This is a genomic window from Shewanella sp. FeAMO, assembly GCF_053653955.1.
In genome coordinates this window covers 4,371,633-4,429,303 of sequence record NZ_CM132201.1, presented here as the reverse complement: position 1 = coordinate 4,429,303, position 57,671 = coordinate 4,371,633, and the positions used below count along the sequence as shown (strand labels likewise).

At 53.2% G+C, this 57,671-nt stretch carries 49 protein-coding genes and 2 CRISPR repeat arrays (2 of these 51 cut by a window edge); of the genes, 27 read left to right on the top strand and 22 right to left on the bottom strand.

The features are described from left to right. The 7 genes from ACWAU4_RS19860 to cas6f all read left to right on the top strand — a co-directional run. Positions 1 to 169, top strand: the final stretch of a protein-coding gene (locus ACWAU4_RS19860; protein ID WP_208125181.1) for a WYL domain-containing protein. The gene continues 668 nt to the left of window position 1, outside the view; the window shows 169 of its 837 coding nt (coding positions 669-837); its start codon lies beyond the left edge, outside the window; it ends in the stop codon at positions 167 to 169. Between the two features lie 113 nt (positions 170 to 282). Then, complete coding sequence (gene cas1f, locus ACWAU4_RS19855) at positions 283 to 1,272, top strand: type I-F CRISPR-associated endonuclease Cas1f (protein ID WP_028781394.1); 990 nt, start codon at positions 283 to 285, stop codon at positions 1,270 to 1,272. After that, the gene (cas3f, locus tag ACWAU4_RS19850) at positions 1,269 to 4,643 is read left to right on the top strand and encodes a type I-F CRISPR-associated helicase Cas3f (RefSeq protein ID WP_208125180.1); all 3,375 of its coding nucleotides are present in this window, start codon (positions 1,269 to 1,271) and stop codon (positions 4,641 to 4,643) included. The genes cas1f and cas3f overlap by 4 nt, the downstream gene beginning before the upstream one ends. Before the next feature lie 14 nt (positions 4,644 to 4,657). Then, on the top strand, positions 4,658 to 5,920 hold the full coding sequence (gene csy1, locus ACWAU4_RS19845) for a type I-F CRISPR-associated protein Csy1 (protein WP_198556922.1): 1,263 nt from the start codon (positions 4,658 to 4,660) through the stop codon (positions 5,918 to 5,920). After that, positions 5,917 to 6,804, top strand: coding sequence for a type I-F CRISPR-associated protein Csy2 (csy2, locus tag ACWAU4_RS19840; RefSeq protein ID WP_123117057.1), 888 nt, complete (start codon positions 5,917 to 5,919; stop codon positions 6,802 to 6,804). Before csy1 ends, csy2 begins: the two co-directional genes overlap by 4 nt. Before the next feature lie 11 nt (positions 6,805 to 6,815). Further along, positions 6,816 to 7,847, top strand: a complete 1,032-nt coding sequence (gene csy3 / locus ACWAU4_RS19835; protein WP_107110713.1) for a type I-F CRISPR-associated protein Csy3 — start codon at positions 6,816 to 6,818, stop codon at positions 7,845 to 7,847. 9 nt (positions 7,848 to 7,856) lie between these two features. Then, complete coding sequence (gene cas6f / locus ACWAU4_RS19830) at positions 7,857 to 8,495, top strand: type I-F CRISPR-associated endoribonuclease Cas6/Csy4 (RefSeq protein ID WP_107005248.1); 639 nt, start codon at positions 7,857 to 7,859, stop codon at positions 8,493 to 8,495. 150 nt (positions 8,496 to 8,645) lie between these two features. After that, a CRISPR array of direct repeats spans positions 8,646 to 9,513; the repeat unit is 28 nt; unit sequence GTTCACTGCCGCCCAGGCAGCTTAGAAA. 91 nt (positions 9,514 to 9,604) lie between these two features. Continuing rightward, positions 9,605 to 10,233: a CRISPR direct-repeat array (repeat unit 28 nt; unit sequence GTTCACTGCCGCCCAGGCAGCTTAGAAA). A gap of 118 nt (positions 10,234 to 10,351) precedes the next feature. Here the strand turns inward: cas6f and pbpC are convergent. The 5 genes from pbpC to prmA form a co-directional block, all read right to left on the bottom strand. After that, on the bottom strand, positions 10,352 to 12,637 hold the full coding sequence (gene pbpC, locus ACWAU4_RS19825; protein ID WP_454290360.1) for a penicillin-binding protein 1C: 2,286 nt from the start codon (positions 12,635 to 12,637) through the stop codon (positions 10,352 to 10,354). After that, complete coding sequence (locus tag ACWAU4_RS19820) at positions 12,634 to 18,276, bottom strand: MG2 domain-containing protein (protein ID WP_454290359.1); 5,643 nt, start codon at positions 18,274 to 18,276, stop codon at positions 12,634 to 12,636. Before ACWAU4_RS19820 ends, pbpC begins: the two co-directional genes overlap by 4 nt. 287 nt (positions 18,277 to 18,563) lie before the next feature. Beyond that, positions 18,564 to 18,869: a DNA-binding transcriptional regulator Fis gene (fis, locus tag ACWAU4_RS19815; protein ID WP_025011339.1), complete on the bottom strand. Its 306-nt coding sequence runs from the start codon at positions 18,867 to 18,869 to the stop codon at positions 18,564 to 18,566. 14 nt (positions 18,870 to 18,883) lie between these two features. Further along, on the bottom strand, positions 18,884 to 19,855 hold the full coding sequence (gene dusB, locus ACWAU4_RS19810) for a tRNA dihydrouridine synthase DusB (RefSeq protein WP_025011338.1): 972 nt from the start codon (positions 19,853 to 19,855) through the stop codon (positions 18,884 to 18,886). Positions 19,856 to 20,007: 152 nt separating this feature from the next. Beyond that, the gene (gene prmA, locus ACWAU4_RS19805; RefSeq protein ID WP_208125176.1) at positions 20,008 to 20,889 is read right to left on the bottom strand and encodes a 50S ribosomal protein L11 methyltransferase; all 882 of its coding nucleotides are present in this window, start codon (positions 20,887 to 20,889) and stop codon (positions 20,008 to 20,010) included. Between the two features lie 351 nt (positions 20,890 to 21,240). On the opposite strand from prmA, the gene ACWAU4_RS19800 reads away from it, so the two are divergent. The 4 genes from ACWAU4_RS19800 to ACWAU4_RS19785 all read left to right on the top strand — a co-directional run bounded on the left by ACWAU4_RS19800 (position 21,241) and on the right by ACWAU4_RS19785 (position 25,580). Continuing rightward, positions 21,241 to 21,966: a fumarate reductase cytochrome b subunit gene (locus ACWAU4_RS19800; protein ID WP_208126228.1), complete on the top strand. Its 726-nt coding sequence runs from the start codon at positions 21,241 to 21,243 to the stop codon at positions 21,964 to 21,966. A gap of 130 nt (positions 21,967 to 22,096) precedes the next feature. After that, the gene (locus tag ACWAU4_RS19795) at positions 22,097 to 22,762 is read left to right on the top strand and encodes a fumarate reductase cytochrome b subunit (RefSeq protein WP_208125175.1); all 666 of its coding nucleotides are present in this window, start codon (positions 22,097 to 22,099) and stop codon (positions 22,760 to 22,762) included. A gap of 65 nt (positions 22,763 to 22,827) precedes the next feature. Then, entirely contained in the window at positions 22,828 to 24,855 is a 2,028-nt protein-coding gene (locus ACWAU4_RS19790) for a fumarate reductase flavoprotein subunit (RefSeq protein ID WP_208125174.1), read from the top strand. After that, positions 24,852 to 25,580, top strand: coding sequence for a fumarate reductase iron-sulfur subunit (locus ACWAU4_RS19785; protein WP_028781383.1), 729 nt, complete (start codon positions 24,852 to 24,854; stop codon positions 25,578 to 25,580). Before ACWAU4_RS19790 ends, ACWAU4_RS19785 begins: the two co-directional genes overlap by 4 nt. A gap of 137 nt (positions 25,581 to 25,717) precedes the next feature. Here the strand turns inward: ACWAU4_RS19785 and purD are convergent, their stop codons facing one another. After that, complete coding sequence (purD, locus tag ACWAU4_RS19780) at positions 25,718 to 27,013, bottom strand: phosphoribosylamine--glycine ligase (RefSeq protein WP_045282581.1); 1,296 nt, start codon at positions 27,011 to 27,013, stop codon at positions 25,718 to 25,720. 134 nt (positions 27,014 to 27,147) lie between these two features. Next, the gene (gene purH, locus ACWAU4_RS19775; protein ID WP_028781381.1) at positions 27,148 to 28,737 is read right to left on the bottom strand and encodes a bifunctional phosphoribosylaminoimidazolecarboxamide formyltransferase/IMP cyclohydrolase; all 1,590 of its coding nucleotides are present in this window, start codon (positions 28,735 to 28,737) and stop codon (positions 27,148 to 27,150) included. Positions 28,738 to 29,013: 276 nt separating this feature from the next. Between purH and zntR the strand changes: the two genes are divergently transcribed. Together zntR and ACWAU4_RS19765 are read left to right on the top strand one after the other, a co-directional pair. After that, entirely contained in the window at positions 29,014 to 29,505 is a 492-nt protein-coding gene (zntR, locus tag ACWAU4_RS19770; protein ID WP_028781380.1) for a Zn(2+)-responsive transcriptional regulator, read from the top strand. Further along, positions 29,499 to 30,833, top strand: coding sequence for an SO_0444 family Cu/Zn efflux transporter (locus ACWAU4_RS19765; RefSeq protein ID WP_208125173.1), 1,335 nt, complete (start codon positions 29,499 to 29,501; stop codon positions 30,831 to 30,833). Before zntR ends, ACWAU4_RS19765 begins: the two co-directional genes overlap by 7 nt. A gap of 83 nt (positions 30,834 to 30,916) precedes the next feature. Here the strand turns inward: ACWAU4_RS19765 and ACWAU4_RS19760 are convergent, their stop codons facing one another. Both ACWAU4_RS19760 and ACWAU4_RS19755 read right to left on the bottom strand, forming a co-directional pair. Next, a complete protein-coding gene (locus ACWAU4_RS19760) occupies positions 30,917 to 31,048 on the bottom strand; it encodes a hypothetical protein (protein WP_096141150.1) in 132 nt (43 codons plus the stop codon). A gap of 428 nt (positions 31,049 to 31,476) precedes the next feature. Then, complete coding sequence (locus ACWAU4_RS19755; protein ID WP_243756802.1) at positions 31,477 to 32,364, bottom strand: DMT family transporter; 888 nt, start codon at positions 32,362 to 32,364, stop codon at positions 31,477 to 31,479. A 137-nt stretch (positions 32,365 to 32,501) separates the two neighbouring features. Between ACWAU4_RS19755 and ACWAU4_RS19750 the strand changes: the two genes are divergently transcribed. Beyond that, on the top strand, positions 32,502 to 33,305 hold the full coding sequence (locus tag ACWAU4_RS19750; protein WP_107005220.1) for an AraC family transcriptional regulator: 804 nt from the start codon (positions 32,502 to 32,504) through the stop codon (positions 33,303 to 33,305). Positions 33,306 to 33,923: 618 nt separating this feature from the next. Here the strand turns inward: ACWAU4_RS19750 and ACWAU4_RS19745 are convergent. Continuing rightward, complete coding sequence (locus tag ACWAU4_RS19745; RefSeq protein WP_028781376.1) at positions 33,924 to 34,301, bottom strand: GreA/GreB family elongation factor; 378 nt, start codon at positions 34,299 to 34,301, stop codon at positions 33,924 to 33,926. Positions 34,302 to 34,544: 243 nt separating this feature from the next. Further along, positions 34,545 to 35,519 carry a LysR family transcriptional regulator gene (locus tag ACWAU4_RS19740; protein WP_028781375.1) on the bottom strand — a complete coding sequence of 325 codons (975 nt, stop codon included), beginning with the start codon at positions 35,517 to 35,519 and terminating at the stop codon, positions 34,545 to 34,547. A 100-nt stretch (positions 35,520 to 35,619) separates the two neighbouring features. Here ACWAU4_RS19740 and ACWAU4_RS19735 point away from each other — a divergent pair, with 100 nt between their 5' ends. From ACWAU4_RS19735 to ACWAU4_RS19720, 4 genes are all read left to right on the top strand, one after another. Further along, positions 35,620 to 36,669: an HlyD family secretion protein gene (locus ACWAU4_RS19735; protein WP_025011546.1), complete on the top strand. Its 1,050-nt coding sequence runs from the start codon at positions 35,620 to 35,622 to the stop codon at positions 36,667 to 36,669. A gap of 13 nt (positions 36,670 to 36,682) precedes the next feature. Then, entirely contained in the window at positions 36,683 to 38,263 is a 1,581-nt protein-coding gene (locus ACWAU4_RS19730; RefSeq protein WP_208125172.1) for a DHA2 family efflux MFS transporter permease subunit, read from the top strand. A 110-nt stretch (positions 38,264 to 38,373) separates the two neighbouring features. Continuing rightward, complete coding sequence (locus ACWAU4_RS19725; RefSeq protein WP_109247132.1) at positions 38,374 to 38,841, top strand: GNAT family N-acetyltransferase; 468 nt, start codon at positions 38,374 to 38,376, stop codon at positions 38,839 to 38,841. After that, the gene (locus ACWAU4_RS19720) at positions 38,842 to 39,159 is read left to right on the top strand and encodes a putative quinol monooxygenase (RefSeq protein WP_025011549.1); all 318 of its coding nucleotides are present in this window, start codon (positions 38,842 to 38,844) and stop codon (positions 39,157 to 39,159) included. Positions 39,160 to 39,217: 58 nt separating this feature from the next. Here the strand turns inward: ACWAU4_RS19720 and ACWAU4_RS19715 are convergent, their stop codons facing one another. Next, a complete protein-coding gene (locus ACWAU4_RS19715; RefSeq protein ID WP_025011550.1) occupies positions 39,218 to 39,469 on the bottom strand; it encodes a hypothetical protein in 252 nt (83 codons plus the stop codon). Between the two features lie 206 nt (positions 39,470 to 39,675). On the opposite strand from ACWAU4_RS19715, the gene ACWAU4_RS19710 reads away from it, so the two are divergent. After that, positions 39,676 to 40,554, top strand: a complete 879-nt coding sequence (locus ACWAU4_RS19710) for a radical SAM protein (protein WP_028781372.1) — start codon at positions 39,676 to 39,678, stop codon at positions 40,552 to 40,554. Here ACWAU4_RS19710 and ACWAU4_RS19705 read toward each other — a convergent pair whose 3' ends face one another. Continuing rightward, the gene (locus tag ACWAU4_RS19705; RefSeq protein ID WP_025011552.1) at positions 40,555 to 41,400 is read right to left on the bottom strand and encodes a mechanosensitive ion channel family protein; all 846 of its coding nucleotides are present in this window, start codon (positions 41,398 to 41,400) and stop codon (positions 40,555 to 40,557) included. It abuts the gene before it with no gap. Between the two features lie 123 nt (positions 41,401 to 41,523). Between ACWAU4_RS19705 and ACWAU4_RS19700 the strand changes: the two genes are divergently transcribed. After that, positions 41,524 to 42,015, top strand: a complete 492-nt coding sequence (locus tag ACWAU4_RS19700; protein ID WP_208125171.1) for a hypothetical protein — start codon at positions 41,524 to 41,526, stop codon at positions 42,013 to 42,015. 19 nt (positions 42,016 to 42,034) lie between these two features. On the opposite strand, the gene ygiD is transcribed toward ACWAU4_RS19700, so the two are convergent. Then, on the bottom strand, positions 42,035 to 42,814 hold the full coding sequence (gene ygiD, locus ACWAU4_RS19695) for a 4,5-DOPA-extradiol-dioxygenase (RefSeq protein ID WP_208125170.1): 780 nt from the start codon (positions 42,812 to 42,814) through the stop codon (positions 42,035 to 42,037). Between the two features lie 420 nt (positions 42,815 to 43,234). Between ygiD and ACWAU4_RS19690 the strand changes: the two genes are divergently transcribed. Then, the gene (locus ACWAU4_RS19690; RefSeq protein ID WP_045282588.1) at positions 43,235 to 44,410 is read left to right on the top strand and encodes a type III PLP-dependent enzyme; all 1,176 of its coding nucleotides are present in this window, start codon (positions 43,235 to 43,237) and stop codon (positions 44,408 to 44,410) included. A gap of 73 nt (positions 44,411 to 44,483) precedes the next feature. On the opposite strand, the gene ACWAU4_RS19685 is transcribed toward ACWAU4_RS19690, so the two are convergent. Next, positions 44,484 to 44,696, bottom strand: a complete 213-nt coding sequence (locus tag ACWAU4_RS19685; protein WP_093981952.1) for a YdcH family protein — start codon at positions 44,694 to 44,696, stop codon at positions 44,484 to 44,486. Positions 44,697 to 45,003: 307 nt separating this feature from the next. Between ACWAU4_RS19685 and udp the strand changes: the two genes are divergently transcribed. After that, positions 45,004 to 45,762 (top strand): uridine phosphorylase, encoded by a 759-nt coding sequence (udp, locus tag ACWAU4_RS19680; RefSeq protein WP_025011557.1) that lies wholly within the window; start codon positions 45,004 to 45,006, stop codon positions 45,760 to 45,762. A gap of 58 nt (positions 45,763 to 45,820) precedes the next feature. Here udp and ACWAU4_RS19675 read toward each other — a convergent pair whose 3' ends face one another. After that, positions 45,821 to 46,573 carry an outer membrane protein OmpK gene (locus tag ACWAU4_RS19675; RefSeq protein WP_025011558.1) on the bottom strand — a complete coding sequence of 251 codons (753 nt, stop codon included), beginning with the start codon at positions 46,571 to 46,573 and terminating at the stop codon, positions 45,821 to 45,823. 410 nt (positions 46,574 to 46,983) lie between these two features. Between ACWAU4_RS19675 and ACWAU4_RS19670 the strand changes: the two genes are divergently transcribed. Genes ACWAU4_RS19670 through ACWAU4_RS19660 form a run of 3 tightly spaced genes read left to right on the top strand, consistent with a single transcriptional unit; the run spans position 46,984 to position 49,338 of the window. Beyond that, positions 46,984 to 47,445, top strand: a complete 462-nt coding sequence (locus ACWAU4_RS19670) for an NfeD family protein (protein WP_025888236.1) — start codon at positions 46,984 to 46,986, stop codon at positions 47,443 to 47,445. 22 nt (positions 47,446 to 47,467) lie between these two features. Further along, on the top strand, positions 47,468 to 48,394 hold the full coding sequence (locus ACWAU4_RS19665) for an SPFH domain-containing protein (protein WP_045282590.1): 927 nt from the start codon (positions 47,468 to 47,470) through the stop codon (positions 48,392 to 48,394). Further along, positions 48,391 to 49,338: an SPFH domain-containing protein gene (locus ACWAU4_RS19660; protein WP_025011561.1), complete on the top strand. Its 948-nt coding sequence runs from the start codon at positions 48,391 to 48,393 to the stop codon at positions 49,336 to 49,338. The genes ACWAU4_RS19665 and ACWAU4_RS19660 overlap by 4 nt, the downstream gene beginning before the upstream one ends. Positions 49,339 to 49,403: 65 nt before the next feature. Here ACWAU4_RS19660 and rho read toward each other — a convergent pair whose 3' ends face one another. Both rho and trxA read right to left on the bottom strand, forming a co-directional pair. Beyond that, positions 49,404 to 50,669, bottom strand: coding sequence for a transcription termination factor Rho (rho, locus tag ACWAU4_RS19655; protein WP_025011562.1), 1,266 nt, complete (start codon positions 50,667 to 50,669; stop codon positions 49,404 to 49,406). A gap of 212 nt (positions 50,670 to 50,881) precedes the next feature. After that, complete coding sequence (gene trxA, locus ACWAU4_RS19650; protein ID WP_025011563.1) at positions 50,882 to 51,208, bottom strand: thioredoxin TrxA; 327 nt, start codon at positions 51,206 to 51,208, stop codon at positions 50,882 to 50,884. Positions 51,209 to 51,361: 153 nt separating this feature from the next. Between trxA and rhlB the strand changes: the two genes are divergently transcribed. Both rhlB and ACWAU4_RS19640 read left to right on the top strand, forming a co-directional pair. Then, positions 51,362 to 52,675 (top strand): ATP-dependent RNA helicase RhlB, encoded by a 1,314-nt coding sequence (gene rhlB / locus ACWAU4_RS19645; RefSeq protein ID WP_025011564.1) that lies wholly within the window; start codon positions 51,362 to 51,364, stop codon positions 52,673 to 52,675. Continuing rightward, entirely contained in the window at positions 52,676 to 53,605 is a 930-nt protein-coding gene (locus ACWAU4_RS19640; protein WP_025888238.1) for a Ppx/GppA phosphatase family protein, read from the top strand. 86 nt (positions 53,606 to 53,691) lie between these two features. On the opposite strand, the gene ACWAU4_RS19635 is transcribed toward ACWAU4_RS19640, so the two are convergent. From ACWAU4_RS19635 to ACWAU4_RS19620, 4 genes are all read right to left on the bottom strand, one after another. Further along, entirely contained in the window at positions 53,692 to 54,228 is a 537-nt protein-coding gene (locus ACWAU4_RS19635; RefSeq protein ID WP_028781367.1) for a thioredoxin family protein, read from the bottom strand. 203 nt (positions 54,229 to 54,431) lie between these two features. Next, a complete protein-coding gene (hemB, locus tag ACWAU4_RS19630) occupies positions 54,432 to 55,442 on the bottom strand; it encodes a porphobilinogen synthase (protein WP_025011566.1) in 1,011 nt (336 codons plus the stop codon). Next, complete coding sequence (locus ACWAU4_RS19625; RefSeq protein ID WP_025888242.1) at positions 55,439 to 57,340, bottom strand: sensor domain-containing diguanylate cyclase; 1,902 nt, start codon at positions 57,338 to 57,340, stop codon at positions 55,439 to 55,441. Before ACWAU4_RS19625 ends, hemB begins: the two co-directional genes overlap by 4 nt. Further along, on the bottom strand, positions 57,333 to 57,671 hold the final stretch of the coding sequence (locus ACWAU4_RS19620; RefSeq protein ID WP_107352853.1) for a TatD family hydrolase. Its footprint extends 465 nt past the window's final position; the window shows 339 of its 804 coding nt (coding positions 466-804); its start codon lies off the right edge, out of view; it ends in the stop codon at positions 57,333 to 57,335. Before ACWAU4_RS19620 ends, ACWAU4_RS19625 begins: the two co-directional genes overlap by 8 nt.

Genomic DNA, 57,671 nt, shown 5'->3' with positions numbered 1-57,671 from the left:
TTATCAGATGGAGGGGGGACAACTCATTATTCAGTGCCGGGCAGCCTTGGTGGATTACCTGCTCAGGGAGATGCAGGTCAATACCAAGTATTTGGATGGTACTCCTGAGGCTCAGCAGTTGGTGCTGGTAAACCGAAATGACATCAAGCAGTGGTTATTCAATAGCTAGGACCGGCATGGTTTGAGCCAAGGTAAACTCAGTTAACCTGAGTGTCTGTACAGTATTGGTGGCAATAGGAAAGTTGGGTAAAAGTAACTGATATCTAACGCCGAGGTATTTAAATGGACGATTTCTCACCCTCTGATCTTAAAGTGATTCTGCACTCAAAACGCGCCAACATGTATTACCTCGAATATTGTCGCGTAATGCAAAAAGATGGCCGAGTACTCTATTTAACCGAAGCTGATAAAGAAAACCTCTACTTCAATATCCCTATCGCCAACACTACAGTCTTGCTGCTTGGCAACGGTACATCAATTACTCAGGCCGCGATGCGTATGCTCTCGCAGGCCGGAGTACTGGTAGGGTTTTGTGGCGGTGGTGGCACACCGTTGCATATGGCGACTGAAGTGGAGTGGTTTACACCGCAAAGTGAATATCGCCCTACCGAATACCTGCAAGGCTGGCTCTCATTTTGGTTTGATGATGAAAAGCGCTTAGCCGCTGCAAAACAATTTCAAAATGCCCGAATCGACTACTTACAAAAGGTGTGGCGCACTGACCGTGAACTCGCTCTGGAAAAGTTCAATGTTCAGGATCAGGTTATCCAACAATCACTTGAAACCTTCCACAAGCGCACAGTGGCAGCCAGTCAATCCTCAGAGCTGCTGCTTACCGAAGCGCAATTAACAAAAGTTCTATACAAATACGCGGCCAATAATACCGGCAAAGAGGGTTTTTCTCGCCAACAACAACCCGACAAAAAATGTACCGACAAAGCCAACGACTTTTTAAACCATGGCAACTACTTAGCTTATGGTTTGGCAGCAAGCTGCTTGTGGGTATTGGGGATTCCGCATGGCTTTGCCGTGATGCATGGTAAAACCCGCCGCGGTGCTTTGGTGTTTGATGTGGCCGATTTAATCAAAGACGCCATTGTGCTGCCCTGGGCCTTTGTTTGTGCCAAAGAAAACGCAACCGAACAAGAGTTTCGCCAGCAAATATTGCAAGCCTTTATTGAGCACAAAGCACTCGACTTTATGTTTGACACAGTAAAACGCGTTGCCCTGCGAGATCAGGGTGAACAAGAGCGCGAGGCAATCCCATTATGATGGTCACCTTTGTCTCTCAGTGTGAAAAAAACGCGCTTAAGAAAACCCGTCGCGTACTGGATGCTTTCGCCAACCGGATTGGCGATAACACCTGGCAAACCCTGATCACCGAAGAGGGATTGTTAACGGTGAAAAAAATGCTACGCCAAACCGCCAGTCGCAGCACTGCCGTCAGTTGCCATTGGATCCGCTCCCGTTCGCGTAGCCAGTTTTTATGGGTGGTGGGGAATAAAAAGAAATTTAATTTGGAAGGTGTGGTGCCAGTTAACAGTACTGAGAAAGATTTACTCAACAGCGACTATGAAAGTGATTGGAAATATTTACCCTTGGTTAAGGCGATCACTGGCATGGCTGCTTTGCTGCACGATTGGGGTAAGGCTTCTTTACTTTTTCAGGAAAAATTAAATCCAGAAATTAAAACCCAGCATAAAGGCGATCCGCTACGCCATGAGTGGATCTCTTGCCTGTTATTTCATCAGTTCGTTACAAGCCAGATGAGTGATAGTCACGATGAAGCATGGTTGAACTTTCTGATCAACCAAGGCATTGATGAGTCGCGATTGACTTACCAGAGGTTACAAACGGCAAAGCCACTAAGCGAACTGCCCAACGCAGCAGCATTGATTAGTTGGTTAATTGTTTCTCATCACAGATTACCGCTGCCCAAAAAAGAAGATATGTGTCGGGAGCAACGAGAGAATCGTAATAGTTCGCTTGGTGATTTGTTGGCCAGAATCACTTCGGCATGGGGTTATGAAAACCAATTTGAGGATTACAACAGGCTGTTACCCAAATGCTTGGAATTTCCTTTAGGGCTACTTTCTCAATCACAAACTTGGCTAACGGCATTGCAACGCCGTGCGAAGGATTTATTGCATCAGTTGCCTTTGTTAGATCAAGCGATGAATGACGGCAGCTGGCGCGTGGTTTTACACCATGCACGGTTGTGCTTGATGCTGGGCGACCATTATTACTCCTCGCAAGCCAATGATCCTAGTTGGAAGGTTTCAACCGAGCTGTACGCCAATACAGATCCAGAGACCAAAGAGCGTAAACAAAAGCTGGATGAACATTTGGTTAATGTCGCCAGGGTGGCGGTGAATACGGTGAAGTTACTGCCCTTTTTTGAATCTGAGCCGCTAAAAGCGACTGAACTCACCGAGCTGGCACCCAAGGCAAACACCCCCAAAGCGTTCCGTTGGCAAGATAAAGCGGTACGTAAAATTATCGAGTGGCGTGAGCATACTGAAGATAAAAGCCAAGGTTATTTTGTGGTCAACATGGCGAGTACTGGCTGTGGGAAAACCATGGCTAACGCCAAAATCATGCAGGCGCTCTCGGAGGATGGTGAAAGTCTGCGTTTTATTCTCGCGCTTGGTTTGCGCACCCTTACTTTGCAAACTGGTGATGAATACAAACAACGGCTCAAACTGCAAGATAAAGATCTCGCTGTGCTCATTGGCTCTAAGGCGATTTACGAGTTACATCACCAGACTGGTGCGCAAGTCGATAAGGAGGAAGTGGAACTTAATCAAGCTGAGCTTGGCTCTGAATCGATGGAAAGCTTGCAAGAAGAAACTGATGAACTGCATTGGCAGGGCGTATTGCCCGAAGAAGAGCTCACTACAGTTTTAATCAAGGAAAAAGATCGCAAGTTGCTTTATGCCCCGGTACTGGCTTGCACCATAGATCATATTATGGCGGCTACCGAAACCAAACGGGGTGGGCGTTATATATTGCCTTGCTTACGGTTAATGTCATCCGACTTGGTGATAGATGAAATCGATGATTTTACTGGCGACGATCTGATTGCGATTGGCAGACTCGTTCATTTGGCCGGTATGCTGGGGCGAAAAGTCATGATTTCCTCTGCCACCATCCCGCCGGATTTAGCACTCGGTTTGTATAATGCCTATCGCCAGGGGTGGGCAGTATTTGCCGCCAGTCGTGACCGAAACGCCAGCATTAATTGTATTTATATTGATGAATTTACGGCACATACTCAGTTGGTGGGGAGCAATGATTATGACTTGGAGGCTTACCGGGCCTTGCAACAAGGCTTTATCAATAAACGGGTCGAGAAGCTCAAACAGCAAACCGCCAAACGTAAAGCCGAAATTATCCCCTGCCTCAAACAACCTGATTTACCGCTTGATACTCAGTATTTTGCAACGGTAAAGCAAGCGGTGCTGGCTAAACACCGGCACCACTTTATCTTAGATCCCCAAAGCCAAATTCAAGTTTCCTTTGGTGTGGTGCGCCTTGCCAATATTCAACCCTGTGTCGAGCTAACCAAGTACTTGCTCAGTTGTGATTGGCCTGCAGATACCGAAGTACGTTGTATGGCTTACCACAGTCAGCAAGTGTTGTTGCTGCGCCACGAGCAAGAAAAGCATCTAGATGAGGTGCTTAAGCGTAAAGAGAAATCGGGAGAATTACCCAAAGCGTTTGCTCATCCCGTGATACGCGAACACCTAACCGCTTGCCAAGCAAAAAACCTGATTTTCATTCTGGTTGCCACCCCAGTTGAAGAAGTGGGGCGCGACCATGACTTTGATTGGGCGGTGATAGAGCCCTCTTCTTTTCGTTCGATTATTCAAATGGCAGGCCGTGTACGCAGGCACCGTGATGGAGAAATTCCTGTGCCCAATATTGGCTTGTTGCAGTACAACCTCAAAGGGTTCAAGGGGAGAGAAGAGCGAGTATTTAACCGTCCTGGCTATGAAACCGACCGAACTACTCAGCTCGTCACTCATGACTTAACCCAGTTGGTGGACGAAAAGCCATTGCTGCAATCGGTTAATGCAGTTGCTCGAATTCAGAAGCGAGCGACGTTGGAGCCACAAAAAAACTTGGCGGATTTAGAGCACTTTGCCACCGCCAAAACATGCGGCACGGATCAAATCGGCAAGCCAGAAGTAAGCGAAGTTAACCGCCGGGATAGATTCAGCCGCAACCGTCGGGAAAGCCAGCGCCAGTCTTGTTGGTGTGAGCATTTACACGGTCATATTCATGGCTACTGGTGGCTTACGGCATTGCCGCAATACTTCAAACGCTTTCGCAAAAGTGAACCCTCAGTACAGGTCTACTTAGTCAAAAAATCGCGCAGTATCGAGTTTTGTATCCCTAATGAGCGGCAATGGCCTGCGATTGAGCAAGTGTTAAATATTCAGCATCAACCGCTTGCGCCAGAACAACAGCAGAAACTCTGGCTGCAACGTGATTACGGTGAGTTAGTTAATCAATACAGCACAAGTGCTGAGCAGGAGTTTGCTACGTCAGTGCGATACGGAGAAATCAGTTTTATCTACCGGGAAGGAAGTCAGCAATACAGTTACAACGACCAATTAGGCTTGGTTAAGGTTAAATAGTGGAGGGATTTACCGTGTTAGATCCAGCAATAGTCAGCTTTTTTGCCGAGCGCAAAGAAGCCTGGCTTAAGAAAAATGTCAGTACCTCGATGCAAGAATCAGAAGTATTGGAAAAACAGCGGGAGTGTAAGCAAAACTTTCTGTTGGCAAATTGGTTACCCGATGCTGCTAAAAGGGCAGGGCAAATCTCAATAGCCTCACATCCCTGCACCTTTAGTCATCCGAGTGCGCGAAAGAACAAAAATGGCTATGTCTCATCGATAATTTCCAAGAATAAACCGAGTGCCGATGGCTTTCTGCGATCAGGCAATGTGGCGGTAGAGCCAGATGCACTAGGTAATGCAGCGGCATTGGACGTGTATAAGTTCCTGAGCTTGCCGATGAGCGATCAACGCTCTCTGCTCGTGCATATTGAACAAGAAAGTGAGTTGGCTCGCCAGTTGCTTGAGGTGCCAACCTGTGATTATCAGACGCTACGAGACGGTTTTTTAAAAATGATCGATAGCGATCAAGCTTCGGTATCCAGCTCGAAGATTAAGCAGGTCTATTTTCCGGTAGCCGAAGGTGAATATCATTTATTGTCGCTATTGACCCATTCAGGCCATCTTTTTGAATTACGCAAACGACTTGATGCAATGCGATTTGGGGAGCTTGTCAAAGAGGCCAGAGAGTGCAAAAAAGCCAATCGATTTCACCCAGAGGGTTATCAAGAAATATTTGGTCTAACGACCATTGGCTTTGGCGGTACAAAACCTCAAAACATCAGCGTGCTCAATAACCAAAATGCGGGAAAAGCCCATCTTCTTCCATCCATTCCGCCTAACTTAACACCCAGAGAAATCCGCTTGCCTAAGACGGACTTTTTCAAAGAGTGTTTTACCGCTTGGCAAGCCAAGGAGGTGTTGGAAGCGTTGCATCGACTGTTTAAGACTGACTATAACAACATCAATATCCGTGATGGACGTGATTACCGTATTCAGCAATACGTTGATTTGGTTATTGAAAAAATGTGGCAAGTGCGCCTGTTTCTCACTGGCCATCAAGGCGATCTACCAAGCGAATTGCCATTGGAGCAAAAAGTTTGGTTGTACCCTGAATTTGAGTCGCAGCGAGAACAAGAGAATGAGTGGCTCGATAAAATCACTCGTCAAATTGCCCGTGGTTTAATCAACCACTACAGCCGCAGCAAAGTCATCAGCAACCCCTTATTACTGGCCGATCAAGAACTCTTGGCCATTGAGACAGTGGTTGCCAGCAATAGGGAGAACTTTCGATGAGAGTGCTGATTTTGCCCCATATTAAAATTCACAACGCCAATGCACTCTCAAGCCCTTTTACCATAGGTTTTCCGGCCATGACAGCATGGTTAGGGTTTGTCCACGCTTTGGAGCGCAAATTGAACCAAGCCGGTCTGTCTGAGTTAATGCTGCACAGTGTCGCCGTTGTCAGTCATTGCTGTGATGTACAAACTCACAAAGGTGAGGGCGATTTTGTCCATTCAATTATTGGTACAGGTAACCCACTCGATAAGGACGGTTCGCGTTCGGCATTTATAGAAGAAGCACGCTGTCATTTAGACGTCTCTTTAGTGATTGAGTGGAGTGGCGATGAGGAACAGGTGCAAAATCCTGATTTTGCAGGGCAATTGCAAGCGGTCATCGCCACCATGAAAGTAGCGGGTGGTGATGTCATCTGTATAGGAAAGCCCGCAATCGGCTCAGTGGTGACAGAAGAGGATACGACGCGAGTTCTACGCCAACTGATGCCGGGCTATGTACTGCTAGAACGGCGCGATCTAATGATAGAGGCCATGCAGCAAGACAATGATGCATTAGATGCACTGCTTGGCTACCTCAGCGTTAACCACAATTGTGAACAGCTTGAAGATGGCAGTGTTGTTTGGCACAGCCAGCGCAAAACCCATGGTTGGATTGTACCCATAGCAACCGGGTTTCAGGGCATTTCACCATTAGGTGAGGCGAAAAATCAACGGGATCCCACTACGCCCCATCGTTTTGCCGAAAGCGTGGTCACGCTAGGTGAGTTTGTTATGGCGCACAAAATTAAAAACCTCGATGACGCCCTTTGGCAATACAACTCCGATTTAGAAAACGATCTTTACCTTTGTCAGCAAGTTAACGCTATCAACGAATATGAATAAGGAACAATCTCATGGCTAAAATTAACGACACCGCTTCAGTATTGGCATTTGAGAAGAAACTAGTCCCATCAGATGGCTATCTATTTGGCACTAGCTGGGACGCTAAAGAACAGGTCACTCCTTTATCGTTACAAGAAAAATCGGTACGTGGAACCATTTCTAACCGTTTAAAAGCGGCAGTAAAAAATGATCCACTTAAGTTAAATGCCGAAGTGGAGAAAGCAAACTTACAACGTGTCGATGCCTGTGCTCTGGGGCAAGATCAAGACACTCTTAAACTCCATTTCACCCTAAAAGTGTTGGGTGGTTTAGCTCAACCTTCGGCTTGTAATAATGCGCAATTCAAACAGAGCTATAGTGCCGCAGTTGAGCAGTACATTGCCAAGCATGGTTGTTTTGAATTGGCAAAACGCTACGCCACTAACCTGGCAAACGCGCGTTTCTTATGGCGTAACCGAGTGGGTGCTGAAGAAATCGAAGTGCAAGTTAAGGCGCTTAATAAAGGGGCGGAGCAAACTTGGACGTTTGACGCCAAAAAGTTCAGCACCCGCCATTTCGATCATAACGACGAACAAGTGAGTAGTTTGGCTGAACGCATTGCCAAGGCCTTGGCCAGTGGGTCCGAACACCTGATGCTGCAAATTGACTGCTACGCAAAAGTGGGTAAAGCGCAAGAAGTTTATCCAAGTGAAGAGCTAGTGTTGGATAAAGGCAATAGCAAAACCAAGAAAAGTAAAATTCTTTATGCCGTTAATGAACATGCAGCGATGCACTCACAAAAAATAGGTAATGCATTGCGTTCTATTGATACTTGGTATCCAGAATACGCTTTGGCAGAACAAAGTGCAGGGGCGATTGCCATAGAACCTTATGGTGCAGTGACCAATTTGGGTAAAGCATTCCGCACTCCGAAAGATAAGCAGGATTTTTACAGCTTCTTTGACAAGTGGGCTCGTGGAGAACCACTACCGCGTGAAGAAGATGAACATTATGTGGTGGCCGTGTTGGTGCGCGGTGGGGTATTCGGCGAAAGTGATAAATAGGTGGCGGTAATGAACTACTACCAAGAAATTACCCTACTACCGGATGTCGATATCTCGCTTGGTTTTCTTTGGCAAAACGTGTTTCAACAAGTGCATATTGCACTTGTTGAACACAAAGTGGATGCAAATCAGTCTAGTGTTGCGGTTGGCTTTCCTGATTATCTCCGGGCTAAGTTTCCCCTGGGCAGTAAATTGCGCCTCTTTGCCAAAGAACAAGCGTCATTGGAAAAGCTAGCCATTCACCAATGGCTAAATCGGTTCGAAGACTATGCGCATATTAAAGGGATCAAACCCGTACCGAGTGATGTTTCCTACGTGAGCTTTGTACGCAAACAGGTGAAATCGCCTGAGCGGATTGAGCGGGCTATGCAGCAAAAGGCGGCATTATGGGCGGCAAAGTCGGGCAAGCCGCTGGCCGAGTGCTTAACCGATCTTGAAAAAAGCAAACCGACTGGGCAGTGTGATTTGCCATTTATCTTCTTGCACAGCCAGCAAACGAAACAACGTTCGCCGGACAAAAACAGCAAGTTCCCGCTGTTTATCGAAAGATATCCGCAAAGTACACCTGTGGATGGGCAGTTCGATTGCTACGGGCTGAGTCGTAAAGTTAATGGTATTGCATCGCTTGGAACAGTACCGCACTTTTAAGCACCAAAGGGTGAGTTTTACCCTTTATTTTTGCTCTTTAAAAATAAGCTTTATATACAATCAGTTACAACAGGTGGTGTTCAACAGGGTAAAAATAGGTTTTTTATCCTAACCACCTGTTGTGACTTTCTTTTATTGATTTATTCTATTGTTCACTGCCGCCCAGGCAGCTTAGAAAAGGCGCTGGCCGTTTTTTTGCTGGTCCGTCAAGTTCACTGCCGCCCAGGCAGCTTAGAAAACCACAGCGCCTGAGCTGCTTGTACTGCCCAGGTTCACTGCCGCCCAGGCAGCTTAGAAAGCGAACTAATGGAAGATGACAGCTAAGCTACCGTTCACTGCCGCCCAGGCAGCTTAGAAAAAAAAGCATTTTGTCATGGCCATGGAAGAGGTGTTCACTGCCGCCCAGGCAGCTTAGAAAATCTTCGCTTACCAACTCCCAATGGTGCTCACGTTCACTGCCGCCCAGGCAGCTTAGAAATGGAAGATGAGCTGGCTGCATCAACTGATTTGGTTCACTGCCGCCCAGGCAGCTTAGAAAGGGCTCATAGTATGTGCTGGAGTTGCGCTTTAGTTCACTGCCGCCCAGGCAGCTTAGAAAATAAGATACTACTGCGACAAGAAGATTGAGTTGTTCACTGCCGCCCAGGCAGCTTAGAAAGAGCAAGGGCAAGCCAAAAGAGATGCAAGAGAGTTCACTGCCGCCCAGGCAGCTTAGAAAAATATGATAGATGATCACATCGGTAGTCTTGGGTTCACTGCCGCCCAGGCAGCTTAGAAAGAGCTTGACAGGCTGAACACCAAACGCAAAAAGTTCACTGCCGCCCAGGCAGCTTAGAAATGATTTTGATATCGACCCTATCAGCAAAGACAGTTCACTGCCGCCCAGGCAGCTTAGAAAAAAATAGCGTCTTGCTGCTCTGTGTCTGTGGCGTTCACTGCCGCCCAGGCAGCTTAGAAATATGGCTGGTGATGACGAAGGTCTTGACTACCGTTCACTGCCGCCCAGGCAGCTTAGAAATTAGCTAATTTCGCTTGCGTAGAACACGCCACGTTCACTGCCGCCCAGAGCCCGGAGAGTCTGGGGCTGCTCGGCACCATAGAACACGCCACGTTCACTGCCGCCCAGGCAGCTTAGAAAGCATAGTATGCGAGCATCACCATTGGTATGGTGTTCACTGCCGCCCAGGCAGCTTAGAAAAAACATAACTATACCAGAGCGAACCTGGGTAGGTTCACTGCCGCCCAGGCAGCTTAGAAAATCTGGCTAGTGAATAGTTTCACCCTCTCATCGTTCACTGCCGCCCAGGCAGCTTAGAAAGTCTCTTGGGCCCGGCTACGGTCCTGCTGTTGGTTCACTGCCGCCCAGGCAGCTTAGAAAGCGATATACCGATTGCTGCTGTTCGGATAGTTGTTCACTGCCGCCCAGGCAGCTTAGAAAAGATTCACCGAGGCGGCATAGTCACAAAGGCCGTTCACTGCCGCCCAGGCAGCTTAGAAATATTGGGTACCTAGCTGCTGATGGTCTTTGCTGTTCACTGCCGCCCAGGCAGCTTAGAAAGTAACGCTTAAATACTTCGGTAACTGCAAGCTGTTCACTGCCGCCCAGGCAGCTTAGAAAATTGCGGCAGGCTGTAGCGGGCGTTGGCCAGTGTTCACTGCCGCCCAGGCAGCTTAGAAAGTCCAGCAAAGTTGATAAAGGCTTCAAGATTGGTTCACTGCCGCCCAGGCAGCTTAGAAAGTTCTTCTGGTGATGACCTTTCCCCCGAATTTATCACTCGGCCCCAGCAATATCCGAATTTCCTGCATTTATGGGGCTGAAGAGGCCGAAACTGAGGTGATCTAAATAGCGGCCCGGCTCAAGGCAGCATATCTACTCGAAGTAGTCTGCTGGCGCTGCGGCCTTTGTCGTCGCTGACCGACAGTTGGAAGCGTCCTGCTCTGGACGGGCGCCATTCCAGGGTTTGGCCCGGCAGGCTCTGCCCGAGCAGGCTGTTACCGGCAAACCAGTAGAGTATTTGGCTGTCGGAGGCGGCGTCGGCCGTGAGGGCGATGTGTTCATTGGCCATGCTTTGGCGCAGGCTGTAGGTGACGCCCTTCAAGGGGGAGCGGATAAGCGGGGCCGAGTAGCTGACCGCGACTCTTTGGCTGCAGGCGGCCGGAAGCTCCGGCGGCCTCCTGCGGGGTAGACCTGCCTGCTCGAACAGGGCCGCCAAGTCTGATGGCCAGAAGGCAAACACCTCCTGGTGGTGAATTGCCGGATCGTAGGGCGGGCAGACGGCGGCGCCGGTTTTGTTATCCAGCCACACGGGACGATGCAAGTTGGAGACCTTGATGGGAGAAACTCCCGGGATATACCAGCCATCGACCAATTTGGGGCACCAAGGGTTGGGCAGCTCGCCGGAGGCGGCGCAGAAGGCTACCTTTTTTACCGTATCCGGCGGCGTGTTGGCCATGTCGGCCGTGCCCGGCAGCGCGCCCTGCAGGGCATCGCTGAGGGCGAAGAACAGGGGCCCGGCGGTTCGGACGCCGACAAAGGCCGGGTTGGGGGTGGCGTCGAAGTTACCCACCCAAACCACCAACACATAGGGGCCTGTGATACCGGCGCTCCAGGCATCGCGATACCCCCAGGAGGTACCTGTTTTCCAGGCCACTGTCCAGTTGCTGCCGGGCAGGCCGTCGGCGCGGGGGTTGTCCTTGAGTATGTCCCGCACCATAAAGGCGGCGGCCGGGCTCAGCAAGCTCTTTCCTTGCGGGCTGATGGGCTGGCTTTGTTGATCCCGCAGCGGGTAGTCATGGCCCTGGCTCGCCAGCATCAGGTACAGCCGCGCCAGCTCCGCCATGGTCAGCTCGCCGCCGCCCAGTGCCAGGGATAAACCATAATGACTTTCACCCCTGAGCCCCTGAATGCCGGCCTGGCGCAGGAAGCCGTAGAGATTGGGTTGGTTCACTTGTCCTGCCAGCCACACGGCCGGCAGATTGCGGCTCTTGACCAGGGCGTCGTGGGCGCTGATGGGGCCGGTAAATCTGTGGTCAAAGTTCTCTGGTTGGAAACTGCCAAAGGCGGTGGGCGCATCCTTGAGTATGCTCAGCGGGTGTATAAGCCCCTGATCTATGCCCAGGCCAAACAGAAATGGCTTCAGGGTTGAGCCCGGCGAGCGGCGGGCAGTGACGCCGTCCACCTGGCCTTGGATATCGGTATCGAAGAAGTCTGCCGAGCCTATCCAGGCCTTGATGCTCTGATCGCGGCTGTCCACCAGGATTGCGGCGGCATTCTTGACCCCCAGATGGCGCTGGCTTTCGATATACAGCCCAAGGCGCCGCTCCAGTAAGGTCTGCAAGCCGACGTCCAGGGTGCTGTGAATTAGGGTGTCACTATTATCCCGCAGCAGGCGGCGGCTGAAGTGCGGCGCCAGAAATGGTAGCTCAGTGCGGTCATGGCCCATGGCGGTGAGGGTCAACAGGCCGTTGTTGCGAGGATCGTTGCGATAGCTTTGTTGCCAGAGCAACGCCAGACGGTCGCGGGCATCCTGAAAGTCGGCACCGAAACGGGCGCGGCGCGCCGGGCTTTGCGGCATGACCGCCAGGCTGAGGGCTTCACTGAGTGAAAGTTCACCGGCGTCTTTATGAAAGTAGATGCGGCTGGCAGCGCCAACACCTTCAATATTGCCGCCCATGGGCGCCAGATTGAGATAGGCCTCGAGAATATCATGCTTGGAGTAACGCAGCTCCAACCAGAGCGCCGCCAGCATCTGCTGCAATTTCCCGGCAACCTGGCGGCTGTTGATGTTGTAAACCCGCCGGGCCAGCTGCATGGTCAGGGTCGAAGCGCCCTGGCGATCATCCTTAAGATAGGTAGCGACTATCGCCCTGGCGGTGGCCGCCGGGTTGATACCGGGGTGGAAGTAAAAATAGCGGTCTTCCTTGAGCAAGATGGCTTGCACCATGTTGTCTGAAACCCCTTCCAGGGGTTGCCAGAGCCGATACTGGCCATCACTGGCCAGCGTCAGCCGCAGCAGACTGCCATCGGCGGCCAACACCATGCGGGAACTGGGCGCCAGCTTTGAAAAAGGTTGTGCCGGCCAGAGTCTCAGCCCCAGCAGCAAGGCTGCCAGGGCCAGCAGGCACAAATAGCGGCGTTTCATGGCGCTTCGATCACCAACTCACCACTTGGGCCCTGAGCCTGAATCAGGGGATCATACAGCCCCTCGGCATAGGCGGGCGGCACCTGGAACTGGCCGACATTGGTGGCCCGTACCTTGTAGACAAAGGTTTTGGCATCGCGCCAGGCGGTACCGTAGAGCACCAGGCGGTCTTCGCGAACATTGAGCCACTGTGGTGACCAGTCGCTGTGCTGAGCCATGCCTACAGGCGGCTGCCAGCCATCGAAGCTGTCATCCTTGTCACGATAAACCGGCTCCACGCCTCCGGGCAGCAGATCTATTACGACCACCTGCTGCAACTTGTCCATATCTGTGGCGCGCAGCCGCAGCCTGACCAGGAATTCATCCCCGACCTTGACCTTGGCAAGAGGTTGCTGCTCAAGGGTCAGATAGTCGCGGCTCACCTCCAGCCCCTGGCTGAAAGGCTTGGCCGGGCTTTGGTCAAATCCCTGCTGGCTAAGAAGATAGAAGGCATCATTAGTGCCGGTTTTCTGGTATTTCACCTCTTCACTGCCGAGGGGCAGCTTAGCCTTGGGTAGACTCAGTGCCTGCCAGGCCTTATCGACCAAGGCTTGCATGGCCAGCTCCTGATCGCCGCGGGAGTTATCCAGAGCGGTCAGCGCCCGCACCAGAGTTCCGGCAGACAGCGAGCTGTAACGCTGCTCGCTGAGCCACTGGCCCATGCGCGGCAGCAACTGTTCCGGCAGGTCATCCAGGCGCTGTGGCGCCTGACGGGCGATGAGTGTCAGCAGCTGGGCATCGTGCACCATGGGATCCAGGTAGAGGCTTAGGCGCTGGGGCTTGTCCTCAAGCAACTGCCACTTCTGCGCCTGCCACAGCGGCTCGGCCAACTGTTGCTGCTGCATCAGGGTAAAGCTGGCGGCCAGCCAGGCACTGGCGATGTCTGCTTGCCAATCCTTGGGGTAGTAGCGCTGCAAACGTTCGCGGATATCGGCAAGGGCGCCGCTAACCTGCACTCCCTGGCGGGCCAGCAGATACGCGCCATAGGCACGCTCGCGCAGCTCATCCAAGCCGCTGCTGGGGCCGGAGCTCACGCTCGACAGATAGCTGTTGGCCTTGTCCAGTAGATCCTGGGGGACGGGGTAACCCTGGGCCTTGGCGTCCAGCAGCATGTCTACCACATACAAGGCCACCATAGGCTCGACTATCGGGTTGGCGGCCCAGAGACCGAAGCCGCCGCTGCTGTTCTGGCGGCTTCGCAACTGGCCAATGAGTTGGTTAAAGTCATTGAGATTATCCTGAGGCTTGCCCAGCAGCAGTGCCGGTACGGCTTTGGATACCAACTGTTCGGTACAGGCGTGAGGATAGTTGTCCAGATAGTGGCTCAGCCCCTGAGCCCAAACCAGCGGACTGTTACCAAGGGCCGCTTCCACCTTGCTGAACGGCGTAAACAGTTGACGGTCAAGTTTGAGCTTGGCTTCGGCGCGGTCGAGCACAGCCGTGGCCAGGGTCAAACGGTGGGGCGTTAACGGCCGTACCGAGATGCTCTCACTGATCTTGAGCTCGCCTTCGCTGGTGGCGAGTTTCCAGTGGAGTTCTCCTTGACCCAGATTTTCGCCTGCCTTGACGGCAAAGTGCGCCGTGGCTTCACGGCCCGGTTCGATATGGAACTGCTGCGGTTGCAGGTCGCTACGAAGGGCGCCGCTCAGGCTGAGGGTCAGGGTAACATCCTGCGCCTCGGCTTCTGTGTTATAGAGTCCCACAGTAACATCGGCGCTGTCTCCGGGTGCCAGGAATGCCGGCACATTGGGGCTCATCACCACAGGCGCCTTAACCGCGACACTGGCCTCGCTGGTGCCTATGCCGCTTTCGGTGGCACTGACGGCAAAGAAGCGGATACTGCCGTTGAAGCTGTCGGGCACAGTATATTGCAGCCGCTGCTCTCCGGCGGCCAACTCACGAATACCCGACCAGTAGACAACAGGCTTGGCGCGTTTGCGCTTGAAGGGGTTGAGGTTGGCTGCCAGCAGCGCGGCGGCGTCACCTCCGGGGGCGGCCTGGCGCATCAGCACCTTGAGATCCGGCAGCAGCAGGTCGAGAATTTGGCTCGAATCTACGCTGAGAGCCTTCTTGTCGAAGAAGTGCGCCAGTGGATCCGGCGCTTCATAGCGGGCCACCTGCAAAATACCGGCATCAACCCCGAATACCACGACTCTGGCTTTGCTTGGCAGCTTGAGGTCGATATCCAGTTGCGTCCCGGGTTTAACCTTTTCCGGCAGGCTCAGGGCGATGGCCTGACGCCGCTCACCGAGATCCACCTTAAAGGGTTTCACGGCATAGGACAGCGGGCTCATAAAGACTTCTTCCGAGTCCGGCGCCCGCAGGAACTGCACATTGATATAGGCATTGCCCTCAATGCCTTGCGGCAGGGTAATGCTTTGCAACGAACGGGTGCTGTCGGCCTTGAACCATTTGAAGGCGTAAACCTTGTCTCTCTCTATGGTGATGAGTCCGGCGCCGCTGTAAGGGGCCTGAATCGCCACCTGAATGCTTTCACCCGGCAGATATTCCGCCTTGTTTAGCGTCAGTTCCAGCTCGGCGTTGCGCTCCAGCGTGCGACTGGCGTTGCCGCTGCCGGCAATGCTGTAATCTATTTGGTTCAACTGGCGGCCGTTTTCATCCAGCAGTCGCAGGCGGTAGTCACCCGGCTCCCTGGTGTCGAGTTCCAATTGGCCACCGCTTGCGGCCAGACTCAGGGCAGTGCTGCCCAGCAGTTTGTCTTTGCGGCGCGATTCATAGCGGTAGGTGCCGTCATTCTGTTTCACCAACACAGACACCCAGCGCCGGGCGATACGCTCGACTTTGAGCTCAGTAGCCACACCTTGAAGGTCCTGGCCAACGGCTTGCAGGTTGAGCACACGCTTGCCGTCTTTGCTGATGAAGTCCAGATCGCCATCGCTCTTGTAGCCCAGTAACCAGTCGGCATCGGATACCAGTAGCTGGTCTTGGGCGCTGACACCGTGGCCTGAACCGGCTTCAAATACCCGAGCCAGCAAGTGCAGCTTGTAGGTGCTGCCGGCAAAGCGGTCCAGCGCCAAGTCCAGGCTGGCCTTGCCTTCGCCGTCTGTGGTGGTTTCGCTCAAGTCTTCGCGGAACGATTCCTTGAGCTTGCCCAATACCCCAAAACGATAGCCTGGCCAGGCTTTGAAGCTGATATCGGTTGGTGACAGCACCATCTCGCCGCTGACTCGGCGATCGCTCGCCGGGCCGCCGAAGAGTTGCTCGGCCAAGACCTCGGCCTTGAGTTGCTGCGGCGTGCGCCAGCCTTCAAACTGCTTGTCGGTGCCCAAATAGACTCGCACCTTGATGCGATCCGGCTCGAAGTCACGCACCTTGAAGGTGACATCCCCCAGACGTGTGAGGCGGTATCTGTCTTTGATGAGGGACAGAGTGGCGAGATAGTCACCGGCAACCGCGGTTTCACCGGCGCTGAAGTCCAGGCTGTCAAAGCCGCTGCCATCGAGTTTGAAGGTGCGATCCAGCACGGTTACACCGCGGGGGTCGGTGATCTGCATTTTTACCGGCAGACCACCCAGGGCGGTACTCCAGTCCTGCCCCCGCACCAAACTGGCGATATGAGCCGTTTCACCGGGGCGATACAGCCCGCGGTCGGTGAAGAGGTAGGCTCTCAGGGCGCCGGGATCGTCGCTCTCATAGCTGCCGCCGGTGTCGAAACGGGACAGATTGAGCTGGCGACGCCAATCAGCCAGCGGCAGGAAGGAGAGATCGCCATCCTTTTCGACCCGATAGTAGAGCGGGGTCTTTTCCCGGCGCAGATCGCCAAGCTTGGCAAAGCTTGCATGACCGCGTTCATCTGTTAAAGCCTCGTCTACCGGCAAACCGTTGCGGCCGATGACGGCCACACGGGCTCCGGCCACTGGAGTCCCCTTGCCGAGGGATTGCACGAACAGATCCTGGCTGCCATCACGGCTGCGTTTGGCGAGTATCCCCAGATCTGTCACGACCACAAAGCGCAGATCGTGGGCCTCGGTTTGGTAATAGTCGAAGGTTTGGCTGTCTCTTTCATCGGCCGGAGTCAGCTTGAGTACAAAGATGCCACGCTTGTCCTTGAAGAAGGGCTTGAGGTCGACGCTGCCGTAGAGCGTCTTGCTGGGATCGCGCCCGGCAAGCTGTTGCTTGAACACCTGACGGGTGACCAAACGGTCGAAATCTGTGTTGTTGAGGTAGGGCTCGGCAAAGCTGCCCGAGCTTTGATCTATCAGGGCATTGAGCTGATCAGGCAGCAACTGGGCGACTTCAATCTGTACCTTTTGCACCCCACGGGCCAGATAGCCGAGGCGTTGATCTTCGTCCAGAGTCAGCAAGGAGCCTTCGCCGAGGAAGTTGAGCGCCTTGGGATATTGCGGCATTCGCAGCACAGTCAGCACGGCATCGCGGGACAGATAACCCCCTTGGCCTTCGACTTCCTTATCCACCATTACCGCCACGTAGCGATCGACCGGAGCTTTCAGCTTGAAGCTGTGCAACTGGTTGAGGCCTTCGGCACCGGGGATCTGGGTCAAGGTCAGTTTGTCGGCCTTGGCCAGCACCTGTTCGGTGACATTTTCCTGATACCAGTGACGGCTTCCCTTGGGATTTTTCAGCGGCAGCAACCAGGCATGTACCTTGCCTTGAAGCGCTTCGTCGTTGACCGGACGTGAGCTTTCCATTGTCAGTACCGGCTCGGGTTCATCCTTGTCGTTGTAGGCGAAGTTGACCTGAGCCTGTTTAAAGCTCAGCTGATAACGGCCGGGAACCTCTACTTGCCATTGGCTCTTGCCTGCCTTGTTGCCGCCGCTGGCCGCCTGGATCCCTTTGCTGACTTCCAGGGTTACAGTGCTCTGCTCAAGTGGTGTGGCGAGCGCAGGAGAATGTATGTAAGCGAACAGATGCTTGTCGTCGAAGGTGACTTCGGTATCGCCATTGCCGCTGTAGGTCAAGCCGGGGCTCAGCAATATCGCCAGTTGGGGTTTGACCGAGGTCGTATCCACCGGGTGGCTGAAGGCCAGGGTGGCGACCAGCTTTTGAATACTCGGCTGGGCCGGATCCTGGTACAGACGCCCATCAGAGATGGTGGCGGTGAAGGCGGCTGTGCTGAATTCGCTCTGGTATTTATCCAGTAAGATATGGTCTGCCAGCAGCTGCTTCTTATCCAGGCTGACCGCGAACTTTTCCGCAATCGGCCAGTCGTTATCCGGAATAAATTGCAGATGCTTGTCACTGGCCCAGCGCCACTGCCCGGCGAGTTGGGGGCTGAGGCTGACGCCTTTGGAGACGGGTTTGCCTATGACGTCCAAAGGTGCGACCGAACCACTGAAGGTCAGGGTCAAGGGAGCGACCTGAGGTTTGGCCTGGTGGTAATCGGTTAGCTGCGGCGCCTTGAGCGTATAGTGTAGGGTATAGGGCTTGGGTAAATGCTGATACCAATACCAGCCGCCCCAGCAAAGCACAGTCAGCACAGATAGCAGCAGTAGGCTTCCCAAGGTTTTAAAGGGATGCTTTATGCACCAATGCATCCAGGGCGGCGCTTGCCAGTGACCAAAAACCGCAGCGAGAACTCGCCAAACTACCGAGAAGAAATTTCCTATAAGCTGTCCCATCGTTCCGTGTCCTTGCTGTGTCTCGTAGCGCTATCGCCAACTTGGCTGACGTTTTAAAGATGTCGGTCGCCGATGTCAATCAGACCGGGCCGATGCTGTGATGCCCTATTCGATATCGCCTCTGCAACTGAGGCTATATGGTACAACAATCGGGCTGATTTTCATCTGTGTTGCTTTGATAAGTCGGTGAGGATCAACAATATAGTGTCTTCATGGAGGGTAAAACAAAAAAGGCTTACCGTTTTATGGGTAAGCCTTTTTTGTTACAGCCTCTAGCGAACTGATTATTAGTTCATGCCGTATTTTTTCAGCTTCTTGCGCAGTGTGCCGCGGTTGATGCCCAGCATGTTGGCGGCGCGGGTCTGGTTGCCACGAGTGTGCTGCATAATGATATCAAGCAGAGGTGCTTCAACTTCGCATAGCACCATTTCATAAACTTCCTGAGCTTCTTGACCGTCCAACTGAGCGAAGAAGTTGCTGACAGCGCGCTTTACAGCGTCGCGCAGTAACTGGGGCTTGATGGTGCCGTTAGCGGTTTCGATTTTGCCTACGGTAAGCTGATGAGCTTCTGTGTGAGTTGTCTGATCAAACATTCGTATTCTGCTCTTTATTTATCTAGTACACATTCATCAAAAAAACGTTCCACCATGGAACATTGTTCTGCAGCGGTTTCCAGCCGGTTAAAGTCGGCACGGAACTGGCGCTGTTCTTCCTGGTCCAGGTACCATCCCATATGTTTTCTGGCGAAGCGGACGCCCTTTACTTCCCCATATAAATCATACAGTTTGGTTAGGTGTTCCAGCATCACTTGACGCTGCTCTGCCATCCCTATGGGCGCTAGCTTGCTACCTGTGTCCAGGTAATGCTGGATCTCTCTGAAAATCCAAGGCCTTCCCTGGGCACCCCGTCCTATCATCAGGGCATCGACACCTGTGTAATCCAGCACGAAACGCGCCTTCTCCGGACTATCGATGTCCCCGTTGGCGACAACAGGAATCGAGACATTCTGTTTGATTGCCTTGATGGTGTCGTACTCGGCATGACCCTTGTACATGCATTGGCGGGTGCGGCCATGAACCGCGAGCGCCGTAATGCCACTCTCTTCGGCAATCCGGGCGATTTGAACACCATTTCTGTGTTCTGGGGCCCAGCCCGTGCGAATCTTCAGCGTTACCGGCACATCCACTGCGGCAACCACGGCATCCAGTATTTTCTTTACCAGTTCCGGCGATTGCAGCAGGGCAGAACCCGCGAGCTTTTTATTCACTTTTTTTGCCGGACAACCCATGTTGATATCTATGATTTGGGCGCCTTGCTCCACATTGTAGCGGGCGGCCCAAGCCATATTATCGGGGTCAGCCCCGGCGATTTGTACTGAGCGTATGCCTTCTTCACCCGAGTGCGTCATTCTCTGGCGGCTCTTGTCCGTGTCCCAAAGGTCGGGATTGGACGAAAGCATCTCTGACACTGCCATGGCAGCACCATAACGGATACAGAGATTGCGGAAGGCCTGATCGGTGACACCTGCCATTGGTGCCACGATCAGCTGATTCTTCAGTTGATAGGGTCCAATCTGCATTTTGCTGTTTCACCTTGCTCTTCAAAGGGGCGCTATAGTACGCCTTTTTGACAGCGGTGAAAAGGTCAATAAATGACCTGAGCAAAACTTTTTTACTTGACTTTTGACAGGCAGGAAGTCAGCGCCAGTGCGCTCTGGCGCCGCCTTTAACGCTATTTGCGCACTCCTGTCAAGCGGCTCCAATCTTCTTTGTGAACCGCTTCGTCCATCTCGAACCATTGAGCGTAAAATTCGCGGATTTCTTCGGCTTGTTCCTGCAATAAGCCGGACAGTGCCAGTTTGCCACCCGGGCGCACCAACTCGGCGATCAGGGGGGCCAGTTCCCGCAGCGGTCCGGCCAGAATGTTGGCAACCAACACATCGGCCTGAATGCCTTTGGGTTGATCCTCAGGCAGGTAGAGGCTGAGTCTGTCATCCACGCCGTTGCGCTTGGCATTGTCGCGGGAGGCGTCTATCGCCTGGTAGTCTATGTCTATGCCTATGGCGTTGGTTGCGCCCAGCTTGAGCCCGGCGACCGCCAGAATGCCGGAACCACAGCCGAAGTCGACCAGCTGTTTACCTTGCAGATCCAGGCCATCGAGCCACTCCAGGCACAGAGCCGTTGTGGGATGAGTGCCTGTGCCAAAGGCCAGGCCGGGATCCAGGATAACGTTGACGGCTTCGGGCTCCGGGATTTCATGCCAGCTGGGACAGATCCACAGACGCTTGCCGAACTGAATGGGGTGGAAGCTGTCCATCCATTCGCGGACCCAGTCTTTATCTTCTATCTGCTCTATCTTGTAGTTGAGCTTGCCTTCGAGGAAGGGCAGTTGCTTGAGCATCTCGACTGTGGGAGTCAGATCTGTGCCGGCATCGAACAGAGCGACCACCACAGTGTCGGCCCAAAGTGGGGTTTCTCCCAGTTTGGGCTCAAAAATCGGCGTATCTTTACCATCTTCAAAGGTGATGGACACGCTGCCTTCCTCCAGCAACAGGTCGCTGAGTGTCTCGGCGTGCTCGCTGCTGCTGTGGATGCGTAACTGGATCCAGGGCATGGAATCTTCTCTCGTGGGGGACAATAAAGCGCTATTGTAAGCCATAGGCTGCCGGCCTTGCCAGCACACCGGGGTAAAGAGGGCGGAGTGAAACCCGGTTTCAGGTTTGTTCGGTCAGCGGTTGGATTTACGGTAATTTGCTGTCTTTTTTGTTTTAAAGTTTCAAATAAACGTTTGATTTGTAGTGGATAATTGGTATTACCTCTGTTTTGCCGCAAGTGGTTTATTTGTGAGCGTGATCAGATAATCCCCCACTTTCGATTGAGGCAGGTCACATTCAGACTCCTTGGGCATTGGCGCAGTTTGGCTGTGAGTTATGTTGTAGATCCCAAGGATCTGTACCCAAAAAACATGCTGACAAAATATCACATCCCCGAGCGCTGGCTCGGTCATGCCAACAGCCACCACTGGTCGGCCAGAGCCGATCGCCTGCAGAGTGCCAGCGGCATTTTGCTGGGCATGTTTCTGTTGGCGCATCTTCACTTTGAATCCAGCATCATGCTGGGTAAAGAGGCTTTCTATAAGGTAGTGCAGGTGCTGGAAGGCGGTTGGTTCAGTGCCAGTGGCCACGGTTACCCACTGCTGACGCAACTCTTCTCTGCGTTTATTCTGCTGGTGGTGATACTGCATGCCGCCATGGCGCTGAGGCGCTTTCCGGCGCAGCTCGGCCAATGGCGGGCGCTGCGCAGCCATCTGCATCTGATCAAACACCGCGACAGCCACGCCTGGTTCTGGCAGTTGGCTACCGGCTTTATCCTGTTCTTCCTGGTGCCCATGCACCTGGTCACCATGATAGCCAATCCGGAAATCGGCCCCAATATGTCGGCCTACCGGGTCTGGCACGACAACACCTGGCTGCTGTATATCCTGCTGCTGCCTGCGGTGGTGATCCACGCCATGATAGGCCTGTATCGGGTGGCGGTGAAATGGGGCCTCAGCTTTAACCGCACTGGCCTGAGAAAAATAGCCAAGCTATTGATTGTATACCTTATTTTGCTTGGTTTAGGCAGTTTGGTGACCTATATGCTGCTAGGTAATGAGCTGAGCCTGCCGCTGCAGCCGTTCGTTCCCGGTTAACTCAATATCAGTTAAAGGTAAATTAACCGGCAGAAGTTTGATCTGCCTCAGGGTTCGTTCGCCCTTTGTGATCCACATTGGTTTTACTATCTTTAAGCGGTTAAGCCATTGGATGACAGGGAGAATACGCATGATACGACTGAGTGAGCGCTGGGGCGGCTGGTTGGATCTGGGGCAGAGTGCTTCAGGCGTGTTGTTGGCGCTGTTTTTGTGGACTCACCTGTTGCTGGTGTCTTCAATATTGCTGGGGGCGCCGGCAATGGAATGGGTGGCCCGCAACATGGAGCTGAGTTTTCTCAGTGACGATGGCCACGGCTATCCCTGGGTGGTGAGCCTGATAGCCATAGCCGTTGCCGGGTTGGCGTTGTTGCATGTGTTGGTGGCCTTGCACAAGTTGCCTCTGTCGCTCAGGCAGCAAAAGGCTCTGAAACAGCAACTAGTGCAAATTGATCATGGCGATACCCGCTTGTGGGTGTGGCAGGCTGCTACCGGAGTGGTGATTTTGCTGTTGCTTCCTGTGCATCTTTGGTTGGTGGGTTCGGCCCCGGAAACCATAGGGCCACAGGGCTCGGCCGACAGGATTTGGAACCAGTATGCCTGGGCCTTGTACCTGCCACTGCTGCTGACAGTGGAGTTACATGCCGCCATAGGACTGTACCGGGTGGCATTGAAATGGGGCGCGGCGCGGGATCTCAACAGCCGGGCGCGCCTTAAAAAAATTAAAACCATACTCAGTGTGGCGTTTGTCGCCGTAGGTCTGGCGTCCTTGCTGGCCTTTTGGCCCCACGCGAGCTGAGTATCGATAACCCAAACAGATAGCTTTAGGGTAAACGGCATTGGGCCGTCCCATAAGGAGTGTGCGTGAAACTCATCTATACGGATTCGTTGGTTGTCGGCGCCGGATTGGCGGGTCTGCGGGTAGCCATCGCTTCCAAAGAGCGTGGCCTGGATACTCTGGTACTGTCGCTGATCCCTGCCAAGCGTTCCCACTCGGCCGCGGCCCAGGGCGGCATGCAGGCCAGTCTCGGCAATACCGTCAAGGGCATGGGCGACAGCGAAGATGTGCATTTTCAGGACACGGTCAAAGGCTCAGACTGGGGCTGCGATCAGCAGGTGGCGCGAATGTTCGCCCACTGTGCTCCCAAGGCGGTACGTGAGCTGGCCAACTGGGGCGTACCCTGGACCAGGGTGACTGCCGGGCCGCGTCAAGTAGTGGTCAATGCCGAAAAAGTAACTCTGGAAGAAGCCGCCGAGGCTCACGGGCTGATCAACGCCCGCGACTTTGGCGGTACCAAGAAATGGCGCACCTGTTACACCGCCGATGGTACCGGCCACTCGCTGCTGTATGCGGTGGACAATAAGGCGATCTCCATGGATATCCCGGTGCATGAGCGGGTCGAGGCGCTGAAACTCATCCACGACGGCAGCCGCTGCCATGGGGTCATTGCCCGCTGTTTGATCACCGGTGAACTCAGGGCCTATATCGCCCGGGCCACCACCATAGCCACAGGCGGCTATGGCCGTATCTATGAGGTGTCCACCAATGCGGTGATCTGTGAGGGTATCGGCCAGGCGCTGGCGCTGGAAACCGGGGTCGCGACCCTTGGCAATATGGAAGCCGTGCAGTTCCACCCCACGGCCATAGTGCCAGTGGGCATTCTGACCACAGAGGGCTGCCGTGGAGACGGTGGCTTGCTGCGGGATAAAGACGGCTACCGCTTTATGCCCGACTATGAGCCGGAGAAGAAAGAGCTGGCCTCGCGTGATGTGGTATCACGGCGGATGACAGAGCATATGCGTAAGGGCAAGGGAGTCGACAGCCCCTATGGCCCGCACCTGTGGCTGGATATCACCCTGCTGGGGCGCAAACATGTGGAAACCAACCTGCGGGAAGTCAAAGAGATCTGCGAGAACTTCCTCGGCATAGATCCGGCCGAAGAGTGGATCCCGGTGCGGCCGACCCAACACTATTCCATGGGCGGTATTCGCACCAATCACACAGGAGAGAGCCCGCAGCTCAAGGGACTGTTCAGTGTCGGTGAGGCTGCCTGTTGGGACATGCATGGCTTTAACCGTCTGGGCGGGAATTCGCTGGCGGAAACTGTGGTCGGCGGCATGATCATAGGTAAATATGTGGCCGACTTCTGCGAGCAGGAGGAGCTGGTGCTGGATACGGCGCTGGTGCAGCGTTTCCGTGATGAGCTCAACCAGGAGATAGACGAGCTGCTGGCTCGGGAGCAGGGCGAGAGCCCGTTTGAGCTCAAGCGCCTGATGCAAAGAGTGATGATGGACTATGTCGGCATCTTCCGTAACGGCCCAGAGCTGGAAAAGGCGGTGGCCGAACTCAAGGATTTGCTGGCCCGCTCGCGCAATATTGTCGTTACCTGCAAGAAGCGCCACGCCAATCCCGAGTTGGTCGAGGCCTTACGGGTCAGGCGTATGCTTAAGGTGGCACTGACAGTTGCCTGCGGCGCCCTGGCGCGCACCGAGAGCCGTGGCGCCCATGCCCGCGAGGATTACCCGCAGCGTAACGACAAAGACTGGCTCAGCCGTACCCTGGCCAGCTGGCCGGACGCCGACGCGCTGGAGCCTGTGCTCAGCTACGAGGCGCTGGATGTGATGCAGATGGAACTGCCGCCCGGCTATCGCGGCTATGGTGCCGACAATGCCATTGCCCATCCGGATACCGCCAAACGCGAGCAGGAGATTGCCGCCATTCTCGCGTCTCTAGGGCCGGATGCCAGCGCTGAAGACAAGCAGCGGGCGCTGATGCCGTTCGAACTGCCGGAAAGTCTGCGCCCCGGCAACGAGCGCCTGAGCGACCGCCTGGCTTGCCCACAGACTTCAATTCCTTCTCAGCCTAACCCTGCCGGAGATGACAACGCATGAGTGGCCGCACTTTAACCTTCAGGATCTTCCGTTACGACCCACAGCAAGCGGGAGACAAGCCACAAATGGTGGACTATCAACTGCAAGAAACCCCGGGGATGACGGTATTTATCGCCCTCAATCGCCTCAGGGAGGAGCAGGACCCATCGCTGCAGTTCGACTTTGTCTGTCGCGCCGGGATTTGCGGCAGCTGCGCCATGGTGATCAACGGCTTTCCTACCTTGGCTTGCCGCACCTTGACCGCCAAATATCCAGATGGACTGATCACCCTGATGCCGCTGCCAGGCTTTGAGCTGATAGGGGATCTGTCGGTCAACACAGGCAAGTTTATGCGTGAACTGGCTGAAAGGCTCAAGCTGTGGCTGCATCCCAAGCCGGATCAGCAGGATATCCACCATCTGGAAGCTCCGATGGACCCGGAGGAAGCCGCCAGACTCTATGAACTGGAGCGCTGTGTGGAGTGTGGTGTCTGCGTCTCGGCCTGCGCCACCAAGCAGATGCGCGACACCTTTGTCGGCGCCGTCGGCATGATGAAAATCGCCCGCTTCGAGCTGGATAGCCGCGATGCCCGCAGCGCCGAGGACTTCTATCATGTGATAGGCAATCAGGATGGGGTGTTCGGTTGTATGACCCTGCTGGGATGTCAGGACAACTGTCCTAAAGACTTGCCCCATATGCAGCAGATAGCCTACCTGCGCCGCAAGATGGCCAGTACCTTGCTTTAAAGTGATTAAGCAATCAGAAAACTATGCCTTCAGAGAACTAAGCCCTTAAAGAGCTAAGCTGAGGTTCAAACAAAAAAGCCCGGAATTTTTCGGGCTTTTTTACTGACTGTTGAGCCTGGCTAACTGAGTGAAAGCCGTTATGCCTGCTCGCGGGCGATGGCGCGATAGCCTATGTCGGTTCTGAAATAGACATCGTCCCAATGGACTTCATCCACCAGGGCATAAGCGGCCTGTTGGGCCTCGGTCACTGTGTTGCCCAACGCGGTGGCGCACAATACCCGGCCGCCATTGGTGACTACATGGCCATCGACCATCTTGGTACCGGCGTGGAACACCTTGGCTTCATTATTGCCGAGCGACAGCCCTTCGATAACATCACCCTTGCGGTAATCATCAGGATAGCCCCCGGCGGCCATGACCACACCGACGGCGGCGCGCTGATCATATTCGGCGCTGACCTTGTCCAGCTCACCACGGCAGGCGGCCAGGCAGAGCTCCACCAGATCCGACTTGAGGCGCATCATGATAGGTTGAGTCTCGGGGTCGCCAAAGCGGCAGTTGTATTCCAGCACCTTGGCGCTGCCATCGGCGGCAACCATCAAGCCGGCATAGAGGAAGCCGGTGTAGACATTGCCTTCGGCGGCCATGCCGTCAACCGTTGGCCGGATAACATTGGCCATGACCCAATCATGCACTGTTTGGGTGACGACCGGCGCCGGGGAGTAAGCACCCATGCCGCCTGTGTTGGGGCCGTTGTCGGCGTTGTCACGGGCCTTGTGATCCTGGCTGGTGGCCATAGGCAGAATATTGTTGCCGTCGACCATCACGATAAAGCTGGCTTCTTCGCCGCGCAGAAACTCCTCAACGACCACTCTGGAGCCGGCTTCGCCGAACTTGTTGCCTGCCAGCATATCGTCGATGGCGGCATCGGCCTCGGTTTGATCCTGGGCGATGATTACCCCTTTACCTGCGGCCAGACCATCGGCCTTGATCACCACAGGGAAACCAGTGCGACCGGCAAGCTCGGTAACATAGGCCTTGGCCGGGGCAATTTCAGTGAAGTTCTGGTAGTCGGCGGTTGGGATCCGGTGGCGGGCAAGAAAGTCTTTGGTAAAGGCCTTGGAGCCTTCCAGTTGCGCTGCCGCTTCGGTGGGGCCAAAGATATTCAGGCCTTCGGCGCGGAAGGCATCGACCACACCCAGTACCAGAGGGGCCTCTGGGCCGACTATGGTGAGGGCTATCTGTTGTTGCTTGGCAAAGGCCAGCAGCGCCGGGATATCCGTGGCTTCTATCGCCAGGTTTTCCAGCTTGGGCTCCAGCGCCGTGCCGGCATTCCCAGGAGCAACAAACACGGTTTCCACGGCGGCAGATTGCGCTGCCTTCCAGGCCAGGGCATGTTCACGACCACCACCACCAATCACGAGTACTTGCATCTTCTTATCCTTTTTCGCTTAACGCCTTGCGGGCAGGTTCAGGCCGGGCAGGGCTTTGTTACGGCGAATCGCCGGAGGTTATTCCGGCGATAAGTTCATTGCATCAGTGCAGGCCGGTTTGGGCCTGCTGACTATCAGTGACGGAAGTGGCGCATATTGGTAAATACCATGGCCATTCCATGCTCGTCTGCAGCGGCAATCACCTCTTCATCGCGGATGGAGCCACCGGGTTGAATGATGCAGCTGATACCGGCAGCAGCAGCGGCATCGATACCGTCACGGAAAGGGAAGAAGGCATCGGATGCCATCACAGAACCTTCCACCACCAAGCCTTCATCGGCGGCCTTGATACCGGCGATTTTGGCGCTGTAGACCCGGCTCATCTGACCTGCGCCCACCCCTATGGTCATGCCGTCTTTGGCATAAACAATAGCGTTGGACTTAACGAACTTGGCGACCTTCCAACAGAACAGCAGATCTTTAATTTCTTCGGCAGTAGGTTGACGCTTGCTGACCACCTTGAGGTCGGCCTCGGTCACCATGCCTTGATCTCTGTCCTGGATCAGCAGACCACCGTTGACCCGTTTGTAATCCAGGCCCTTGGTACGGCCTTGCCACTGACCACATTCAAGCAGACGGACATTGGCTTTCTTGGCAACCAGCTCGCGGGCTTGCTCGCTGACTTTAGGAGCGATGATCACTTCAACAAACTGACGCTCGACAATGGCCGCCGCGGTAGCGCCGTCCAGCTCACGGTTGAAGGCGATGATGCCGCCGAAGGCTGAGGTGGGGTCTGTCTTGAAGGCGCGGTTGTAAGCGTCCAGTAGATCGCTGCCCAGGGCGACACCACAGGGGTTGGCGTGCTTGACGATAACGCAGGCGGGTTGCTCAAATTCCTTGACGCATTCCAGCGCGGCGTCGGTGTCGGCGATATTATTGTAAGACAGCGCCTTACCCTGCAGCTGCACGGCAGTGGCGACCGAGGCTTCGTCTGTGTTGAGGTCAACATAGAAGGCGGCACTCTGGTGGCTGTTCTCGCCGTAACGCAGATCTTGTTTCTTCAGCAACTGAGTGTTGAAGGTGCGCGGGAACTTGGAATCCTGATGACACTCGTCCTTGCTGTGGGCCGGAACCTGAGTGCCGAAGTAGTTGGCTATCATGCCATCATAGGCGGCCGTATGTTCAAAGGCGGCAATGGCCAGATCGAAACGGGTCGCCAGAGTGGTTGAACCCTGGTGGGCCGCCATTTCTGCCAGTACGCGTTGATAGTCAGAGGCGTTAACCACTATGGTGACATCTTTGTGGTTCTTGGCCGCGGCGCGCACCATGGTCGGGCCGCCGATATCGATATTCTCTATGGCGTCTTCCAGGGTACAACCCGGCTTGGCAACGGTTTCGGCGAAGGGGTAGAGGTTAACGGCCACCAGGTCAATCGGGCCTATGCCATTGGCTTCCATGACGGCTTCGTCCTGGCCACGACGGGCGAGAATACCGCCATGCACTTTGGGATGCAGTGTCTTGACCCGGCCATCCATGATCTCTGGGTGACCTGTGTAGTCTGAAACTTCAATGACAGGTACAGCGTTATCCGCCAGCAAGCGGGCGGTGCCTCCGGTGGACAGCAGTTCAACGCCCTGGGCATGCAGCGCCTTGGCGAACTCCAGGATTCCGGTCTTATCAGATACGCTCAAGAGCGCGCGACGTATGGGTCTGGCATTATTCATTTGGGTACAGTATTCCACTTTTTTATATTCAAGGATCTTTCGGAAAACCAGGCAGTGCTGATTTGCATTGTTTTCCAAAAGTCCCTCGAATGGTCCGGGAACCCTCAAGGCGCGCCGTATTTTAACGTAAAACGATTTGCCGCGGTGTTTTTTCTACGCGTTTCACAATATTGCTCTGCGAACAAGCCAAAACCCCGAAGCGGGATAAAAAACACTTGACCTTGGATTAAGCTCTAAGCTTTATACTTGAATAGGAATTATTAGCAGGAACTGCATATGTACAGGATAGGTGAACTGGCCAAGCGCTTTGATATCAAGGCCGATACCCTGAGGTTTTACGAGAAACATGGCCTGCTGGCACCCTCTATGCGCACCGACTCCGGTTACCGGGTCTACAGCGACAGGGATGCCGAGCGGTTGAAGTTTATTCTCAGGGCCAAGGCGGTAGGTTTTACCCTGGGGGAGATAGCCGAGCTTTTGTCCATTGAACTGGATAAGTCCAACCGTGCCTGCAGCGATGTCAAAGGCATGGTGGACGACAAGTTGGATAAGGTGCAGCAGAAAATTGCCGAGCTTAATCAGTTCCGCCAGTCTTTGCAGTTACTGTCGGATACTTGCTGTGGCGGCCCTGAAAGTGCCGAGCATTGTTCGATTTTGGAGGCGTTGGAGTCCTGTGACGATGAGCTGTCCCCCAGAGTCGAAACCGGCAAGGGTCACAATCACAGTCATGCCAATAGCCGTGTAAGTAGGGGCGCAAAATCATGTTGATGGATAATTTTATTGAGCTGTTTCTCGAGTCGGCCCCCTGGCTGCTATTGGGGCTGGTGCTGGCGGGGCTGCTGAAGGTTTTTGTTCCCATGAGCTGGATGCAAAAACAATTGGGGGGACATGGCCTCAAGACCACGGTCAAGGCGGCTCTGCTGGGCGCGCCTTTGCCGCTGTGTTCCTGCGGCGTTATCCCGGCCGCCGTTGGCCTGAGACGCAGTGGCGCCTCCAAGGCGGCCACCACCTCTTTTCTGGTATCGACTCCGGAAACTGGCGTCGATTCGGTCACTGTGTCCTATGTTCTGCTCGGCCCCTTTATGGCGATTGTCAGACCTATTGCCGCGGTATGCAGTGCCATAGTGGCGGGTTTGCTGGTTGGCCGCGATGATGAGCCGGCTTTGCCCTCTGAGGCTGTGAAGAAGAGCGAGGCGGAGAAGGCTCAAGCCAAAACCGTGGCTCAGTTCAAGCCGGTAGGCGCCGCCAATTTCAGTCCTCTCAAGGCCGCGCCGACACAAGCTCGGAGTTCCTGCTGTGCCCCGGCCAAGGTGCAAGAGGCAGACTGTTGCAGTACGGCCAAGGTCAGTACCGCTAAGGCCAGCACCGTCGGCGGGTCTTGTTGCTCTTCGGTCAAGGAGGAAGCCACTCAGTCCTGCTGCTCGCAACCCAAGGTAGAGGCGGCTTCATGTTGTTCATCATCGCAATCGGCCTCGAACTGCTGCGACAGTGACGACATGGCAACTGAACTCAAGTCGAAGTCTGTCTTGCATAGAGTGCTGGCCGGTCTCAAGTATGCTGCCACGGATCTGGTGCGTGACACCGCCATCTGGTTGCTGGTGGGGTTATTCTTTGCCGCACTGGTACAGACCTATGTGCCGGGAGACTTCCTGGCCCAATGGGGCGGTGGTATTCTGGCCATGTTGGTGATGGTTCTCATCTCCATCCCCATGTATATCTGCGCCACAGCTTCGACGCCGATAGCGGCAGGTTTGCTGCTGGCCGGGGTTTCCCCGGGGGCGGTGTTGGTGTTTATGCTGGCGGGACCTGCTACCAACATAGCCACCCTAGGCGTAGTCGCCAAAGAGATGGGTAAACGGGCGCTTTACGGCTATCTTGGTGGGGTACTCGGGGTGGCACTGCTGGCCGGAATGCTGGTGAACCTGCTGGTGGCGAACTTTGGTTTTGAAGTGATGCCGCAGATAGGGGAAGAGCACCAGTTACTGCCACAGGCTGTGGTCAACTGGTCGGGGATTATTCTGGCGCTGCTGATGGCCAAGGTGATTTACGACAAGATCCCCAGGCGTTGGCTGCGGCGGGATTGCTGCTCCGGCTGACACTCCACTGCACAAGGGAAAGGCGCTCGATAGAGCGCCTTTCGTTTTATCTATTGCCAAACAGGGGCTGTGAAGGGAGGGGGTCATTTGCCTTGTTTGATATTCTCCACAGGATTGAGTTTGGCCTGTTTCTTGGCCATTTTGGCGGCCCGCTTCTCCTTGGCAGAGTGCATGGGTTTCTTCTTTTGCTCTTTGCTGTTTCTGTGCTCTTTCATGGTTTTGATTCCATTGATAGCGAAAGCCTGGCTGGGGTTTATCTCCCCGCTTCCTGCAATTTAAGACCCACTTACAGCTGGCATACCGGTCAGTCAGACACCGGCGTGATTCAACCAGTTGGTCGGCCTGGGCCGACCCGGATATTTTACGCCTGTTGCCGAAATACTGCTGTCGGCTTCAATAGAATATTTGAGAATAAGTTTTTGTTTTTGAGATGGTATTTGACTAAGGAGTGCGAACAAGTTTTATCTGTGCTCTGCGTCGGCTTGAATGCCTGGACGCAAGGCGCGGTTCGCAGCCAATAGCCCTGGCCCTTTGCGAGAATTTCCTAAGAGTATTTCACTACAAAGTGGCCAGGTTCGTGCGAAAGGTTGTGCGAGAGAGCGAGTGAAAGCCTGGGCGAATCAGTCGCTGCCACCCCCCTTCTTTAAAGTGCTTCCGCCTTGAGCATGGCTCTCGGGCGTCTGGCACGATACTGCACCAGGCTGACCCCGGTCAGCACCAAGGCACCGCCGACATAGTGAGGGACTCCCAACTGCTCACCCAGTAACGTGGATGCCAGCACGGCGGTGAAGATTGGCATCAGGTTCATAAAGATGGCGGTTCTCTCTGTGCCCAGCAGCGCAATCGCCTTGATCCAGGCCCAGGGTGCCAGAATCGAGGCACAGATAGCGGCATAGGCTATCAAGGGCAGTGAAGCCTGGGTGATGCTGATACTGCTGGCAAAGAGCAGCAGGGGTGACAGCATGAACACGGCGAACAGTATCTGCATATACAGCAGGTCCCAGGTCGGCAGTTGCAGCGACCAGCGTTTTAACAGCACGCCATAGAGGGCGTAGACCACGGCGGCCAGCAACAACAAGAGATCGCCGGGTACCACAGAGGTTGACAGCCGGGCCAAGTCGCCTTGGCTGAGCATAAACAGCAAACCGCTGAAAGAGATAAAGGCGCCAAGCAGTGCCAATTTGGAAAGTCTCACTCCGAGCAAAGGCACCGCCAGTAGCAGGCTGAGAACCGGCACCAGAGAAGTGATCAATGCCATATTAGTGGCGCTGGTGGTCGCGGCGGCAAAATACGCCAGGCTTTGGTTCAGCACCATTCCCAGGCTTGCCAGCACGGCGAGTTTGCCAAGATGGGGACGGATCATGGCGCGGCGGCGCCAAACCCCAGGGAGCAGCACTGGGGTCAAGAGCAAAAGTGCAAAAGCCCAACGGTAGAAAGAGATGGCTTCCGGCGCTATGACACCGGCGGAAAGTTTATTGACCAGACTATTGCCGGCCCAGATGGCTACGGCCAACAAGGGAAACAGATACAAAACAGGGCTCCTCAGAACTACGAGCAAGGCTCAACAGACAAACCTGGGTTGGATAATACGGGGCAGATTATTCCACGTCTTATGTGATATACATATCTGTTATCAGACAAAGTCAACCCGCCTTCGGACATTTGCATATGGCCAATATCTATCATCCACCTGAACAGCATCCCGGTGACGGCTCGCAGGTGTTTTTCTATTATCAGCAGTTTTCACCCGATACGCTGACGCCCATGCACAGTCATGTCTGGGGGCAACTGCAACTAAGCCGCGGCGGTTTGATGGAGCTGGTGGCTCAAGGACGGCGCTTTATGTCGTTGTCGCAGTGCGGTATCTGGATCCCGGCCGGAGTAAAGCATGAGAGCTACATGCGCCGCTGCGTGCAGTACAGTTCAATGAATGTGCCGCAGGAACTGGCTGCCAGGCTGCCCAAGCATATCTGCCTGCTGGAGTTGAGCCCTATAGCGGAAGCTATTTTGATGGACTTGAACTCAAGAGGCGTCGAGCTGGCACATACACCTGAGGATCAAAGACTGCTAAAGGTGCTGTTGGATCAGCTGAGTCAGGCCAGGGAAGTACAACCCTTTTTACCGGTAACCGACCATCCCATGTTGCAGGCCATAGCTGCCGAGCTGGAAGCCGAGCCTGAGGGCGGGCGCAGTTTTGCCGCCTGGGCCGATACCTTAGGTACCACAGAACGTACTTTGGCGCGCTTGTGCCAGGCAAGGCTTGGAATGAACTATACCGAGTGGCGGCAACGCTATCGCTTTATCCACAGTTTGCAGCTGCTGCGACAAGCGATTTCAGTGAAGGAGGTGGCATTGACGCTGGGTTACCATCAGACTTCGCCTTTCATCAGCCTGTTTCGCAAGTACGCAGGTTGTACACCACAGGCCTACAGGCAACAGCTGGCCCAAGGAAGTGCGCTTGTCTTGCCCTGAAAAAAGGGGCGCCCTAAGGCGCCCAAAAGGTGGCTCGAAACTAAGGAAGGTGCGAACAAGTCCTCGTGGCACTCTGGCTTACACAGCAATTGGCGTTCAAGGCATCTGACTGAAGGCATGCTGGGGCCTGTCGAAGTCGGATAACGCAGAGAGCCCGTTGCTGTGAAAGCCCCGAAGGGCGTGGCTTACAGGCCTGCCTGCTGTGTTGTGTTTCTTGCAAAGGACTAGGGCCATTTGCTGCGAACCACGCCTTGCATTCAGGCCTGTAAGCCGACGCAGAGCACACATGGGACTTATTTGCACCTTCCCTAAGGAGTAGTTTGGGATTACTCCTGATCTGCGCGTTTTTCGCGTTTTTCCCGTCGTTTTTCTTTCAGGGATTTAGTCGGTTTTTTCTTCGCTTTTTCTTTACTCATGAGCGTATCTCCTCTTCAATGACCTCTCTCTACGCCGCCGCTTTGCCAGAGAGAGGGCTGTTTCCCCTTCGACCGACCGGGAAAGAGGCGGTGGCCGTCGAGGATTAAGCCAAACCCCGGATCATCCTGTCCGGGCCATTCACGGCTGAGTTAAACACTTCAAGGCACTGTCTCCTCTTTTTAAGCGTCAATAAGCATGCAATCAGGCCGGCAGGCAGGGCCTTGGCTGGTTCAGGGACAGGATCTGAAACAGCACAGGGCCACCCGGTACATCCACTTCAATCAGATCATCCAGCGTACATCCGAGCAGGGCCTCACCCAGATCGGACAATACAGAGTAGCGGCCGGAGTCGGGATCATGTTGTTGTGGATAAACCAACTCCACCTCCAGAAACTCGCCGGTTTTCAGGTTTTGCAGACGCGCCTTGGTTCCCGGGTGCACCACACCGCCGCCGGGACAGGGCTGTGCCAGCCTGGCGATCACCGATGCCAGGGTCAGTGGCCTCAAAGACACATTGAACGAGTTTTGCAGATAGAGCTGCGATGTTTTGAATGAAAATAGATCTGCCAGTGCAGACAAAGATTTATACACCACCACAACCTCACAGGCTGAAACGGAAAATGAATAGAAAACTTTGCTACTGCCGGATGCGTGGCCGCACCCGGCTTACACTGGAAATGTCAGTGAAGTGCTCTTGAGAGGTAAAGTGTGACTGTACATAATGAGACTCCGCAACATCAATGCAAGTGCAAGCACTTAAAAATAAGGGAAAAAATCTAACTGGCCCTCACCATAGCCCAAGGAGATCGGAAAAGCAAACCCTCATTGGTCACAGCAGATATTGGTCGGGGTCATCTGGGCCAAATTCTCCGGGGGAATGACATAGGGAGGGATGTCCAGTACCAGACTGCCCCAGCGCTGAAATAGCGCCTCATAAAAGTATTCAACAAAGGTGCGGCACTTTCTCGGTAGATAGGCACGCTTGGGGTAGATGAGATTGATGGTGACATGTTCCATGGGAAAATCCTGCAGTATCGGCAACAAGTCACCCCGTTGCAGCGCATCATGGGCGATCATCATAGGTAGGCTGGCGATCCCAAGGCCATCTATAGCGGCTTCTCTGGCCAGGGTGATATTGTTGACCTGCAAGCGACAGTCGGGGATTATCTCCTGCCATTGCTTGCCATCAAAAATCCGCCAATTGCCATCTATGTAAGGCGATGCCAGGCGTATTCCTCTGTGGTTAAGCAGTTCATCGGGTGTCGTTGGCGTGCCAAACCTCTCTAGATATTCGGGGCTGGCCATCAACACCTTGTGGGCATGTACCAGGCGAAAGTGTTCCAGTCTGGGGTCATCCAATCCCTGGACATGAAACATCACATCGACACCTTCTTCGACCATATCCACCTTGCGGTTGGTCAGCTCGGCTTCTATCTGCATTTGCGGATAGTCTTCCAGAAACCTGGCGATCACAGGACCGAGTGCCTGTTGGCCAAACTCTATCGGGCAAACGATACGCAAATTACCACGGATTGTCTGTTGGCTGGCGCTGAGTTGATCTTCGGCGCTGCGTAAATCTGTGAGTATTTTATTGACTTTGTTGAAGTAAATTGAACCTGCCTCAGTCAGTTTCAGGCTACGTGTGGTGCGCAACAACAACTGTACCCCTGTGCTGTGCTCCAACTCGGCTATCTTACGGCTGACGGTCGCTTTGGTGATGCCCATCGCCTTGGCTGCGGCAGTAAAGCTTCCTTTATCAACAACTTGCGCAAAAATCTGTACCCGATTGAGATCCATATTATTGTTACACCTGTGAAACAGTGGGTTGAGTGTATGGCATCTAATAAATCTGCTGAGACAGTTGTAAAATACCACTCCAAAATTCAGGAGTCTAATTATGTTGAAGCCCAAGATGCTGATTGGGGGATCTGTGCTGCTGGTGGCCATCTTGGGCGGCGGTTGGTACTGGTATCAGCAACTCAGATTTATCGAAACCACAGACAACGCTTATGTTGAAACCGACATTTCTCACCTGAGTGTAAAGGTGCCGGGTTATGTGGTTAAAACCGATATTACAGACAACCAGCACGTAGAAGCAGGGCAGTTGTTGGCACAACTTGAAGACAGCCAGTATCAGGCCAAGTTGTCGCAGGAGCAGGCGGCACTGGACAGTGCCAGAGCCGAATTGACCACTTTGGCTGCCAAGGTCGATCTGCAGCAGGCATTGATCACTCAGGCCAAGGCAGGAGTGGTCGCCGCCGAGTCAGATTTGCATCGTGCCCGTCAGCAGTTGGAGCGCTCCGAAAAACTCAGACAGAAAAATTACAGTTCCCAGGATGATGTGGATCAGCTGACGGCCGCTGCCGATTCTGCCGCGGCTCGTCTGGATGAAGCCAAAGCCGCACTCAATGCCAAAGAGCGGGAACTGGCAGTGTTTAATGCCCAATTAACCCAGGCCGAGGCCAAGAGTCAGGAAGCGGGTGCCAGTTTGGAACTGGCTAAAATTCAACTGGCTGATACTCAGGTGCGGGCTCCATTTTCTGGAGTTGTGGGCAAACGCGGCGCCATGGTGGGGCAATACGTCCAGCCGGGGCAGTCGCTGTTCAGTTTGGTGCCGGATGGGGCCGTATGGATCACGGCGAACTTCAAAGAGACCCAGATCCAGCATATGCAGCCCGGTCAGCCGGTGCAGGTAAAGCTCGATGCGTTTCCCGACAAAACCTTTACTGGTGTTATCGATAGCCTGTCACCGGCCTCCGGCGCCAAATTCAGTCTGTTACCGGCGGAAAATGCCACGGGTAACTTCACCAAGATAGTTCAGAGGATCCCGGTAAGGATCCGCCTGCAGTTGGCAGAAGAAGATGCCAGAGTGATGCCCGGACTCAGTGCCGTCGTCAGTGTTGATACCGAGACCGGTGGCCCCCTTGATGCCATCGCCCGCCGCTGAAGCTTGAACTCAGATGACTCAAGTTGCAATCACAGCAGCCACTGCCGCGTCGCAGGATGACAGCTATGGACCCGGCTCACGCCGCGCCTGGATAGCCGTATTCGGCGGCCTGATTGGCGCCTTTATGGCGATTCTGGATATTCAGATCACCAATGCGTCGATGAAGGAGATCCAGGGTAGTCTGGGGGCCACGTTGGAAGAGGGATCCTGGATCTCGACTGCCTATCTGGTGGCCGAGATGATAGCTATTCCCCTTTCAGGCTGGTTGAGCACAGGTCTGTCGGTGCGGCGCTATCTGCTTTGGAACGCGCTGGCCTTTATTGTGGCTTCGCTGCTCTGTTCATTTGCCTGGAATTTGGAGGCGATGATCGCCTTTCGGGCACTGCAGGGCTTCTTTGGTGGCGCCCTTATTCCCCTGGCGTTTCGCTTGATTCTCGAATGCTTGCCCACTGAAAAACGCGCCGTCGGTATGGCATTGTTTGGGGTAACGGCAACTTTTGCGCCTTCCATAGGCCCCACTCTGGGCGGCTGGTTGACCGAACACCTCAGCTGGCACTATCTGTTTTACATTAATCTTCCCCCTGGCTTGGTGGTGATGGCCATGTTGGCCTACGGTTTGGAGAAGAAGCCGATTCTTTGGGACAAACTCCGCAACGCCGACTATTCAGGAATAGTGACTATGGCGCTGGGGATGGGATGCCTGGAAGTTGTATTGGAGGAGGGTAATCGCAAGGATTGGTTTGGCTCGGATCTGATCCGTAATCTGGCCATCATAGCGGCAATCAATATCAGCCTGTTTATCTGGATCCAGCTGCGCAAGTCTGCACCTTTGGTGAATTTAAGGCTTCTTGGGCAGAGAGACTTTGCTATTTCTACCTTAGCCTATTTCCTATTGGGGGCGGCGCTGTTTGGTGCCATCTATATGATCCCGCTGTTTCTGTCGCAGCTACATGACTACAGTCCGTTGGAAATCGGTGAGGTCATTATGTGGATGGGATTTCCACAGCTCCTGGTGTTGCCACTGGTGCCGAGACTAATGCAGAAAGTTGACGGCCGTTACCTGGCGGCGTTCGGTTTTGCCATGTTGGCGCTCAGCTATTACATGAACAGCCATATGACCATGGATTATGCCGGACCGCAAATGATAGCGTCGCAGGTAGTTAGAGCCTTGGGACAGCCCTTTATCATGGTGCCGATTGGGATCCTGGCGACCATGCATCTCAAGCCTGAGCAAACGCCATCTGCGTCGACCGTGCTCAATGTGGTGCGCAACCTGGGCGGCGCCTTTGGGATTGCGCTGGTGGCGACTCTGACAGACAACCTTTCCAGAATGCATCTGGCGCATATCAAGGAAACCGTGCCCGCCGTGAGTGCCGGAGCCTATGAGGCGCTTAACGCCAACGCGGCGCTGTTGCAGGCAGCCGGCTCAGATCCGGTCACGGCTTCGGCACAAGCCAAGGCCTTATTGGCGCAGACAATGACCCAACAAGCCTATGTACAGGCCTACAACGATGTGTTTTTTATCATGGGCTGCCTTTTGGTTCTTGCCGTGGTGGCCGTGCTGTCTATCCGTAAGGCGGCACCTCAGGCGTAATCCGAAACATTTTCTTCATACCCTTTGGCCCGCCCCGTTGCGGGCATTTTTTTGCGCCGAATTTCAGACTGGTGTAGGCTGAGTTCCCGATAAGTAACAGAGTACTATCCGTGCAGTGGCAATTATTACCCTTTGCTGAGTTAACCTTGGACACCCTCTATGAATTGATGAAACTCAGGGTGGATATCTTTGTGGTAGAGCAAAATTGTCCCTACCCAGAGTTGGATGAAAAAGACAGAGCTGTTGGGGCCATGCACCTGCTTGGCCGCAGCAGTTCCGGGGAGCTGTTGGCCTATGCCAGGCTGCTGCCTGCCGGGGTCAGTTATTCCCAGGTCAGTATCGGCCGGGTGGCCGTTGCGGCCAAGGCCCGAGGTGGTGGCCGTGCCAGACAGCTGATGCAGGAAGCGATTGGCGGCTGCCATAAGCTGTGGCCCGCTGAAGATATCAAGATTGGTGCGCAGGAGTATCTGCGGGCGTTTTATCAGAGTTTGGGGTTTGAAGCGGTTTCAGAGGTCTATCTGGAAGATGGCATTCCCCATCTGGATATGTTGTTGCACTCTCAAAAGAAGGACACTTGAATGTCGTTATATCGTATAAACCAGCGTCAAATCGTTTGTGTGGCCAGCTTTCTGGCCAAGCCGGGTAAGGAGCAGGCCTTGATTGAGGCTCTGGGAGCGCTGATCCCGGACACCCGCAAGGAGGATGGCTGCATTCGCTACGAACTGAATCAGAGTCGCGATGAGCCGCGCAGAATCACTTTCGTTGAGAAGTTTGTCGACATCGAATCTTTCGATCAGCACTGCGCCAAAGACGCCATCCAGCACTATTTCCATCAGCAGATGCCTGAGCTGGTAGAGTCCCATCATGTAGAGACTTATCAGGAAATCATCGTCTGATATTTCTGGTATGAGTTGAAAACAGCTGCAACTAAAAATGCCCCGTTAGGGGCATTTTTCAGGCTCGGAGGCGAATGTCTGGCTGCAGATCCAGCTCACCTGCCGAGGAGATGGTCGCCAGCTGTGCATGCTGAGCTATGATGGCCAAGGGGCCACTGAGTAGGTTACGTACAAACAGCAAGCGATAACCATATCCCTGTAAGCGATAGAAAGCGAGTTGTTGCTCGGCAGTCATGGCATGCCAATGAATGCTATTGCTGACCTGGTCGGCATCCGGCTTTCGTCTGTCAGGTACTTGTGTGGCGATCATAGTGACTCTTACCCCAGGTTGGCACTCGCGGACTATAAGGCGCTGCAGTTGTTACGTATTCGGCTAATATAACAGGCTTGCACGGGGTAAAATATGACTTTGGGCAAAAAATATGCAAATTAGTGCTTCGGGATTAACCTCAAGGCTTAAGCCTGCCGCCTCCGGTAACAGGGGCAAAATCGATTGAGTCATAAACAAGGAGCAGCATGTTGTCATATATTGAACCTGTGTTTCGGCCGCCATCGGAGTGGAAATCTCTCATACTGCAGGTGACCAATGGTTGCAGCTGGAATCGCTGCGCCTTTTGCGACATGTATACCCAGGAGCAGAAGCGTTTCAGGGCGTTCAAGTTGGAAAAGGTGGAAGCAGACCTGCGCCGGGTAGCTGCTTCCGGCGCCGAGGTGAACCGGGTGTTTCTGGCCGATGGTGATGCCATGACGTTGCCGTTTGCCAGGCTGGAACAGATTTGTGAGCTTATTCATCACTACTTGCCCAATGTCAGTCGCATCAGTAGCTATTGTTTGCCGCGCAACCTAGACAACAAGAGTGTGGAGCAGCTACTACGGTTGCGGCAACTCAAGTTGTCCTTGCTGTATGTCGGTTGCGAGAGTGGTGATGATCAGGTGCTGACCCGTATTGGCAAGGGTGAGAGTTACGCCTCCTCGCTGGCGGCGTTGGAGAAAATTCGTGCCGCCGGAATAAAGTCATCTGTGATGATACTCAATGGTCTGGGTGGCGTGGCTTTATCAAAGCAGCACGCACTTAATTCGGCGCGACTGATGAATGCGGCGCAGCCGGATTATCTCAGCACCCTGGTGGTGACTCTGCCACTTGGCAAGGAAAGAATGGATAGTGCGTTTGATGGCAACTTTCAAATGCCGGACCAAAGACAACTGTTGCAGGAGATGCGTTATTTGCTGCAGGAGTTGGAGTTAGAGCAGACCATTTTCCGCTCGGATCATGCTTCCAATTACTTGGTGTTGAAAGGCATACTTGGGCGGGACAAGGCCAGGTTGTTGGCGACGGTTGAGGAGGCGCTCGCAGGACGCTTCGCCCTGCGAGCCGAGTGGCAAAGAGGCTTGTAATCAGTCTTCTTGCCGCTCAGTGATCCTTATGTCCCGTGCCGGACAGGGGATCTGGATCCCTGCTTGTTGCAGACCTTGCCAAATTTGCAGATTTATTTGGTATTTGTCCTGGAAATAGCTGGCAGTTGGGACCCAATAGCGTACGCCGATATCTATGCCTGTGCTGTTGAAACCATTGATACCCACCTGTGATGGGGAGTTGGCATCGACACTGGGATGGCTGCCGAGCACCGCCTGAGCTATGGCTATCGCCTGCTGGGGATCGGCTTTATAGTCGATGTTGAAGTGGGTTTCTACCAATTTGTTGGCAAAGGAGTTGTGCAGTATCTCGCCGATAATGTGTTTGTTGGGAATACTGATCTGCTCGCCCTCCTCGTTGGTGAGTATGGTCAGCCCCAGGCGAATATCCTTAACCAGGCCTGTGACGCCTTTGACCGTGATGGTATTGCCCACGATAAAGGGACGGGTGACTATAATGGTCACCCCGGCGGCATAGTTGGACAGCATGCCCTGAATTGCCAAACCGGCGCCCAGTGACGCGGCACCTATGGCTGCCACCATGGGGGTGACGCTGATCCCCAGTTTGCCCAAGGCGATGATGGCAATCATTATGATGATCAGTATCCGCACCAAATGAGTGACAAAAGTGGCCAGAGTGACGTCGACATTGTGTTTTTCCAACTGGCGGCTGACTGTGTTGGCTACCTTGGCGGCCAGCCACAATCCCAGCAGAAAGATGATCAGTGCCCCCAAGAGTTGGAAGCTGTATTTCACCAAAAACTCGGTTATAAGATCATAGACATTTTGCAGCTGTGCCAACTCCAGCTCCAACCCGGTATTCTTCATTGCTTGGCTCCTTTCCTGAAATGCCGCAAGATATGGAAACAATATTCCTGAGTCATGTCACTCACTTGTATTCAATAACAGGGTATTCTGCCTCTTTGTTGTGGCAAATTAAAAGGGAACTATATGAGGTCTTTTGCAATACTGCTCTCTCTGTGTCTGACCATGCTGGCCAGCCCTATGATCCAGGCTTCCGAATATGCCGTGAGTGACACGCTGAAACCGATTTCACTGCAGGATCAACATGAAGCCGCCATGGTGTTGGACACTTCAGCCAAGTATCTATTGTTTGGCCGCAGCATGAAAGGTGGTGAGATCATCAAAACCGCACTCGAAGGCCGCGATAACCAGGCGTTGCAGCAGGCGGGTATCTTTTATCTGGCCGATATCAGCGGTATGCCATCCTTGATTGCCAAATTTGTTGCCATCCCACAGATGCGGGATCTGAGTTTCAGTATTGCCCTGGACAAAGAGGGTGAGATCAGCAAATTACTGCCCGCCGCCAAGGATGCCGCCAGCCTGATCTCTCTGGACCAGTTGACCATCACCAAACTGCAATACTTTGATGACGCCGAAGCCCTGAAGCAGGCTCTCAAAGACGCCGGGCTGCAAGACTGAGCCCTTCGCAGCTCGAGCTTCAGCCGAGCTGCAGACTCAACATACTGATAGCCCCCATCTCCAGGCTGTTGTTGAACAGCAGCCTGCGCTCTCCCGGGAAGGCGCTTCCCAACAAATAAAACAGTGGCTGCAGATGCTCATCTGTTGGATGACACAGCTCGGCCGTGCCGGTATCGACCAAAGTTTTGTAGTCCAGCAGCGCCTGATCTTCTTCAGCTATTAAACCCTCGGCAATCGCCTGATTAAACCGGGATGCCCAAGGCAATGGTGGGCTGCCTGGTGCCAAGGCGCGCAGATTGTGGACCACATTGCCTGAACCTATGATCAGTACGCCTTGCTCGCGCCAGCGCCTTAACTCGCGTCCAACCTGGAACTGCTGCTGCGCTCTGAGGTTTTGATCCAGACTCAATTGAAATACCGGAATATCGGCCTCGGGATAAAGGTGAACCAAGGCCGACCAACTGCCATGATCCAACCCTTGCGAGTCGATACGAGTGACAGGAATGCTCAGACTGGCAGCAATCTGCTTCGCCAACTCCGGCGCGCCGACGGCCGGGTATTGCATGGCAAAGAGTTCGGCGGGAAAACCGCCGAAATCATGTATGGTTTGCGGCCGACTTGCAGTGGAAATTGCGGTGCCCCGTGTCAGCCAATGGGCCGAAATTAACAATATCGCTCTGGGCCTGGGAAGTGTTTGTCCCAGTTCTTGCCACTGCTTTGTGGTGGTGTTGTTTTGCAAGGCGTTCATCGGGCTGCCATGGCCCAGAAACAGCGCCGGCATTATCTGTGTTGCGGACATAGAGTCTCCAAATCAGCGGTAGGATGCAGTATGCAGTTCCTGACATATCTGCATTCAGCTTACCCGGATGCTCGGTTGAAAATAATCGCAAAATACTCGCCATACTCTTCCATTAAATCGAATATCCCCAGCTCTCTTGCTTGCCGCTATGCTTTAGGTAGTTCCTGTAGCCGTTTGCTTTGAAGCGCCTTCAAGCGAGTAGCAATCATGGTTTGTATTTGAGGGGGAAAGTAGTAATTGCATGATTCTTAATGCTTTTATTTTATAGTTGCTACGGCTTGAATTTTCGGAATAAAAAATTGATTTTAATGTATAAAAATTCATTGCGTGAGGGGCGGAAATAGCGTTTACTGCGCTGGATTTTAACCCGCTTCGGCGAGGCTGTTCGCCGCACTTGAATGTCGAGGAGACACAGGGCCAATGAGCCAATTTCAATCTATTGATGTTGCTGATTACTATGACAATGAAACCTTTGAGCGTATCAAAGCTTTTGCCAGTGATAAGGTGACACCTTTTGTGGTGATAGATACCAAGATCATCGCGAAACAGTATGATGATATGGTGCAGAGCTTTCCCTTTGCCAGCGTTTATTATGCAGTGAAGGCCAACCCGGCACCTGAGATCCTCAGCTTGCTGCGTGATAAGGGAGCCAATTTTGACATAGCTTCCATCTATGAGCTGGATATGGTGATGGAGTTGGGTGTTTCCCCTGAGCGGATAAGCTATGGCAATACCATTAAAAAACGCAAGGATGTCAGAGCCTTCTACCAGCGTGGCGTGACTATGTTTGCCTCCGACTCAGAGGCCGATCTGCGGATGATTGCCGAAGAAGCCCCTGGGGCCAAGGTCTATGTGCGGATCCTTACCGAAGGTACAGAAACCGCCGATTGGCCGTTGTCGCGTAAGTTCGGCTGTCAGAACGAGATGGCCTATGAGCTTTTGGTGCTGGCCAAGGAGTTGGGGTTAAAGCCCTATGGCTTGTCATTCCATGTGGGTTCACAGCAGCGGGACATAGGGGCTTGGGATGCGGCAATCGGTAAGGTTAAGGTGATCTTTGACAGGCTCAAAGAGGAACATGGCATAGTGCTGGATATGATCAATATGGGCGGCGGCTTTCCGGCCAACTATATCGACAAGACCAATAGTCTCACCACTTACGCCGAGCAGATCATTCACTTCCTCAAAGAGGATTTTGGTGAGCAGTTGCCCAAGATAGTGCTGGAACCCGGGCGCTCCTTGATTGCCAACGCCGGTGTACTGGTCTCTGAGGTGGTATTGATCAGCCGCAAGTCCAACACGGCACTGGAGCGCTGGGTATTTACCGATGTCGGTAAGTTTTCCGGGCTGATTGAGACTATGGACGAAGCGATTAAGTTTCCGATTTACACCGAGGCTCAAGGGGAGCTGCAACCTTGCGTTATTGCCGGGCCTACCTGTGATAGCGCCGATATTATGTATGAACAGTACAGTTACGGTTTGCCAGAGGAGCTGGCCATAGGTGACAGGCTCTATTGGTTGACCACAGGCGCTTATACCACCACATATTCGGCGGTGTGCTTCAATGGTTTCCCACCCTTGCAAGACTACTATTTGTAATCTCGGCGAAGAGTGAGGTTTTCGCTGAGATTGATTTCAACAGGGCGCCAAGTGGCGCCCTGTCTGTTTTGGATTAACCGTTAGCTTTGAGAATGTCGTACAGCTGTTCTTTCAGCTCCAGTTTGCGCTTTTTCATCTCTTTGACTTCTTGGGTATATTCACTGGAAAGCTGCTGCTCCTTATTCTTTATCTCTTTATCCAGCAGATTGTGTTCATCAAAAAGCTTCTGAAAATGGCTATCGCTGCTCTTGAGACTGGTGATCAGATCGCGGTATTCCGGAAACATTGGTGCACTCCTGTTGGCTGGGGGATTATTGTTAACCCTAACCTGTTTGGGATGACGAATATGTGACCTTGATCAATGGAAAGATTAACCGTTTGGTGGAGGTGAGTGAGGCCTTTTACTGCTATGCTTTCGAACAATCTGTTGTAAAACCAGTCAGACAATCGTAGCAAACTTGGTAACTCTGTTACGGCTGATTATTTAATTATTGCCGTAAAATCTGTGATCAAGTTAATCTTATCCGCTTCCATACTGGGATAGAGTCTCGGTAAGACGAATTTTATAATCAAAATTGAAAGGGGTTTTCACTATGGCTGATGTATTTCACTTGGGTTTGACCAAGCAGATGTTGGATGGCGCCACACTGGCTATCGTGCCTGGCGATCCTGAACGAGTTAAACGTATCGCTGAACTGATGGACAAGCCGACTTTCCTGGCCAGCCATCGTGAGTACACCAGTTATCTGGCTTATCTTGATGGTAAGCCGGTAGTGATTTGCTCTACCGGTATCGGTGGTCCTTCGACTTCCATCGCGGTGGAGGAATTGGCGCAACTGGGAGTTAATACTTTCCTGCGTGTCGGTACCACAGGTGCAATTCAGCCTCACGTGAATGTGGGTGATGTGATTGTGACTCAGGCTTCTGTGCGTCTCGATGGTGCCAGTTTGCACTTTGCGCCAATGGAGTTCCCTGCGGTGGCTAACTTCGAATGTACCACAGCCATGGTTGCCGCCTGTCGTGATGCCGGTATTGAACCACACATTGGGGTTACTGCCTCATCTGATACCTTCTACCCGGGTCAGGAACGCTATGATACCGTTAGTGGTCGGGTAACCCGCCGTTTTGCCGGTTCAATGAAAGAGTGGCAGGAAATGGGCGTACTCAATTATGAAATGGAGTCTGCGACTCTGTTCACCATGTGTGCCTCTCAAGGCTGGCGCGCCGCTTGTGTCGCCGGTGTGATTGTCAACCGTACCCAGCAAGAGATCCCCAATGAGGCAACCATGAAACAAACTGAAGTCAGTGCGGTTTCCATTGTGGTCAACGCCGCCAGAAAACTGCTGGCCTGATTAGGTAAAAATGGAAAAGGCGCTCACTGAGCGCCTTTTTAATGAATCATGACCCGGCTCAGAAATGATATTGAGCTATCACCGAATAGGTGTTCTGGTCGACACCGTCCACACCATACTTGTTCTGCCAGTAATCATACTCGATACCTACCAGAAACTTATCCTTCTTGGCTTCGCCAAAAAGCACTGCGCCCAGGTCGTATTTGATCTGGGGGTTGATATGGATATTTTCTTTATAGCCGTCTTCATCGGCGGCAAATACCCAGTCGATAAAGCCATCGAAGACAATCTTGCTGTTGCCCACGGGAATGTCCATGCGGAACACAGGAGTCAACTGCCAGCCATCGCTGATATTGGCACTGTTTTGGGCATCACGGCGATAGGTGTTCAGCTGGAAATAGGTGAAGTAGGGCAGCTTGAGGTCCATACCTATACCGTAGAGCAGTGTTTCCACCGGGCCTTCGCCCTCTTCGAGTGTCAGCGCCAGTGACAGATCTGTCACTGGGCCAAAACCCACAGGTTTGCCGAGAATTTTACCGGCGCTGAAGCGGGTAGAGATCTCGCCATAGGTGGTGCTGTCCTTACCGCCATTGTGGCCGTTGAAATTGATAAAGTCTTGAAACACAAACCAATCGCCGTATTTCCAACCGCCGGCGGTTTCCAGGGTAAAAGTGGTTTGCTTATCCGATGGTGCCAGGTCGTAATCCTGGCCATAGAGCGCAGTGATATTGACATCCCACCATTGCACCAGAGGTTCGCTGAATGCTTGAGGTGAGAGTAACAGAGCTGCGCACAGGCAGATTTTTTTCATCTTAGAGTATCCCTTTGGTAGAGTCAGAAGCGGTTTGCTGTTGTGCCGGCGGCTATCTGTTGGCAAAACGTTTTACCAAGGCTGAATTCTGTGATTCGATTGCCGGTCAAAAAGCCATGGCAATATAGGGAAAAACGGCGTCGGACTCAAAGCTTTTTTAACCTGTTGAAACAGCCGTTGAATAATGACATTTTTTGATTTAATTCAATTGATTGGAAAGGTAAATCAAATAATTTCCAACAGCTGTGACTCACAAAGATGTAAAGAAAAGTTGAATTTTGTGAGCTGAAAGTCATTTGGTCAGCGAATCCTGAAGGTTCATTTGATTCAAGTTGACATATTATGTCGCCAAGGGATGCAACTGCTGATATAGTGCCAAGATGGACACTTGATTTCTGGGGGAGGGATATATGGCGTCTTCGGATCCCATGCTTTATTGGGCCTTAATCGGTATAGTGCTGATGCTGGCTGAACTGATACTGCCTGGCGGGATAGTGGTATTTCTCGGTGCAGCCTGTTTATTGGTAGCCGGGGCTATCTGGGTGGGTTTGGTCGAGGGCTGGGCACAAAGCCTGACCCTGTGGTTTATCTCCTCAATCGTCCTGCTGTTGAGCTTCAGGCAACTGACTCAACGTTTGGTGGGAGGCGACTCTCACGTTGGCAATACCGACGAGGAGCTGGATCTGTTTAATCTGCCGGCTCGGGTCAAGGAAACCATTGGGCCGGGTGAAAAAACCGGTCGCATCGAATTTCAGGGGGCGGATTGGCCCGCACTGGGAGACGGCTCGGAGATCCCGGTCGGCACCAGAGTGAAGGTCATCTGTCGCGATAATATTGCTCTGGTAGTGGAACCACTCGACGACTCTGAATAATCAATCAAGCAGGAAGGACTCTATGTTTGCATTTACCATTTTTATACTTTTTGTTCTGTTCATTCTCTATAAGCTGATGTTGATTGTGCCCATGCGTGAGGTGCATGTCATTGAGCGTCTGGGGAAATTCCGTACTGTACTGCAGCCGGGCTTTCACTTTTTAATTCCCTTCTTCGATCGAGTCGCTTATCGACACGATACCCGTGAGCAGGTGCTTGATGTACCGCCGCAGAGCTGTATTTCCAAGGACAATATCCAGCTGGAAGTCGACGGCCTGGTTTATCTCAAGGTGATGGACGGCAAACTGGCCAGCTATGGTATTGAAGACTATCGTCTGGCGGCGGTAAACCTGGCACAAACCACAATGCGTTCCGAGATAGGTAAACTGACTCTGAGCCAGACCTTTTCCGAGCGTGATGCGCTCAACGAGGCGATTGTCCGCGAAATCGACAAGGCGTCCGATCCCTGGGGGATCAAGATGCTCAGATATGAGATCAAAAATATCAGCCCATCCAGGCATGTGATCCACACCCTGGAGAAGCAGATGGAAGCCGAGCGTCGCAAGCGCGCCGAAATCACCCTGGCCAGCGCCGAGAAAGAGGCGATGATCAACCTGTCTCAGGGTGAGCGTCAGGAAGCGATTAACATCTCAGAGGGCCAGAAACAGAAGCGCATCAATGAGGCTCAGGGTACGGCGCAGGAGATTGCGATTGTTGCCAACGCCCAGGCCGAGAGTATGGCCATGGTTGCCAAGGCGCTGGCGGTCAACGGCGGTAATGAGGCGATGAACATGCAGCTGAAGGAACAGTTTATCGAACAGGTCGGTGAGATATTGCAGAAGGCAGATATTTCCGTGGTTCCTACTGAACTGGCAAAGATGGAAGGTTTTTTCGAGGGTATTCAGCAAGTCAGCAATACTGCTGCCGGTAGTAAAGGAGTGCGCAAATGAATCTGGGACAGATAGATACCGACATGATAGTACTGGGGATCTGGGGACTTATCTTCCTGATCTTTATCGTCAAGCTGTTTCAGTCGATTCGCTTGGTGCCAACTAAATCTGCCTATATCGTGGAGCGCTTGGGTAAATACCATATGACTCTGGATGCCGGCTTCCACGCTTTGTTGCCTTTTATCGATAAGGTCGCCTATATCCATGACCTTAAAGAAGAAACCATAGATGTGCCACCTCAGGAGTGCTTCTCCAGTGACGAGGTGAATGTCGAGGTGGATGGGGTTATCTATATTTCTGTGGTGGATCCGGTCAAGGCCAGCTACGGGGTAACCGATTATCGCTATGCGGCCATTCAACTGGCGCAGACAACCACCCGCTCTGTGATAGGCACTCTGGAGCTGGACCGCACCTTTGAAGAGCGCGACTTGATTAGTGCCAAGGTGGTAGAGGTACTGGATCAGGCCGGCGCCTCCTGGGGTATTCGGGTGCATAGATATGAGATCAAGAATATTACTCCGCCGGAAACCGTGAAAAACGCCATGGAGATGCAGGTCAATGCCGAGCGTGAACGCCGGGCATTGCTGGCCAAGAGCGAAGGTGATAAGCAGAGCAAGATCAATCGTTCCGAGGGTTTGAAGCAGGAGATGATCAACCACTCAGAGGGTGAGATGCAACGCCGAATCAACGAGGCCGAAGGTAAGGCCGAGGAGATACTGGCGATTGCCCGCGCTACTGCAGATTCGATAGAGAAGTTGGCCGAAGTTATCGCTGCGCCCGGTGGCAAAAACGCGCTACGGATGCAACTGGGGGAGCAGTATCTGGCGCAGCTCAGCGGTCTGAGTAAGCCTGGCAGCAAGATAGTCCTGCCGGGGAATATGGTGGACTTTGAATCCTGGATGGCCTCAATTGGGCTGACGGAAGAGAAGGCCCCTGACGCTTGATAAGTTAACTGGATCAAAAAAGCCGCTCTTGGAGCGGCTTTTTTTATGGTTTACTAGTCAGTCGATCAAGACTTGGTGCGTTTCATCGCAGTGAAGAACTCTTCATTGGTCTTGGTCATTGCCAGCTTGTCGATCAGGAATTCCATCGCGCTGACTTCATCCATAGGATTGAGGATCTTACGCAGGATCCACATCTTCTGCAGCTCATCCGGTGTAGTCAGTTTCTCTTCACGGCGGGTACCACTGCGGTTGAAGTCAATGGCAGGGAAAACCCGCTTCTCGGCGGCCTTGCGTGACAGATGCAGTTCCTGGTTACCTGTACCCTTGAACTCTTCGTAAATTACTTCGTCCATCTTGGAGCCGGTATCGATAAGCGCAGTGGCGATAATGGTCAGACTGCCGCCATTTTCGATATTACGGGCTGCACCGAAGAAACGCTTGGGTCTGTGCAGTGCGTTGGCATCTACACCACCTGTCAGTACCTTGCCTGATGAAGGCACAACTGTGTTGTAAGCACGAGCCAGACGGGTGATAGAGTCCAGCAGAATCACTACGTCTTTCTTGTGCTCAACCAGGCGCTTGGCCTTTTCGATAACCATCTCTGCAACTTGTACGTGACGGCTTGCAGGCTCATCGAAGGTGGAAGCGATCACTTCGCCCTGAACCAGACGCTGCATTTCAGTCACTTCTTCAGGACGTTCGTCGATCAGCAGCACCATCAACACCACTTCAGGGTTGTTGTAGGTGATGGACTGGGCAATATTCTGCAGCAGCAGAGTCTTACCGGCTTTGGGTGGCGCAACAATCAGACCACGTTGGCCCTTACCCACGGGTGAGCAGAGATCCAGAATTCGGGCGGTGATATCTTCGGTGGAACCGTTACCGCGTTCCATACGCAGACGTTCTTCTGCATGCAGTGGGGTAAGGTTTTCAAACAGGATCTTGTTGCGGGAGTTTTCAGGCTTGTCGAAGTTAACTTCGTTGACTTTCAGCAGAGCAAAATAGCGTTCGCCTTCTTTTGGGGGACGTATCTTGCCAAAAATAGTGTCACCCGTTCGCATGTTGAAACGACGGATCTGGCTTGGAGAGACGTAAATGTCATCGGGACCGGCCAGATACGAACCATCGGCACTGCGCAGGAAACCAAAACCATCCTGAAGTATCTCCAGAACGCCTCCACCGAAGATGTCTTCACCACTCTTGGCGTGGGCTTTCAATATAGAGAAGATGATATCCTGCTTGCGGGCACGAGCCATATTCTCCAGCTTCATTTCTTCGGCCAGTGCGACTAAGTCTGCAATAGACTTGTTTTTTAATTCAGTTAAATTCATTTTTGGTGGGTCTTGTTTCACGCGACAAAGCTTACGCGCTCAATCTCTCAAATTGGACTTGATGGATGTTGATTGAACAGCGAGAAGTGGGTTAGTAGAAAGAATCTGGTTATTAAAGTAGCACTATCAGGACAGGGCGTCCAGAAGTTTAACTGAACCCGGCACATTTTTATTTCGGGGCGTGCCGGGTGTCACTTATTTGATTTGAGTGATCAAATCTGGGCGTCGATGAACTCTTTCAACTGAGTCTTGGACAGGGCGCCAACCTGATTGGCAACCAGTTCACCGTTTTTGAACAACAGCAGAGTTGGGATACTGCGAACACCGTATTTAACAGGTGAAGCGTTGTTCTGATCTATGTTCAATTTGGCGATGGTCAGTTTGCCGGCGTACTCTTCGGCAACATCGTCCAGGATTGGAGCGATCATTTTGCATGGGCCACACCACTCGGCCCAGAAGTCTACCAATACAGGCAGTTCTGATTTCAGGACGTCATTTTCAAAGCTGTCGTCGCTCAGGTACACAATTTTATCGCTCATGATGTTCTCCAGTTGGGTTGCCATTGCTGGTCTGTTAATGGCTTAACCTGTATATTGGGTTGGATTAACGGCAATTCAAGTCACCGTTTTTTTCTTGTCGCTATTTCAAACGATCGAGTATCTTATTGCAACCCTAACTGGTATGCTTGCGCTATGAGCGAAACACATTTATCCCAACAAAAATTTGCCGAACTGCCACTCCATCCTGAAGTAATTCAGGCACTTGCAGAAAACGGTTTCGAATATTGTACGCCTATTCAGGCGCTTTCCCTGCCGGTACTTTTGCAGGGCAAAGATATCGCCGGTCAGGCGCAGACAGGTACGGGCAAGACCCTGGCCTTTCTGGTAGCAACTTTTAACCACTTACTTTCTACCGACATCCCCGCAGAACGCCAACTTAATCAGCCCAGAGCCATCATCATGGCACCAACCCGGGAATTGGCGATTCAGATAGCCAAAGATGCCACCTTGCTGTCCAAACACACCAAACTCAAGGTGGGGATTGTCTATGGCGGCGAAGGCTATGATGCCCAGCGCAAAGTGCTGGACAAGGGCGTGGATATCCTGATTGGTACTACAGGACGCATCATAGATTACGTGCGTCAAGGGGTTATCAACCTCAGCGCTATTCAGGCCGTAGTGTTGGATGAAGCGGATCGCATGTTCGATCTCGGCTTTATCAAAGACATTCGCTTCCTGTTTCGCCGCATGCCGGATGCCAAAGACAGGCTCAACATGCTGTTCTCGGCAACCCTGTCGATGAAGGTGCAGGAGCTGGCTTATGATCATATGAATGATCCGGTCAAAGTCGAAATTGCACCGGAAGAGAAGACCTCAAAAAACATCAAGGAAGAGCTGTTCTATCCTTCGATGAAGGACAAGATCCCACTGCTGCTTACCCTGATTGAAGAAGATTGGCCGGATAAGGCGATAGTCTTTGCCAACACCAAGCATCAGTGTGAGAACCTCTGGGGCTGGCTCGAAGGTGATGGTCACAGAGTCGGTCTGCTGACCGGTGATGTGCCGCAGAAGAAACGTCTTAAGATCCTGGAGCTGTTCACCAAGGGTGATCTGGATATTTTGGTGGCCACAGACGTAGCGGCCCGTGGCCTGCATATTTCTGATGTGTCCCATGTCTATAACTTCGACCTGCCTGATGACTGTGAAGACTATGTTCACCGTATCGGTCGTACCGGCCGTGCCGGTGCCAAAGGGGTTTCAGTCAGCTTTGCCTGTGAAGAATACGCCCTCAACCTGCCGGCTATCGAAGACTATATCAAGCACTCGATTCCGGTAACCTCTTACGATGCCGAAGCTTTGCTCGATGATATTCCAGCACCGGTTCGTATTCATCGTAAGCATGCCGGACCACGTAATACCCGTGATCGCGGCCAGGGACGTCCTCAGGGAGCCCATCGTAGCGGCGGTCGTCCGCCCCGTCACGACAGGACCCGCAGACATTCCTGAATGCCGAAACCCGCCTACGCAGCCATAACCCTTGGCTCCAATAGCTTCAATATGCTGGTTGCCCGCACTGTCGGCGGCCAGCCCAAGGTTCTCGCCAAATACAAACGTAAGGTGAGGTTGGCCGAGGGAATCGAGGCCGATGGCAGTCTCAACCTGGCGGCATTCGAACGTGGCCTCGATTGCCTGGCCATGTTTGCCAATATGCTCGTCGAGCATCAAGTCGATGATGCCAATGTGGCCGTCATTGCTACCGCAACCCTTCGCTGTATCAGCAATGCGGATGAATTCAATCGTCGTGCTTTGCAAATATTAGGTCACCCGATAGAGATCATCTGTGGTATGCGCGAAGCCGAACTTATCTATCAAGGCATGGTGGCGACCACTCATGGTGAAGGGCGACGCTTGGTGATAGATATAGGTGGCGCCAGTACCGAGTTTATTGTGGGTGACGGTGAAAAGGTGCTGTTTAAAACCAGCCTGCCCATAGGCTGTGTCACCTACAATCAATGCTTTTTCACCTCAGCTCCCCTGCAACCGCTGGACTTTGACGATGTGCGAGACAGGGTGGATCAGACCTTGGCTGAACACAAATCGACTTTGAAAGCGCTGGGCTGGCATTCGGTGGTCGGCGCTTCCGGAGCAGTGCAGTCAGTGGTTGAAGTGTTGCAACACAGGCAGGAATCGGAAACTCTGACCCTGACGGTGTTGGAATCACTGAAGCAGGAGTTGTTGGCTCAGGAGAGCCTGACTCTGAATGGGATCAGCGGCCTGTGTCCCGAGCGGGCACCGACCTTTGCATCCGGTATCGCTATTCTGCTGGCGCTGTTTGAACTGCTGGGTATTGAACGCCTGCATTTATCCGGCGGCGCTTTGCGCGAAGGGGTGTTGCAGATGTTGGCCAAAAGGCAGTCTTTAGCACCGGCACAGTAAAAAGGACCTTCACCAGGTCCTTTTCTCATTTTTGGCTGCTACGGCCCGAGTGCACCATAGGTTACCCGGCATAGTGGCTTGAAAGATTACTTGAGGATCTTGGCCAGATCCTGCTCCAGAGAGACTTCCGGGCGTTCAACGATACGGCCAATCTCTTTGCCATCCTGAAGCACAATAAAGGTTGGGATCCGCTGGAAGTCATATTGGGCGGCCAGGCCCTCCGGATCCTTTTTCTGGCGATCTACCCCGATATAACGCACCTGGATATTAGGGTTGGCCACTTGCTCCATGATACGGATAAAGCGTGGTGTTTCTCTATGGCAGTCCGGGCACCAGGTACCTATGATGACTACAATTTCTGTAGCTTTATCGACGGCTTTTATTGGGGCCAAGGCATCTGTCTCTACCTGATAACTCTGGTAGCCACTGCTGAATTCGGGTAATTCTGTCACCAGTTTCTGCGCTTCGACTGCGCCCGTTAAGATCACTTCCTGTTTCTCCTCGCTGCAGGTGGCGATAAAGCCTTCCTGTTTGTCTTCGAAACCACAACCGCCATTGGCCATAACCTGGCAACTGAAGAATAACGCGGTGGTGGCGAGTAACGCTTTTACATTCTGGTGCATCATACTACCTCGGGTGGGGTGACTCCATACCCTGATTCAACCATTGGTGAGGGATATGGCAAAGAGACAAACACTATGTATGTTAGCAAGATCACTAAATAATTTTGATCTGAACCAACAGGGGAGTCAGCGGGGGAATTAACTCATGCCGGGAATGGGGCAAATACAAAAAAGCCGCCTTGAAGGCGGCTTTGGAGTTCAATTTACTTGGCGTCTTTCAGCCATTGGGCGGCCTGCTTGGCAAAGTAAGTGAGAATGCCATCGGCGCCTGCGCGTTTGAAGCACAACAGAGATTCCATCACTATGGCTTTTTCTGCCAGCCAGCCGTTTTGAATTGCTGCCATATGCATGGCGTATTCACCGCTGACCTGATAGGCAAAAGTCGGCACACCCAGCTCGGTTTTGACTCTGCGCACTATATCCAGATAAGGCATGCCTGGCTTCACCATTACCATATCGGCACCTTCCTGGATATCCAGGGCGACTTCATGCAATGCTTCGTCCGAGTTGGCCGGATCCATTTGATAACTGTGTTTGTTGCCGCCTTTGAGGTTGCCGGCAGAGCCGACCGCATCGCGGAAGGGGCCATAATAGTTAGAAGAATACTTGGCGCTGTAGGCCATGATCTGGGTGTTGACATGGCCGGCGGCTTCGAGTGCCTGACGTATGGCGCCTATGCGACCATCCATCATGTCTGAAGGAGCCACCATATCGGCACCGGCAGCGGCGTGGGACAGCGCCTGCTTCACCAGAATTTCAGTGGTGACGTCATTGATAATATAACCGGTCTCATCGATGATGCCGTCCTGTCCATGGGTGGTGTAGGGGTCCAGCGCGACATCTGTCATCACGCCCAGCTGAGGGAACTCTGCCTTGAGCTCACGAACGGCTCTTTGCACTAAACCATCGGGATTGTAGGCTTCTTCGGCCATCAGGGACTTTTTCTCCGCCGGTGTGACGGGGAATAGGGCAATCAAGGGGATCCCCAGCTCTACCAGCTCTTCGGCTTCCTTGAGCAGCAGATCTATGCTGTAACGCTCAACGCCCGGCATGGAGGCCACCGACTCGGTACGTTTGTTGCCTTCGAGCACAAACATGGGGTAGATGAGGTCATTGACCGTCAACTGGTTTTCAGCCATCAGGCGGCGGCTGAACTCATGCTTGCGCATACGGCGCATACGACGCTGTGGGTAGGCACTGGTAATTATGTTCACTTTGGGCTCCTGGCTGGATCTGAAAGGGTATCTTGCTCGGGATCGAAGGCGTAGACCCGATCCCTGCCTGAATTCTTGGCACGATACAGCGCCTTGTCGGCTTGCTCCAGCAACTGGGTGATGTGCATGTCCGACTCTATGATGGCGACGCTGACGCCGATACTTGCCGTCAGAGGGATAGTCTGTTTGTCCCAACTGACATCCAAGGCCGAGATGGCGTGACGTATCTGTTCTGCCACTCTCAAGGCCCCGCTAGTATCAGTATTGGGCAATATAATAGCAAACTCCTCACCGCCAAAACGTGATACCAGATCACTTGGACGCCTGAGGATATTCTTGAGGGTATCGGCAATACTCTTAAGGGTTTGATCGCCGGCCAGATGACCATGTTTGTCGTTAATGGTCTTGAACCTGTCTATGTCCAGCATCAGCAGTGCCAGCGGTGTCTGTTGCCGGCGGCTGATGCGCCCTTCGGCCTGCAGACGCTTGTCGAAGGTGGAACGATTTTTAACTCCGGTAAGGCTGTCTATTGTGGCCTGCTCGGTGAGCTTCTGGTTGGCTTCGTTCAGCTCTCTGAGCGCGATTTCCAGCTCCAGAGTGCGCTCTTGCACCATACGCTCCAGCTTTTCGTTGCTCTCGGCTTCCATCCTCAGGGTTTCTTCCCTGGCTTCGCGGATCCGCTCTGCCTGTTTCAGAGCTTCTTGCTGAATTCTTTGCTTGGCCTTGCGCTCATCGTTGTAGCGTATTGCCAGCACTGCTGCCATAAACACCACCTCGAAAGTGAGCCCCAATAACACTGGCGTTTGTGGCATCAAGGGCAGTTTGATAAGACCCAGATACATGAGACAGGAGACGAAGATCCCCAGCGTCATTCCACTCCAGGAGACGGTGTAGAGTTTGGCGAGTTTATTGCCACGCACCGCTTGCAGGATACTGAAAATCAGCAACATCAAACTCACTGACATTACTGAGATGATCTCAATATAGATGGCGAGTGCATAATCGATAAGCACAGTCGCGAACATCAGCAGTATGGCGCAGGCCGCCGTGTAGCGACAGGCCCTCAACATGCGAATGCTGTGATACTTGAGCTGTAATACCTTCTCTGTAAAGAGGATCCCAAAGGCGATAACCAGGGGAACCAACAAAGGGATCACATACTGTTGCAACTGTGGCACATTGGGCCATAGGTAGCGAAATGCCGTGCCATTGATGCAGGCAACCAATAGGGTCATTGTGAGCACATAACCGGCGTAATAGCTGTAACTGAAGGAGCGGGTAGTCACTGCAATGAACAGTGCAAACAAGCCTATAGCGGCCAGGGCGCCTAACTGTATGCCATTGAGCATATTGCGGGTTTCATGGCTTTGCAGTAGCGCGTATGGCTCCCAGAGGTGAATAGGCAGATAGCTGCTGCCGGCCGTGGTCAGCTTCAACCAAAATTGGTGCTGTTCCTGCTGCCTGATGTCAAAGGCGTAGAGGAAGTCGGTACTCAATATGCTTCTGTGGCCAAAGGGTTGGGTATCTCCCAGAGTCAACTGACGTTTGAGACGACCATTGACGTAGTGGTAAACCTCCAGCCTGTCCATACTGGGATTATTGAAGGCCAATATTCTGTTGAAACTGCCGGGTTCATCGGCGTAGAGGCTAAAGTTGAACCAGAGGCCATCGGTTCCCATGTCGACAAAGCTGTAGTCATTCGCTGGGTGCCAGGCCGAATCCGGCAGGTTGAGCACCTGGCTGAGGCGACTATCTGGGCCTTGCTCTGTTACTCGGGCACTGGGGCGCAAGTCCGAATCCAGCCCCTTTGAGGCTGAAACTTCGACGCTGGGCTCGGCGTTAACCGCCAGAGACAGCAAACTACAGAAGAGCAGCAGTACAGAGTAAGCATTAGCCATGGGTGCTCTCCAGCTTAAAGAAACGCAAGCTGTTGCTATAGCACTGGCGTGCAAGACTGTCCAGCGACTGACCGCGGATGTCGGCGACAGCCTGGGCGATATAAGGCAGATATTTGGGCTCATTGCGGCCGGATTTTGGCTTGGGTCTCATGCTGCGTGGCAGTAGATAGGGACTGTCGGTTTCCAGCAATAATCTGTTATCCGGGATCAAGGACAGGGCGTTTACCAAGTCCTGCCCCCGGCGTTCATCACAAACCCAACCTGTCACGCCCAGGTACAGATCTCTGGCAATATAGTCTTCGGCCTGTTTGGGACCGTCGGTAAAGCAGTG

Excerpts from the sequence above, each read along its gene's own strand:
- ACWAU4_RS19765 (WP_208125173.1), top strand. The coding sequence starts at position 29,499 with ATGTTGATGGATAATTTTATTGAGCTGTTTCTCGAGTCGGCCCCCTGG.
- ACWAU4_RS19785 (WP_028781383.1), top strand. The coding sequence starts at position 24,852 with ATGAGTGGCCGCACTTTAACCTTCAGGATCTTCCGTTACGACCCACAG.
- dusB (WP_025011338.1), bottom strand. The coding sequence starts at position 19,855 with ATGCAGATTGGACCCTATCAACTGAAGAATCAGCTGATCGTGGCACCA.
- ACWAU4_RS19665 (WP_045282590.1), top strand. The coding sequence starts at position 47,468 with ATGTTTGCATTTACCATTTTTATACTTTTTGTTCTGTTCATTCTCTAT.
- ACWAU4_RS19720 (WP_025011549.1), top strand. The coding sequence starts at position 38,842 with ATGTCGTTATATCGTATAAACCAGCGTCAAATCGTTTGTGTGGCCAGC.
- ACWAU4_RS19760 (WP_096141150.1), bottom strand. The coding sequence starts at position 31,048 with ATGAAAGAGCACAGAAACAGCAAAGAGCAAAAGAAGAAACCCATGCAC.
- ACWAU4_RS19625 (WP_025888242.1), bottom strand. The coding sequence starts at position 57,340 with ATGGCTAATGCTTACTCTGTACTGCTGCTCTTCTGTAGTTTGCTGTCT.
- ACWAU4_RS19640 (WP_025888238.1), top strand. The coding sequence starts at position 52,676 with ATGCCGAAACCCGCCTACGCAGCCATAACCCTTGGCTCCAATAGCTTC.
- ACWAU4_RS19660 (WP_025011561.1), top strand. The coding sequence starts at position 48,391 with ATGAATCTGGGACAGATAGATACCGACATGATAGTACTGGGGATCTGG.
- prmA (WP_208125176.1), bottom strand. The coding sequence starts at position 20,889 with ATGCCCTGGATCCAGTTACGCATCCACAGCAGCAGCGAGCACGCCGAG.
- ACWAU4_RS19735 (WP_025011546.1), top strand. The coding sequence starts at position 35,620 with ATGTTGAAGCCCAAGATGCTGATTGGGGGATCTGTGCTGCTGGTGGCC.
- ACWAU4_RS19800 (WP_208126228.1), top strand. The coding sequence starts at position 21,241 with ATGCTGACAAAATATCACATCCCCGAGCGCTGGCTCGGTCATGCCAAC.
- ACWAU4_RS19685 (WP_093981952.1), bottom strand. The coding sequence starts at position 44,696 with ATGTTTCCGGAATACCGCGATCTGATCACCAGTCTCAAGAGCAGCGAT.
- ACWAU4_RS19820 (WP_454290359.1), bottom strand. The coding sequence starts at position 18,276 with ATGGGACAGCTTATAGGAAATTTCTTCTCGGTAGTTTGGCGAGTTCTC.
- purD (WP_045282581.1), bottom strand. The coding sequence starts at position 27,013 with ATGCAAGTACTCGTGATTGGTGGTGGTGGTCGTGAACATGCCCTGGCC.
- csy3 (WP_107110713.1), top strand. The coding sequence starts at position 6,816 with ATGGCTAAAATTAACGACACCGCTTCAGTATTGGCATTTGAGAAGAAA.
- ACWAU4_RS19635 (WP_028781367.1), bottom strand. The coding sequence starts at position 54,228 with ATGCACCAGAATGTAAAAGCGTTACTCGCCACCACCGCGTTATTCTTC.
- cas6f (WP_107005248.1), top strand. The coding sequence starts at position 7,857 with ATGAACTACTACCAAGAAATTACCCTACTACCGGATGTCGATATCTCG.
- ACWAU4_RS19670 (WP_025888236.1), top strand. The coding sequence starts at position 46,984 with ATGGCGTCTTCGGATCCCATGCTTTATTGGGCCTTAATCGGTATAGTG.
- ACWAU4_RS19705 (WP_025011552.1), bottom strand. The coding sequence starts at position 41,400 with ATGAAGAATACCGGGTTGGAGCTGGAGTTGGCACAGCTGCAAAATGTC.
- trxA (WP_025011563.1), bottom strand. The coding sequence starts at position 51,208 with ATGAGCGATAAAATTGTGTACCTGAGCGACGACAGCTTTGAAAATGAC.
- ACWAU4_RS19750 (WP_107005220.1), top strand. The coding sequence starts at position 32,502 with ATGGCCAATATCTATCATCCACCTGAACAGCATCCCGGTGACGGCTCG.
- ACWAU4_RS19715 (WP_025011550.1), bottom strand. The coding sequence starts at position 39,469 with ATGATCGCCACACAAGTACCTGACAGACGAAAGCCGGATGCCGACCAG.
- ACWAU4_RS19675 (WP_025011558.1), bottom strand. The coding sequence starts at position 46,573 with ATGAAAAAAATCTGCCTGTGCGCAGCTCTGTTACTCTCACCTCAAGCA.
- cas1f (WP_028781394.1), top strand. The coding sequence starts at position 283 with ATGGACGATTTCTCACCCTCTGATCTTAAAGTGATTCTGCACTCAAAA.
- rho (WP_025011562.1), bottom strand. The coding sequence starts at position 50,669 with ATGAATTTAACTGAATTAAAAAACAAGTCTATTGCAGACTTAGTCGCA.
- purH (WP_028781381.1), bottom strand. The coding sequence starts at position 28,737 with ATGAATAATGCCAGACCCATACGTCGCGCGCTCTTGAGCGTATCTGAT.
- fis (WP_025011339.1), bottom strand. The coding sequence starts at position 18,869 with ATGTTTGATCAGACAACTCACACAGAAGCTCATCAGCTTACCGTAGGC.
- ACWAU4_RS19795 (WP_208125175.1), top strand. The coding sequence starts at position 22,097 with ATGATACGACTGAGTGAGCGCTGGGGCGGCTGGTTGGATCTGGGGCAG.
- rhlB (WP_025011564.1), top strand. The coding sequence starts at position 51,362 with ATGAGCGAAACACATTTATCCCAACAAAAATTTGCCGAACTGCCACTC.
- ACWAU4_RS19700 (WP_208125171.1), top strand. The coding sequence starts at position 41,524 with ATGAGGTCTTTTGCAATACTGCTCTCTCTGTGTCTGACCATGCTGGCC.
- ygiD (WP_208125170.1), bottom strand. The coding sequence starts at position 42,814 with ATGTCCGCAACACAGATAATGCCGGCGCTGTTTCTGGGCCATGGCAGC.
- ACWAU4_RS19690 (WP_045282588.1), top strand. The coding sequence starts at position 43,235 with ATGAGCCAATTTCAATCTATTGATGTTGCTGATTACTATGACAATGAA.
- ACWAU4_RS19740 (WP_028781375.1), bottom strand. The coding sequence starts at position 35,519 with ATGGATCTCAATCGGGTACAGATTTTTGCGCAAGTTGTTGATAAAGGA.
- pbpC (WP_454290360.1), bottom strand. The coding sequence starts at position 12,637 with ATGAAACGCCGCTATTTGTGCCTGCTGGCCCTGGCAGCCTTGCTGCTG.
- csy2 (WP_123117057.1), top strand. The coding sequence starts at position 5,917 with ATGAGAGTGCTGATTTTGCCCCATATTAAAATTCACAACGCCAATGCA.
- ACWAU4_RS19710 (WP_028781372.1), top strand. The coding sequence starts at position 39,676 with ATGTTGTCATATATTGAACCTGTGTTTCGGCCGCCATCGGAGTGGAAA.
- cas3f (WP_208125180.1), top strand. The coding sequence starts at position 1,269 with ATGATGGTCACCTTTGTCTCTCAGTGTGAAAAAAACGCGCTTAAGAAA.
- ACWAU4_RS19730 (WP_208125172.1), top strand. The coding sequence starts at position 36,683 with ATGACTCAAGTTGCAATCACAGCAGCCACTGCCGCGTCGCAGGATGAC.
- udp (WP_025011557.1), top strand. The coding sequence starts at position 45,004 with ATGGCTGATGTATTTCACTTGGGTTTGACCAAGCAGATGTTGGATGGC.
- zntR (WP_028781380.1), top strand. The coding sequence starts at position 29,014 with ATGTACAGGATAGGTGAACTGGCCAAGCGCTTTGATATCAAGGCCGAT.